Raw genomic sequence first — 44,946 nt, forward strand, 5'->3', positions numbered from 1 at the left:
CCCCCCGGCCAGCACAAAACCGACCTGGCAAGCGCATGGCCGGAAATTTGGGAACTTTCTTCGTGCCATCGCCGCCCGCTCGTGGCACGGTGAACCTTTTCTCATGAACATCCACGAGTATCAGGCAAAAGCGTTGTTCCAGAAATACGGAGTTCCCGCCCCCAAGGGCATCCCCGTCAAGTCACCGGCGGAGTTCAAGACCGCCCTCGCGGAGTTTCCCCCCGGCCCCGTTGTCGTGAAATCCCAAATACACGCAGGCGGACGCGGCAAAGGCGTCTTCACCGACGGCTTCAAAGGCGGCGTCAAATTCGCCCAAAACAAGGACGACGCCCTCGAATATGCCAAAAAGATGTTTGGCAACACCCTCGTCACCGCGCAGACCGGCCCCGCCGGCCGCAAGGTTCACACCGTTTACTTCACCGAGGCGTGCAAAATTCGCAACGAATACTACCTCGCCATCCTCCTTGACCGCACCACCTCCAAGCCCGTCATCGTCGCCTCCACCGAAGGCGGCATCGAAATCGAGAAAGTCGCCAAGGAGACGCCGGACAAAATCTTCAAGGTTTTGATCGACCCGGCCTTCGGCCTCGCCGACTTCGAAGTGCGCGAACTCATCTTCGACCTCGGCCTCAATCCCGCCGAGTCCAAGAACGCCGCCAAACTGATAAAGAACCTCTACCAAATGTTCTGGGAGACCGACGCCTCCATGGTCGAAGTCAACCCACTCGTCACCACCATGGACGACCAGGTGCTCGCCCTCGACGCCAAGGTCTCCTTCGACGACAACGCCCTCTTCCGCCACCCCGAGATCGTTGCCTACCGCGATCTCAACGAAGAGGACCCCAAGGAGATCGAAGCCTCCAAGTTCAACCTCTCCTACATCGCGCTCGACGGCAACATTGCCTGCCTCGTCAACGGAGCCGGCCTCGCCATGAGCACCATGGACATCATCAAACACTACGGCGGCAACCCCGCCAACTTCCTCGACGTCGGCGGCGGCGCGACCAAGGAACAAGTCGTCGCCGCCTTCAAGATCATCCTCGGCGACAAAAACGTGAAAGGCATTTTCGTGAACATCTTTGGTGGCATCATGGACTGCAACGTCATCGCCACCGGCATCGTCGAAGCCGTGAAGGAAACCGGACTCAAGCTCCCGCTCGTTGTCCGCCTCGAAGGCAACAACGTCGCCGCCGGCAAGGCCACCCTTGCCTCCTCCGGCCTCACCATCGTCAGCGGTGACAGCATGGCCGACGCCGCCCAGAAAATCGTCAAACTCGTCGCCTGAACCTAACCACCAACACACATTTTCCTCCCATGGCCATTCTCATCACACCAGAAACCAAGGTCCTCGTCCAAGGCATCACCGGTGACTTCGGCGGACGTCACGCCAAGCTCTCCCTCGACTACGGCACCAAGATCGTCGCCGGCGTCACTCCCGGCAAAGGCGGCCAGTTCTTCATCCACGAGAACCACAAAGTTCCCATCTTCAACACCGTGAAGGACGCCGTGAAGGCGACCGGCGCCACCGTCTCCGCCGTCTTTGTGCCGCCGCCCTTTGCCGCCGACGCCATCCTCGAAGGCGTCGATGCCGGACTCGACCTCGTTGTCACCATCACCGAAGGCATTCCGATCAAGGATATGGTTCGCGTAAAACGTGCCATGCAGCGCACCACGCAGAGCAGCAAAACCCGCCTTGTCGGTCCCAACTGCCCCGGCCTCGTATGCCCCGGCGAAGGCAAGGACTCCAAGGGCGGCTGCCGCATCGGCATTGCCCCCGGCTACATCAACAAGAAGGGCCACGTCGGCGTTGTCTCCCGCTCCGGCACCCTCACCTACGAAGCCGTTTACCAGCTCACCACCAAGGGTATTGGACAAAGCACTACCGTTGGCATCGGCGGCGATCCCGTCAACGGCACCTCGCACCTCGACGTCATCAAACTCTTCAACGAAGACCCCGACACCCACGGCATCATCCTTATCGGTGAAATCGGCGGTAACGCCGAAGTCGAAGCCGCGCGCTGGATCAAGAAACACTGCAAGAAACCCGTTGCCGGCTTCATCGCCGGGGCCACCGCGCCCGCAGGACGCCGCATGGGACACGCCGGTGCCATCGTGGGCGGAGCCGAGGATACCGCCGCCGCCAAGATCGCCGTCTTCAAGGAATGCGGCATCGAAGTCGCCGAGACGCCCAGCGACATGGCCGACGCCCTCCTCCGCGCCGCCAATGCCAAAGGCGTGAAACTGTCCTGAAAAAATTAACCACAGAAGACTCCGGCTGGCTCCAAACCAAGCCGGGGTAATGGCCGCAAAGAGGCGCAAAAGGCGCAAAAATTCTGACACCCTTTGCCCTCTTCTTTTTTTTGCGTCTTTTGTGCCTCTTTGCGGCTATTAATTCCGAAACCACACCACAACCTGCTCCCATGCGCCACTGTGTTTACCCCGGAACATTTGATCCGATCACCTACGGGCACCTTGACGTGCTCGCCCGCGCCACGCGGATATTCGACAAAGTGACGATCGCCATTGCGAACGACAATTCCGCCAAGGCTCCGCTCTTCAGCGCCGCCGAACGGCTCGAACTCCTGCGCGCCAACACCCGGCAATTCGACAACGTCACGACCGCGATTTTCAGCGGGCTGCTCGTGGATTTTGCCCGCGAGCAGGAAGCGTGTGCCATCATCCGCGGATTGCGGGCGCTCTCGGATTTCGAGTTCGAGTTCAACATGGCGCTCATGAACCGGCATCTTGAGCCGGGCGTGGAGACCTTCTTCGTCATGCCGCGCGGCGCATACAGCTTCACCAGTTCCTCGCTGGTCAAGCAGGTGGCGCGTTACGGAGGCGACGTCAGCCACTTCGTTCCCCCCGATGTCGCCGCCGCGCTACGGCGCGCCTATCACGAAGGAAAACGGGGCTCCTGACCTGCCTCCAAGGACTCTAGGAATTGCTCAAGACAAGCACCTCCGGCATGCCTTCGACATAAGGCCATAAGCCCGGAGTTCTTGGCTCACTTCTTGGCCTGTGGCGTCGCTTTCGGCTTTGGCTGCGCCTCAGACTCCGGCGGCAGCGATTTGTAGCTGTAGGAGCGCGGACCGACCTTGTAGCGCACGCGGCCATTGCTCACTTCGTCCAGCCAGTTGTTCTGGCCCTTGATGAAGGCCTCGCCGCCTTCCTGCCCGAGTTGGCCGGTGATTTGTTCACGGGTTTGCTCGGCCAGAAGTTTGAGCGACTCGCGTTTGGTCGCCAGGTCCATGTCCTTCGCGTCGATGATCTGGCGGGCGGCCTGTGCTGTCGTGTCGCGCAAATCGTAAAGTTGCGTTGCGGCCGTCGGCTCCAAGCCCAGGCGGTTGGTTAACTGTCGCAGTTGCCGGAACTCCCAATCCTGCGACCGCTCGTAGTCCTTGTAGCGATCCTCGCCGAGCACGACCTTGAGCTGCGCATTCATCGCCTCCTCGGCTGCATTGCGCTGCTTCCAGTATTCCTGCCCCGCGTTGTTGCGATGCGGGAAATCGCGGTCGAATTCCGAGCGCAGTTCGTGGATCGCTCGAAATTCCTCCTCCGCCGGGCCAAACGCCACCAGATCCCAGCGCATTTGCTGTGTGGTTTGCGAATTTCGCAGATCGTATTCGCGCATCTCCTCCGGAGTGAGAATCTGGGCCAGTTCGCGACGACGCTCGGCTTCGAGATATTTCACCTTCTCCTCGTCGCTCGGCAGCATGTAGCCGCGCGCCTCGCGCCGGATATGCTCCATCATCGCCCCGTAATCCTCCGCGATTTGCTTCGCGGCTTCACGTTTTTCGGAAGGGATCGGGTTGTTGTCCGGTTTGCCCGATGTGTTGGGCGCGTCGCCGAGAAGCTCCTTGCGCAGCGCCGCCTTCTCCCGCCGCAGATCGATGAGCGCCAGCCGCTGGTCAAGCGTCACGCCGTCATTCTCATAATAGTTGTGCTGGTTTTCCCAATACTGAAACTCCCGGCGTTTGGGGCGCAGCGCCTCCTCGCGTTCGCGGAACCGGTCGTTGATCTCCGCATTGATGATCGCGCGAACCAGCCGGTCGGGCACGCCCGCCTTGCGCAGATTTTCCGTGTAAGTCGGCAAGTCCGTGCTGACGGCCGCCGCCAGTGCATCCGCAGCCGGCAGACGCTGGCGGGCGGCGGCTCGCGGCGAACCGGACTGAATCGCCGCCGCCTTCGCTCGATCACCCGTGACCGCTGAAGGCACCGAGGGGCGAAGCGCCACATAGCCGACGAGGGCGGCGTTGGCCGCGACAGAAATAACGAGAAAAAGGGCAAGGCGGGGAAAGCGGGCGGGCGTCATGAAATGTGAGGGTTAACCTCGCCAGTAAAAACAATCGCCCCACGCGTCGCAAGTATCCCCTCCCTGCGTCCCGTGTTTTTTTACTGGCGTTGCACTGGGTTAATCATTTGTGATTGATAAATAATAAACGATCATGTTCGCTCACGAACGCCACCAAACCATTCTCGACACGCTCCAGAAACGTTCCCCGCTTACGGTCCCTGAGCTGGAGAAGATATTGAACGCGTCGCCTGCCACCGTGCGGCGTGATCTCACCTTTCTCGAAAAAATCGGCAAGATCATCCGCACCCACGGCGGCGTGCTTCATCCCGACCATGTGCAGGGTGAGATTTCCTTTGACCGCAAAAGTCGCGCCGCCCTCAACGCCAAGATCGCCCTCGCCACCGAGGCCGCCGCTCTCGCCAAGGCGGGGGACACCGTGTTCGTTGACGCCGGCACCACCACGCTCGAAGTGGGACGTCGTCTGCTGGAGATCGACGGACTCACGATCTTCACCAACTCGATCCCGCTCCTTAACGAACGTTCCGGAGGGGCGGGAAGGGCAGGCGCCCGTCTCGTCGCGCTCGGTGGCGAAGTGCGCAGTGTGAGCCTCGCGCTCGTTGGCTCCGGAGCCTTGGAGTGGGTGAATCGCATCCGGCCCGACATCGCCTTCCTTGGTGCCTCCGGCATCGACGCCACCGGCGGCCCCTGCACCACCGAACTCTTCGAAGCCGAGGTCAAGAGCGCGGTCATCGCCCGCGCCAGCCGTTCCGTCCTCCTCGCCGACGCCTCCAAATGGGAAAAGACCGCGGCCATTCGTTACGCCGATTGGTCGCAAGTCCATGACGTGTTCACCAACCGCACGCCCGACAAATCCATCCGCACCCGACTCGCCCAGAACAACGTGAAACTACACGTCGTGACAAAATAACTACAGACGAACTCCAACCCTCCCCCCCCCCCCCCCCCCCCACACACATGCACGAACCTCCGCTCCAAACCATTGACGGCGCTCCCTCCTGGACTTTTGGCAGCGACCGCGTCGAAGCCAGCCTGACGCGCGATGGCGGACACCTCGCGCCCGTCCGTTTTCAGACCGCCCGCGGCATCGTGCAACCCTTCGCCATTGCTCCCTGGGCAACCGATCCCATTCCTCCCGCCGACGCCAACGTTCTGCGCACCCTGCGCGGCGATTTTTTCTGCGCGCCCTTCGGCGGCAACGAAACCCCGTGGCGCGGCGAACGCCATCCAGGACACGGCGAGACGGCCACCGCACGTTGGGAATTTGCCGGACAACGCATTCTGCCCGACGGTATCGAATTTTCAACGACACTCGCGCCCCGCATCCGCCCCGGTCGCGTTACCAAGCGAATTTTCCTCCGGCACGACGAAACCAACATCTACCTCCGCCACGAACTGCGCGGCTTCACCGGTCCGATGTGCCTCGGCCATCATGCCATGCTCGCCTTTCCGGAAGAAGCCGGTCCCGGCCACATCCAACTCAGCCCCTGGCATCACGGGCGCGTCTGCCCCGTGCCGTTCGAGAACCCGGAGCAAGGCGGCTACACCTCGCTCAAAACCGGCGCGCCCTTCCGCAACCTCGCCCGCGTGCCGCTCGCCGCCGGGGGCGACGCCGACCTCACCACCTATCCCGCGCGTCCCGGTTACGAAGACCTCGTCATGGTCTCCGCCCGCCAATCCTCCCGCGCCAACGCACAAAACATCGCCTGGAGCACCGTCACGTATCCGAAAGCCGGTTACGTCTGGTTTGCGCTCAAGGACCCGCGCGTCCTCGCCTCCACCGTGCTCTGGCATTCCAACGGCGGACGCCATTACGCGCCTTGGTCGGGACGCCACCGGCGCGTCCTCGGCATCGAGGACGTCACCAGTTATTTTCACCTCGGCCTCGCGCCTTCCGCCGCGCCCAATCCGCTCTCCCGCGCCGGGGTGCCGACGGTTCTCCGCCTCCAGCGCAACCGTCCGCTGGTGGTCAATTACATCATGGGCATCATCGCCCTCCCGCGCGGATTTGACCGTGATCGCATCAAAACCCTGCGCCCTGTCCCCGCCCCCACCGGGGCGCACATCGAACTCACCTCTGTATCCGGAAAAACACTCCGCCACGCCGTCAACCTCGACTTCCTTCACCAAACCATCTCTTCATGACCAAACGCCTCGACCAGAAAATCGCCCGCATTCGCAACGGACAGGCCACCGCCGCCGACTTCATCATCGCTGACGCCAAGGACGCCGACATGGCCTTTGGCGTCACCGCCCCCGGTCCCGCATCCACCGCCTGCTCCGGCGGGCGCGACGGACGCCATTGCTACACCGAGTCCACCGCCGCCTGTTGGAAAACCCTCGCCGACTACCGCGAGCAAATCCGCGAAGTCATCCGCCAGGACGTCGTGGACATCATGCTCCTCTCGGCCTCCAACCTCGAACAACTCGGCATGACGGAAAAACTTTTTCAAAACTCCGCCATCACCCCCGCCGCCCGCGCCAACGACACCACCGACATCTGGGCCGTGCGCGGCGGCAAATACGCCAGCCACCCCTCGCGCGCCTTCCGCACCGCCTCGCTCGATCACATCAAATACGGCACCCTCCCCCCCCCCCCCCCCGCTCCGGCCCGCGACTACACCGTGCCCGCCCACGGCGCGGACCTTGGCCTCTACTCGATCACCTTCACCAACAACATCGACTGGGATTACTACGCACTCGAAAATTTCCACGCCTTCCGTCACGAGGCCGAGGCGAAGCACTTCCGCTACTTCCTCGAAGTGTTCAACCCCAACGTAAACCCCGCCATCCCCGACCGCACCGTCGCCGCCTTCCTCAACGACCACATTGTGCGCACCCTTGCCGGAGTGACCAGCAGCGGACGCCCGCTCTTCCTCAAAATCCCCTACAACGGTCCCGGTCCGCTCGAAGAACTCGTGGCCTACGATCCCAACGTCATTGTCGGCATCCTCGGCGGCAGCGCCGGCACCACGCTCGACGCCTTCCAACTCATCCACGACGCGCAAAAATACGGCGCCCGCGTCGCCCTCTTCGGACGCAAAATCAACCTCTCCGAACATCCGCTGACCTTCATCCAATACCTGCGCCGCATCACCGATGGCGACATCGCCCCCGTCGAGGCCGTCAAGGCCTACCACGCCGACCTCGCGCGTCTTGGCATCAAACCCCAGCGCCACCTCAGCGCCGACCTCCGCCAAACCAACACCATCCAGAGCTATCGCTGAAAAAAATTAGGAATTAGAAATTAGAAATTAGAAAAACGAACCCATGCACACGAACACCTCAAAACATCCACACTCCAAAGCGACGGCGAAGCCGCCCGCACTTCCTAATTCCTAATTTTTACTTCCTAATTTTTCCCATGCTTCGCTCCCAAATCAACCGTGCCTACCGCGACGCCCTCGCCTGCTTCGCCCGTCACCACTGGGTTCTCCCGCCCAACCCGCAATGGGACATCACCGACTTCGGACTCGGTGACTTTGAACGCCACGGCCTCACGCTCATCAACCTCGCCGCCGAACCCGAATACTGCGAGAAGCTCATGTATGCGCGACGCGGCCAAACCACGCCCTGTCACACGCACGCGAAGAAAAAAGAGGACATTATCTGCCGCGCCGGAGAACTCACGCTGGCGCTGAACGCCCAACGCCCAACGTCGAACATCCAACATCCACCTTTGGAAATTCCGATCACTGTATCCGTAAACGGAATACCCATGACGCTGCCCGCCAGCCAACTCCTCGTCCTGCCCGCGGGCCATCGCGTGACGCTTACGCCCGGCATCTGGCACGCCTTCTGGCCGACGAGTGACGAGTGCATCATCGGCGAAGTCAGCACCGCCAACGACGATGTAAACGACAACCTCTTCCTCGACCCCGCCGTCGGACGCTATCCCGGCATCGACGAAGACGAACCCGCCGCCATCCGCCTCCTCTCGGAAAAATGACTCCCCCCCCCCCCCCCCCGGGGTCTGGAATCCTTGCCGCAGGCAACTGGCTGGTTGACCACGTCAAAACCCTCGACGCCTGGCCGCCGCAGGACGCGCTTGCCAACATCCTCGCCGAGTCGTGGGGCAATGGCGGCTCGCCTTACAACATTCTCAAAGACATCTCCAAACTTCACGCGCTCCAGCCCGCGTATCCGCTGACTGGCATCGGACTCGTTGGCGACGACCCCGACGGACGCCGCATTCTCGCCGATTGCCGCGCACACGGCATCGACACCGCGCAACTCCGCGCCACGCCCGACGCCCCCACTTCTTACAGCGACGTGATGACGGACTCACAAACCGGACGCCGCACCTTTTTCCACCAGCGCGGCGCCAACGCCCGCCTTGCCTCCGAACACTTCGACTTCGCCACTCCGCGCGCCACCGCTGCGAAGATTTTCCATATCGGTTACATCCTCCTGCTCGACACCCTCGATCAACTCACACCCTCCGGCCAGCCTCGCATCTGCGACGTTCTCCGCCGCGCCCGTGCCGCCGGACTCCTCACCTCGCTCGATTGTGTGAGCGAAAACTCCGATCGTTTCCAAACCATTGTCCGCCCCGCGTTGCCTGACGTGGACATCCTTTTCGTAAACGACTTCGAAGCCGGAAAACTCACCGGTATTGATCTTCACACTACAAGCACAACCGATTCCATCGACCGCTCCGCCGTCGAACGCGCCCTCCGGTCCATCGCCGCGCTTGGCGTGCGCCGCTGGATCATCTTTCACGCTCCTTCCGCAGCCTGCGCCGCCGCGCCCGACGGCACGCTCCATTGGCAGCCCAGCCTTCGCGTTCCATCCGCCGCGATCCGCGGCACCGCCGGCGCGGGCGACGCCTTTGCCGCAGGCGTTTTGCATGGTTTGCACGAAGACTGGTCCATTGCCGACGCCCTCCGCCTCGGCGTCTGCACGGCGGCGGCTTGTCTGGCGAGCCCCACTTGTTCCGACAGCATCCTCCCTCTTGCCGAAACCCTCGCCCTCGCGGAGTCGCACGGCTTCCGTCCGTTGTAGCCAGTCCTGCATCAGGGAGCGGCGGTCTCCAGGCCGCCGGACGAGGCGCACCGCGCCTCGCCTCAGGGAGTAAGGTGGTTTCAAACAGGCGACGCTTCGCGTCGTCCGGCGGCCTGGAGTCCGCCGCTCCACCAAGACACTCCGCGTAACATCAGTCGCCGATGCGGTCTTCTTCCCAGCGTGCGCTGTTGGGCGGAAAGACGGATGCGGGCGCGGCGCGTTTTAGGATTTTTTCGCGGTTGGCGGGGTTACGGAGGTCGTCGCCAAAGAGAGTGTTCATCACGGTCTGGTCTGGATTGAGCCAGTAAAAGGCGGAGGTGATGTCGTGCGGATAGGGACGGTCGGGGTTTTGTTTGGTGCCAACCCACTGGCGGTTGGCGACGGTGGAGGCGAATGAATCCAAGATGGGTTCGCGGAAGGCGGGCAGGAGCGATGGATCGAGGGTGCAGGCATAGGCCATGATGTAGCGAAGGTTGTTGCCCGCCAGTCCGCCGGCGCGCGGAGTCTGGGTGCGCGTGCGTGAGGGGCTGTGCACGAAGGCGCGGTATTCGGAACGGTAGAGATTGTCCGCAGTGTAGCGGGCGGCGGCGATGATGTTCTGGCGGATGTCGTCGCGGTGCGTGAGTTTCCAAGCCTCGATCATGCCTGCGGTCTGAAAGGCGACCATGAAGGAGAGTTCGCCAGCCTTGACGTCGCCGCCGGTCTGGTTGGCGCGCAGGGGACGGAGCCAGACGCCGTGGCCTTCGGCCTTGAGGAGCACGTTGTCGGCGAGGCGATTGAGGGCGGCAAGGTAACGGTCGTCCGCCGTGGCGCGCCAGGCGGCGGCGAGATTGACAAGGGTCCATCCTGGCTCGCGGGCGGTGATGTATTTGTAGCGGGGATTGGTGACGAGGGGATCAGTGAGGAGGCGGTCGGTGATTTTGCGTCCGGCTTCGAGGGCGCGGGGATCGCCGGTGAGTTGGTGGTTTTGGAAAAAGCTGGTGACGCGGATGTGGCCGGGGGTGCTTCTGCCGAGAAAAAATTCGTCGTCTTTGCGTCCGCCGTTGGGGAGGTGCATGTCGGTCTCCGCGCCGGGCGTATAGTAGCCGCCGGTGTGCCCGACGGAGTGTTTCCATTTGAGGCCGATGCGGGTGGGGTCGGCGTGGTGGTTGATGATGTCGATGTCGCGCAGGTGCGTGGCCTGGCGGACGGCTTCACGAAACATCTCCGGGTCTTGGAAACGGAGGGCCTGACGGAAGAGGTCGGCGGGGAGGTCGTATTCGTGGTTGCACCAGTTGTATCGGCGTTCGCCATACCAGTCGCCCCAGTTGAGCAGGCCATACCAGCGGTTTTCCTTTTGCTGGTCGAAGTAGGAGCGGGTGGCGGCAAGGAAGGCGCGATCCCAATCGTCGAAGAGGCCGCCGCTCATGGGAGGCAGCATGGGGTCGTCGATTTGGGTGGCGTTGATGTAATCGAGGGGAGGGAGGACAACGGGGAGGGTTTGCAGGGCGCGTGCAATGGTGTGCGCGGAATCGGGCGAGGGTGCCCAGCCGATGAAGAGGCGATGGGATTTTTCCACGCCCTGGCGGACTTCGTAGGCGCCGGTGCGGAGGTAGTAATACCAGATTTGTTCGTCCTTGCGGCTGGCGTAGGGATTGGTGGAGGAGAGGGTGAGGGTGGGGAAGAGGTCGATGTCGAAGCCGTCTCCTGCCGGGGCTGCGCTGAAGGCTTTGGGCCATTGTTGCCAGAAGTCGCGGACGGTGGCGTAGGCGGTGCTTGTGGCGGATGCGGAGGGTGAATCGGGCGTGGCGAGGAGGATGCCTTCGGCGCGGGCGCCGGTGGCGTTGGCGGTTTCAATGGTCCAGGCGTTGTCTTCGTGCTGAAAAAGTCGTTGGCCGGGAAGGAGGTGGCGGGATTCGGTCGTGAGCTGGAGTGTGGTCCGGCTGGCGGACGCGGGTGCGAAGCGAACGGGGATGCAGGCGGAGCGGAAGCGTTGCATTTCGCGTTCGCGGTTTTTTGCAGGGTCTTCGCTGAGCGGGGCGAGGGCATGGTCGATTTCAACGTGGGTGGCTCCGGCGTACAGCGTGAGGAGAATGTCGAAACGTCCGTAACCGGCGGGGGAGGGGGGGGGCTGCGGGCGGGACGCCCGCGCCACGATGGAATCCGGTGGCGCGGATGACGGTGCGCAGGGGGCCGGTTTCGAGGAGTTCGAGGGTATCGATGCGGGCGGTGAGGCTGGCGCCGTCATCGGTGGTGAGTTGCGAGAGGGTGAAGGTGAGCGCGGGGTTGTCGGCAAGGGTGAGCCGCGCCGTGGCGGTGGCGCGGTCGAGCGCGAAGGTGAAATCGCCGGTGCGAATTTCAAGCGCGGCGACCGGACCGGTGTTGGGTGTGCGCGTGAGTCGGAGGGCGGAGGGAACAGGGGGGAGGGGGGCGTTTTTGCGAATCACGAACGTTCGCGTCGCATCAGACGGGAGGGGGGAGGGGGGGGGAGGGCAGGTGACTTGCGCCCACTGGATGGAGCCGTCCGGCCAGCGGTTGAGGGCGTGCCATTGCTGGGGAGGGGTGGTTGCACCGTCTTGAATGTGAACGTCGTCGGTGGAGGCGAGGGCTCCGCGTGCGAAGGGGATGCTGAAGGTAACGGGCGTGGTGTAGTTGTCGGGTAGATACGTCTTGAGCGCGATGGGTTCGGCAGGGGATGCACCTGTGAGTGAGATCGTGGCGAGTGTGATGGCCAAAAGGCGCAGTTGCGCGGTGAGCGCGTGAGCTGAGATCATGGTTATTCGAAGGTTTCGTTTTCGCCGAGAGTGGTGAAGTAGCAGTCGGTGTTCATGTAGGCGGCCTGAGTCTCGGGAATGTGTTTGGTGAAATAGGCGTCGTCCTTGGCGGCGACGTGGAAGTCGGCGAAGAGGGTGTTGGCGCGGTTGGAGTGGCGACGGTGGATGCGTTGATTGGCGGTGGAGTTGGGCGTGGGATTGATGCCGTAGCCTTGGGTGGGGCGGTTGTATTTTTCAGAATAGCTTTTCCAGATGCTGTCTGCGATGAGGAAAAAATCGGATGGGTTTTCAATGGCGGTGAGCGGGGTGTCGAGGTGGCGGTCGTCCCCCCATTTGCCGCCGGGGCGCATCCACATTCTCATGCCGTAGGTGAGGCCGCCGTTGTCGTCGATTTTATCCTTGGGATCGGTGATGTCGGCGTCGCGGGTGGGAAAGATCGAGGGGCAGTAAAAGACGTCACGGCTTTTGATAATATTCAGGGCGTAAAGGCGATAGGTCCAGTAGCGGTCGGCTTCGCTTTTGGTGGTCCCTTGCTTGAGGTCGCGCGGGGGGAGTTTGCCGTTGTTTTCAACGGCAAAGAGGGCCAGTGCTCCGCCGAGTCCGCGAAGGTTGCTGATGCAGCGGGCGGTTTGCGCGCTTTTGCGGGCTTTGCCAACGACCGGGATCATGATCGCGGCAAGGATGCCGATGATGGCGACCACGGTGAGGAGTTCGATGAGTGTAAAGCCGGTGTGGATACGGCAGCGGGAATCAGCGTGTGTGTTCATGGCGCGCGCGGGGGGGGGGGGGAGGGGAGTTGGGGGAAACGGTTGCTGGCGTCATGCTTTGCGATGACGGCGTGCGATGAGGCCGAGGGCAAGCGCGGCGAGGCCGGCGAACGTGGCCCAGGTGGAGGCTTCGGGCACGGGGGCGAACGGGTTGGTATCGTAGAATCCGATACTGTCGATGCGCAGGGATGCGCCTGCGGTGGCCGTCGTGGGAATCAGGCTGCGAATGTCGAATTTATTGAAGGTATCCCCGTAGCCGGAAAATGTGAAACTGGATACAACAGTGTGGCCATCAAGATAGATGGAGGCGGTTTTGTCGGTCAGATTGATTCCAAAGGTGAAGGTGTGCCATTGCTTGTCGGTGTATTTGATGTCGGTGCCGATGCTGGCGGTCTTGGTGTCAATGTTGGTGGTTGAGCCGCCGACAGTGGGCACATAAGCGACTCTGAATACGTCAAGGTCATCACGGAACAGGATGGTGACGATATTGTTGGTGCCGTCACCGAAGCGAATCTGCGGACGGTTGGTCGAATTCAGGTCTGTGTTTGTGAAGTTGGCCTGGACGGAGAATTGCACCCAGTAAGTGCCGGTGACGGGGACGTCCGAAAAGGTGCGGGAGGCTGATATTTCGGTGGTGGTGGTTCCGAGTTCGACGTATTTTGTGCCGGAGTGGGCGACACCTGTGGCGTCGGCAACCAGAGTGGTTGTGCTGGATGTCCAGACAGATGTTCCACCGGAGACGGTCTGGAGGCGTCCGTTTTGGTAGGTGTCGAAGTTGTCACCGATGATGAGCGCGGCGCGCGAGTCGTGGGCGAAGGCGGCGGCAAGGGCAAAAAACGCGACGATGGCGGCGCGGCGGATGTTGGATTGGATGAAGTGTGTTTTCATTGGGTTCACAGGGTGGTTCATAAGATGGCCAAGTGGCCCTAATCTGGGAAACGCAGACGGGGTGTAAAACTGCGCGATACTTTCATCGTAAAGTAAAACGAGGCGCAGTCCGTGTTGCGAGGGGAGGGACCGGGGGGGGGGGGGGAGGGGACCGCAGTCGGCAGCGGGTGTTACGCGGGGCCTGTTGGCGGACGGGTGGTGACGCCGGCGATCCAGTCGCTTTCGATCAAAACGGTTTTGGGATGACGGGGAACGCCGAGGTGGTTGTGGTGCATTTCCTCGATTACCACGTCCACGGCGGTGGCGCCGATTACTTCGCAATGCTGGTCGGTGCCCGAAAAATCGCATTCCTCGGGGTGCAGGCTCAGATGCGCCACACCGACTTCGTTGGGAACGTCGCAGCCGAGTTGGCGAAGCCAGTCCGCCACGCAGGTGTCGAAGGTGGCGATGGCATCAGGCCGCCAGCGGCGAAACCACTGGTCGAAGTCACCTTGCGAATTCCACGAGAGGACGGGAATGGGACGGCACTTTTCGTCCTGGCGGAAAAAGACATCGTAACCCGCCAGCCAGCTCCAGTCCACGCGGGGGTTTTCGCGTTCGTGCAATACGATTCCGAAGCGGCGGTAGTCGCAGCGATGCAATTCGGTGAGCACGCGCATCATGGTGCGCGCATGGTGGTTGGCCACCCGGTGTCCCTTCAGGCCGGTGATTGAGAAGCCGAGCAGCACGGTGGCGAATTGCTGCCAGCAGGTTTCCTCCGTGCGGGTGAGAAGCGGGGCGGGAGCAAGAACGATCCCGCGTATGTTGCGCTGCCAGAGGATGCCTGCCATGCGTTCGGCGGTCATGCCTTTCTCCGCCAGATTGAATTTTTCCAGACGGTAGCCGAGGGATTTGGCCCGCCTCTGCGCGCCGAGGAAGAATTTTGCATGGGTGGTGGTTTGCACCCACGTGTGGACCGGCAAATCACGGGTGATATAGGCGATGGTGGCGGCGGCACCCCGCCGTTTCTTGGTGCGCAGTTCGGTCATCAACGTGGCGACCAGGGGATTGGGACGGTAGCCGAGGGACTCGGCGAGTGTCCGGATGCGCTGGCGTGTCTGGTCGGGGATGCTGGGGTGGTTGCGCAGCGCCAGCGAGACCGTCATTGCGCTGACTTTGGCCGCGTTCGCCACATCACGCATGGTTATGCCCGGCAGTTCCATTTACGGATAAAGCAGAGCGCCCGGTGCGTCAGGCCAAGCCAAAACTCCTGGTGCGTTATCAGTGAACGCCTGCGGTTCTGTTACTCGGCGATGATGTGGCGGTATTTTAGCTCGCCAATTTTCAGGACGGCCACGTGGCCGTCCACAAAGAGAAACTTGGCCGCGTTGTTGCCGCGGACACGCCAGCGGATGTAACCTTGCGTGTCGTTGTCCTTGTTGGGACCGGCGGGGACAGGATCGTCGAGATTGCCGGTGAAGTTGGCGAGGCGTTCGGTGATTTTATTCACTTTGCCTGCGCTTGCCCCGGCAGAGCCGCCAGCACTTTGCGAAGCATCCATAATAATGACCTGACGCGCGGGGTCGGTGATGGAGCTTAATTTTACCTGCGGAGTGCCAGGGGGATCGCCGGATACGGAAGGCATCAACACGGGATGAGCGGAGTAATGTATCTGACCACCGGGTACGGTGGCGGATGGATCTTTGAAAACGTCGTTATAGTGGTTAAGTGAGGAGTCGCTTCCGTGATAAGTTTGCCGGGTGTTGTCGAGGTAGCCCGAAAGCGAGAGGGCAAAGATGGTGTTCTGTCCACCCGCATTCGACCGATATGAATACGGCAGCAGGTCGCGGTTGTTGGCGGCGTAGAGCGTAAGTGCGGTGCCGATCTGGCGGAGGTTGGAAGTGCCTTTGGCGATTTTTGCCGATTCGCGCACCTTGGAGGCAACAGGCAGAATGATCGCCGCCAAAATGCCAATGATGACGATAACCGTCAGCAATTCGATGAGCGTGAAGGCGGCGCGGCGATTCCGCCGCCGAACAGCGAACGTCCAAGGGAAGGTTTTTTGGGTGTGTTTCATGGGGAAATGCGGGGGGGGGGGGAGGGGGTTAATTTTCCCCGGCGGCGTTTTTATCAACAACGAGGAAGGGGATGTTTTGCGTGGCGCCGCCTCCGCGTCCGTCGCGGACGAAGACAAACAGGCGGTAGGCGGCGGGTTTGTCGGGCGTGCGCACGGTCACGGTGGGGGCCGCAACAGCGGTAGCGTCGCCTTGGATACATCCGTCGATGGTGGGCGGGACTTTTTCGGCGGCACCCTCGGCCCATTTCTGGCCGCTTTCGCGGATGACTTTCCATTCGTAGGTGAGCGGGTCGTTCTCGGCATCGTCGGCTTCGATGGTGGCGGTGAAGGTCGCGCCCGGCGGCACTTCCTTCCGGTCAAGTCCGGGGGATTTCAGCGACTTGATGCGGGGGCTGCGGTTGGCAGGCCAGCGGCCTTGGTAGGCTTGCGAGATGTGATCCACCGCCGGAGTTTTTTCACCGGTGGGCAGAAACATGCCATACCAGGTGGAGGTGATTTCCTGTTTGCTCGCCCATACGAAGCAGACCGCGCCGAGGAAACGGCCTTTTGGGTCGTTCTTCGCGCCGATGTAGCCACGCGCGTAGTTGGCGGCCTTGGCTTCGCTGGCGGGTTCGATGGGGGCGTCCCATTTGGTCTTTGGCACTTCCCAGTGGCCGCGTGGTCCGTATTCGGTAAGCAGATACGATTTTTCCCAGCCGGCCTTGTCAAGACGGGCGGGCAGGGCTGCGGCACCGCCATAGGTGTTGACGCCAAGAATATCGAGCGAGGGATAATAGTCGTGAATGGCTTTGATTTTCCATGCACCGGAACCGGCAATAACAGTCATCACGGGGTGGCGTGGGTCTTCTTCTTTTACGATGCGGGCGAGCACATCGAGTTCGCGCCAGAATTCGGGGTAAACGTCCTTGGTGCGTGGTCCCTCGGCTTCGTTGCCGAGGCCCCATAAAAGGAGGGCAGGGTGGTCGCGGTAGGCTCGCACGCTGGCACGGATGATGTCGCGCTGGCGTTGGAGGTCGGCGGAGTTGGAGTAACTGAAATTGTTGCTTTCGCGTTGGAGGTTGATGCCTCGAATGATGGCAAGGCCCTTGGCGCGGGCTTCGTCCATGAGGCGGCGGGCATCGGCGAGGGCGTCGGGTTCGAGGGGGCTGTTGTAGGTGCGGATGGTGTTGGCACCGCAGGCGGCGGCGAGGTCCATGTTGGTGAGGCGTCCCACGCCGCGCACTTCAAAGGGTTGCCCGTCGCGCAGGAGTTGCCACGAGCCGGAAGGGGTGGCAGCGAGGGAAACGGTGGAGCCGTCGTTCGCGGCGAAAGTGGGGCTGGGCGTCGCAAGGCCGATGAACGGGAGCAGGATGAGGGCGAGATGGAGGTGGCGGTGGAATTTCATGCGGGGGGGGGGGGGGGAGTGATTTCGACTTAAATCGGAAAGCGGGCGGGACGCCCGCGCCACGTTAATCGGCGGAGCGTCGCTTCCTCTTTGTGGCGGCGAGGGCGAGCGTGCCGATGCCCACGAGCAATGCGGTGGTGGCTGGTTCGGGGACGTTGGACGCGACGGTGGCGGTGGTGGTCACGAGCACGTCGTCAATGGCGAAGCGGGCGTTGTTGTTGCCGGAGCCGATGTAAAACATGCCGAAGTCGGTGTAGTTGCCGGAGGTTCGTGTGCCGACAACAGATGCGCTGCCGACGGTGGCGGCAACCTGCATGTTGTTTTCCGCGATGTAGGTCAGGGTAAAGGAGGCGTCATACCATGTGTTGGACTCAAAGGCGTTGGTGGCGGTGACGTTGGTGGTGGCGGTAATGGCGTTGCCACTACCGGAGGTGGGATCGTTGCCGGCGTCGCGATCCCGGTTGAGGCTGATGCTGTTGCCCGCGTTGCTGACGCTGGCATTATAACCGTCGTCGGATGTGCCGCCCTCAATATCCTGCGCACCTCCGGCGTATTTGAAGAAGCCGAAGCGAACGTTGGTGGTGGCGGCTGTGAACATGAGCCGGAAGGTGATTGTGATGGTGTCGCCTTCGGCAAGCGTGACGGAGGGGGAGAGGAGGGCATAGACGCCGCGAAAGGCGGTGCTGGAGGAAATTTGGTTGTAGGTGTTGAGGACGTTTCCGCCGGTGTCTTTTTCCTGGGTGGGCGTGAGGCTGGGCGGATTGCTGGCTTGGTAAGCGGTCCAGCCTTGAGTGGTGCCGTCCTCGAAGTTGGTGTTGAGCAAGGTCGTCACGGTCGCTGCCTGGGCTTGCGCGGCGAAGACGAGGGCGAGGGCGAGGGCAAGGGCGAGCGCAGGCAGGCTGGCTGAAAGCAGCGAGACGAGGGCCGGACGAAGGAGGCAGTGAAGGCGGAGACGGAGGTTTGCGGTTTTCATGGAGTGGTCGTGGTTGATGTGTGGTGGCGGTGATTTGGGTTTGGGATAAAGGCGGTCAATCATGGCCGCGGATGCTAGGGGTTGGGGTTTGGGCAACAAGGTTGACGCTACTCAAACTATCGAGTGAATCGACATTATGTCCGGTTTTCCTACGTCGCCGCGTGTTACTTTGAAGATGATTGCCGTCCGTGCGGGCGTGCATTTCTCAACGGTGTCGCTCGCGCTCAACAACCACCCAAGCATCCCGCTGGCAACGCGGGAGCGTTTGCAGTCGCTGGCGGAGGAGATGGGATACCGGCCCGATCCGGTGCTGGCGTCGTTGGTGGCCTACCGGCAGCAGCAGAAAAAGAAGCGCGACCACGGGGTGCTGGCGTGGATCGACAACTGGCCGGCTGCGACAGGGATGGCTCACGAACGAGCGCGTCACATTTACCCGGCGTTGTGGGAGGGGGCTTCGGCGAGGGCGGGGTTGCGAGGGTGGAAATTGGAGGAGTTTTGTCCGTCACGGCAGGGAATGACGGCAGCCGCGTTTTGCCGGATGCTGCGCACGCGCGGGATTGATGGATTGTTGGTGGCCCCGATGCCGGGTGCGGGCGGGGAATTGGAAATGGAGTGGGAGGCATTTTCGGCGATCGCGATCGGCAATACGATGACGTCGCCTCACCTGCACCGGGTGATGCCGCACCATGTGCACAACATGCAGGCGATCATGCGGGAGTTGGGGGCGCTGGGCTACCGGCGTCCGGCGTTTGTGCTCGACCAGACGATCAACGAGCGCACTCGGCATTACTGGACGGCGGCGTTTCTGGATGCGCAGTTGCGCTTGCCGAAGGCGAGGCGGCTGGAGCCGTTGTTGCTGCCGTTTGACGCAGCGGCAACGGGTCGAGGTGTATTGATGGAGTGGATACGGAGGGTGTCGCCGGACGTGTTGATAGCGAGTCGGGCGGACGAGGTGGTGGCGTGGTTGCGCGGGACGGGCTTGCGCGTGCCGGAGGACGTGGGCGTGGCAAGCGCGGCGTTTCTCACCGAGACGTGGAAGCCGGGTCAATGTTCACCGACCGACACCGCCGGGATCGACGAGCGTTTCGATTCCATCGGCGCCACGGCGATCGACACGTTGGTGGGGTTGATTCATCGGCACGAACGCGGCGTGCCGGAGGAGGCAATGCACATCTTGATCGAGGGCCGCTGGCATCCGGGGCGGTCGGTTGCGGGAGCGGGTGTTTGAGAATTCTGTGCTTGTTGCCTGGCGGGGCTTGACTGGGTTCTACGGGGCGGACCAGCCGCCGCCGAGGGAACGGTAGAGGCGGACGAGAGCGAGGTGCTGGTCGCGGCGGGCACGGGCAACGTCGGTCTGCGCGGGGAAGAGTTGTTGCTGGGCCTCAAGGACTTCGTAGTAGCTGGCGCGACCGGCGTCGTAGCGGTCCAGGGAGATTTTCACGGCTTGCTGGAGAGCGGCGGCGCGGCGTTCTTGCTCGGCACGGGTGGTGACGATTTTTTCGCGCGAGACGAGGGCTTCGCTGACTTCGTTGAGGGCGTTGAGCACGGATTGTTCGTGTTCAAGGCGGGCTTGGTCCCAGCGGGCACGGGCGGCGGCGACACTGGCTTTGATGCGTCCACCTTGGAAGATGGGGCCGGTGAGGCCGCCGAGGATGGACCAGAGGTTGCCGGTGCCGTGCGTGAAGTCGGAGAGGTCGGGGCTGATACGACCGAGGGCTCCAGTAAGGCTGATGCGGGGGTAGTAGTCGGCGATGGCAACGCCGATGTCGGCATTGGCAGAGCGGAGGAGTTGTTCGCTGCGGCGCAGGTCGGGGCGGCGGGCGAGGAGGTCGGCAGGGAGTCCGGCGGGCAGGGGAGTGGGGGCGACAAGGGTGTCGAGCGTGGCCTGACGGGTGATGGGGCCGGGGGCGCGTCCGAGGAGGAGGTTGATCTGGTTTTCCTTGAGGATGATGGAGCGTTCGATTTCGGGGATGGCGGCGGCGGTCTGGGCCACGGCGGCTTCGGCGCGGGCGGTTTCAATGGTGGAGGCAATGCCGCCTTTGAGGCGTTCGTTGAAGAGGGTGTAGCTGCGTTGGAAGGAGTCGCGGGTGTCCTTGGCAATGGTGAGTTCGGCGTCGAGTTCGATGAGTTCGAACCAGGCTTGGGCGACGTCGGCAATGAGGGTTGTGATGACGGCGTTGCGGGCTTCTTCGGTGGCGAGGTAACGGGCGCGGGCGGATTCGTCCATGCGGCGGACGCGGCCCCAGAGGTCGAGTTCCCAAGAGGCTCCGACAACGACGGTGGCGTCGTCTCCGGTGGTGCCGAGGGTGGGGCTGGGGTTGCCGGAGAATTGGTTGCGGCCGCGGCTGGCGGCGCCGGAGTAGTTGACGCTGGGGTAGTAGCCGGAGCGGGCGGTGGCGACGGCCTGGCGGGCTTGTTCGACGCGGGTGGCGGCGATGGCGATGTCGTAGTTGCTGGCGAGGGCTTCCTGGATGAGCGAGGCGAGGGCGGGGTCGGTGTAAACGTCCCACCAAGGAGCGGCACCGAAGTCGGCGGGCTTGGCGGGCGGAGCGGTGAGTTCGGGCTGGCCGGTGCCGGTGAGGGTGGAGCCGTCGGTGGAGTCGTCGGCAGTGCGGAAGGCGGGGGGGGACTTGATGACGGGGGGCTGGTAGTCGGGGCCGACGGCGCAACCGGTGAGGAGGAGTGCTGCGAGGGTGGCGGAGAGGGTGTTGGTGTGGCGCATGGTGCGGAAGTGGCGGCGGTGTGTGGTGCGGAGGCCTCGGAGAGGCCTCCCTACCAGGGAATGCATACGGATGGGTTTAGGTGGCGGGGGGGGGGGGGGGGAGTGTGGCGGGCTCGTGTTTTTGGTGCCGGACGGTGAAGCGTTCCACGAGGTAGAAGGTCACCGGGATGAGGAAGATGGCGAGGAGGGTGGCGGCGAGCATGCCGCCGATGACGGCAAAGCCCATCACCTGGCGCGAGAGAGCGCCGGCACCGGCGGCTTTGGCGAGGGGCACGCAACCGAGGATGAAGGCGAAGCTGGTCATGAGGATGGGGCGCAGGCGGAGGCGCGCGCCTTCGAGCGTGGCGTCGATGAGGGGCTTGCCTTGCTCAACGCCCATCTTGGCGAACTCGACGATGAGAATGGCGTTTTTGGCCGCGAGGCCGATGAGCATGACGAGGCCGATCTGGGCGTAGATGTTGTTTTCGTAGTGGCCGACCATGAGGCCGAGGAAGGCGCCGAAGATGGCGATAGGCGTGCCAAGGAGGACGCTGAAGGGGAGTGTCCAGCTTTCGTATTGCGCGGCGAGGATGAGGAACACGCAGAAGAGCGAGAAGCTGAAGATGGCGGCGGCACCGATGCCTTGCTGGGCCTGTTTTTCCTGAAAGCTCATGCCGAGGTAGTCGTAGCCCATTTCCTTGGGCATGGTGGCGGCAAAGGTTTCTTCGAGCGCGGCCATGGCCTGGGCGCTGCTGTAGCCGGGGGCGGCGGAGATGTTGAGCTGGGCGCTGCGGAAGAGGTTGTAACGCATGGTGAATTCGGGGCCTTGCGTGCTCTCGACTTTGGTGAGGGCGGAGAGGGGAACCATGTCGCCGTTGGCGTTGCGGACATAGAACTGGCCGAGGCGGTCGGTGTCGGTGCGGTACTCGCCTTCGGACTGGACGTAGATCTGCCACTGGCGTCCGAAGCGGTTGAAGTAGTTGACGAACGCGCCGCCCATGAAGGCTTGGAGGGTTTGATAAACGGAGCTGATCTGGACGCCTTGCTTGAGGACTTTGTCGCGGTCCACATCGACGAACATCTGCGGCACGGTGGGTAGGAAGGTGGTGGTGGCGGAGGCGATTTCGGGGCGTTTTTTGACGGCGGCGAGGAAGGTCTGGACGTTGGTGGCGAGGAAATCGAGTTCGCGTCCTGCGCGGTCCTGAAGAATGAAGGTGACGCCGCCGGCGTTGCCGATGCCGGGGATGGCGGGGGGGGAGAAGGCAAAGCCGATGCCTTCGGGGAAGCGCGAGAATTCGCGGTTCACGTGGGCGAGGATGGCTTCGTATTTTTCCTCGGGTTTTTTGCGTTCGTCCCACTTTTCGAGCGAGACGAAGAAGAAGCCGCTGTAGGTGTTTTGCACGCCGCTGAGCATGCTGTAGCCGGTGACGCCGGTGACGTGCTGGACGCCGGGGGTTTTTTGGAGGATTTCGGTGGCTTTGGCCATGAGGCCGTCGGTGCGTTCGAGCGAGGAGGCGTCGGGGAGTTGGATGCCGGCGAAGAAGTAGCCCTGGTCTTCCTCGGGGAGGAAGCTGCCGGGGATGCGTTTGCCGAGGAGGCCGGTGAGGACGCAGACGCCGACGAGGAGAAGGATGGCGACGAGGCTTTTGCGGATGAAGAAGCGGCAGATGCCGACGTAGCCGTCGGTGGCGCGGCCAAAGATGCGGTTGAAGCCGTTGTAGAAGGGTTGGAGGAGGCCGCCTTTGGTCTTGGGTTTGAGGAGGAGCGAGGAGAGGGCGGGGGAGAGGGTGAGGGCGTTGAAGGCGGAGAGAAGAACGGATACGGCGATCGTGACGGCAAACTGCTGGTAGAGGCGGCCGGTGATGCCGGGGATGAAGGCGGTGGGGATGAAGACGGCGGCGAGGATGATGGCGATGGCGATGACGGGGCCGGAGACTTCTTGCATGGCCTTGAGGGTGGCGTCCCTGGGGCTGAGGCCTTTTTCGATGTGATGTTCGACGGCTTCGACGACGACGATGGCGTCGTCCACCACGAGGCCGATGGCGAGCACGAGGCCGAAGAGGGAGAGGGTGTTGAGCGAGAAGCCGAGGAGGGGGAAGAGGGCAAAGGTGCCGATAAGGGAGACGGGGACGGCGAGGAGGGGGATGAGGGTGGCGCGCCAGCCTTGGAGGAAAACGAAGACGACGATGATGACGAGGATGAGGGCTTCGACGAGGGTGTGGACGATCTCCTTCATGCCTTCGGTGACGGCGAGGGTGGTGTCGATGGCGAGGACGTAGGTCATGTCATCGGGGAAGCTCTTGGAGAGTTCTGCCATGAGTTCCTTGGCACCGTTGGCGGCGGCGAGGGCGTTGGAGCCGGGGAGTTGGTAGAGGGCGAGAATGGCGGAGGGTTTGCCGTCGAGGGTGCCGTGGAGGCCGTAGGTCTGGGAGCCGAGTTCGAGGCGGGCAACGTCGCCGAGGCGGACAATGGAGCCGTCGGGGTCGGCGCGGAGGACGATTTGGGAGAATTGCTCCTCGGTTTCGAGGCGGCCCTGGGAGCGGACGGCCCAGGTGAATTCCTGGCCTTTGGGGACGGGGTCGCCGCCGATCTGGCCGGAGGGGTTGACGGTGTTTTGTGATTGGATGGCGGATACAATCTCGGGGACGGTGATGTTGAGCTTGGCGAGCTGGTCGGGGCGTATCCAGACGCGCATGGCATACTGGCCGGCGCCGAAGACGGTGACGCTGGCGATGCCTTTGACGCGGGTCATGGCGTCGTTGAGGTTGATGTAGGCGTAGTTGGCCAAAAAGGTGCTGTCGTAGGTGCCGTTGGGGGAGGAGAGGGCGAAGACGACGAGGGGAGAGGCGAGGGATTTTTGGACGGTGACGCCTTGGTCGCGCACGCTTTGGGGGAGTTGGGAGTCGGCCTGGCTGGCGCGCATCTGGGCGAGGACTTGGTCGGTGTTGGGGTCGGTGCCGAGGGCGAAGTTGACGGTGAGCGTCATCTGGCCGTTGTTGGCGTTCACCGAGTACATGTAGTTCATGTTATCGACGCCGGACATCTGTTGTTCGATGGGCGTGGCGACGGCCTGCTCAAGGGTCATGGCGTCGGCGCCGGGGTACATGGCCTTGATCTGGACTTCAGGGGGAACGATGTCGGGGAACTGCGCAATGGGTAGCGAGGTGATGGATACGGCGCCGATGACCACCATGAGGATGGCAATGACCATCGCGACGATGGGGCGGTTGATGAAGAATTTGGCCATGGGTGGGAAGGTGGTCGGTGAAAAGGCGGAGCGGGGGAGAAGGCGGGAGGAGGCGGCTACGCCGTCGAACATTTAACGTTTAACGCTTAACATTTAACATTAAATGGAAGGAGGCGGCGATGTGGCGTCAGCATGGTTCGGATGTTCAATGTTAAACGTTCAATGTTAAGTGTTAAGCGTTGTTTGATGGCGGACGGAGGGCGGGGGGGGGGCTGGAATCTATGGTTTTGGGGGCGTTTTTGCGTCCTTTGCCCCGAAGGGTGTGGCGTGGAGGGGGCCGCCGGCACGGGCGCGTTGCACGCCTTCGACAATGACGGTTTCGCCGGGCTTGAGGCCGTCTTTTATGATCCAGCCGGAGGCGACGCGTTCGCCGGTTTTGACGGGGCGGACCTGAGCCTTGTTGTCGGCGCCGAGAACGAGGACTTGATGACTGCCTTGAAGTTCGAGGATGGCGCGCTGGGGGACGACGATCACGCCTTTCTCAACTTGGGTGCGGGCGCGGATGCGGCTGAACATGCCGGGTCGCAGGACGTGGCCGGGGTTGGAAAATTCGCCGGCGATGCGGATGGCTCCGGTGCCAACGCTGACCTGACGGTCGGCAAATTTGAAGGCGCCTTTTTGCGGGTAAATCTGGCCGTCGCCGAGGATGAGCTCAAGTTCGAGGTGGAGTTTGGCGGTGACCTGGTCGGTGGTGCCGGCATCGTTGTCGTTCTTCCGGGCGATGGCGATGGCGGCGAGGTATTCTTGTTCGCTGAGAGAGAAATAAACGCGGATGGGGTCGATGGCCGAGATGGTAGTTAATTCTCCACTACTCTGGCCGACGAGGTCGCCGATCTGGCCTTTGGCGATGCCGATGAGGCCGTCGATGGGCGCGGTGATTTTGGTGAAGCCGAGTTCGAGTTGGGCTTTTTCGAGGGTGGCTTTGGCTCCGTCAACGCCACCTTGGGCGGCGGCGTTGGACTGGACGGCGTTGTCGAGTTCCTGCTGGCTGACGGCCTGACTGGCGGCGAGGGGACGGAGGCGGTTGACGTCGATTTCGGTCTTTTTGAGGCGGGCCTGGGCTTCGACGAGGCTGGCCTTGGCCTGGTCAACGGCGGCGATGAAGGGGCGGTCGTCGATTTCGAAGAGGAGTTGGTCTTTTTTGACGTAGGAGCCTTCGGTGTAGGCGATTTTTTTGAGGTAGCCGGTGACTTGGGCCTGAATGGTGGCGTTGGTGGTGCCGTCGAGGGTGCCGACCCACTCGCGGTAGATGGGGATGTCGGCGGGTTGCACTTGGATGACTTGCACTTCGGCAGGCGGGGGGGGGGGGGGGGGAGGGGCCTTGTGGCAGGCGCCCAGAAAGAGCGCGGAGGCGAGGAGGCTGGCAGTCAGGATGCCGACCCGGGAACGGGTAACGCGGGAGGTGTTCATCGGTATGGCAGGGCTAGTTAGGTGGAAGGACTGGAATGTTGAAATGAATGGGACGAGAGGCGGGTGTTTGCAAATGGAGGAGTGAAAAAAATCATGCAGAGGCATACAGGTGGCAGGGTTAACGGGGACCGGAGGAGAGATCGCCAGGGACGAGGTCGGGGAAAATGCGTGCCCAGTCTCTGGATACGCTGACGAGGGTCCATTGGTCGCTGGATGCGGCGGCGAGCGAGGTGACGTCGTCGTCGCCGTAGCGTGCGTCCCGGAAGCCGTCGTCGTGCTGGATGAGCAGCGCGAGCGAGGCGCGGCCGGGTTGGAGATCCTGGGTGTGGCGGAGCATGGCGACGTCGGAGCCGGTGCCGGCGTTGCCACAGGCGAGGATGGGGGTGCGGCCAATGCGGCGTTGGATCGCGGCGACCTTGGCCTCATTTTCGTTGAATTTTTCGATGATGGGGAGACGCCAGAGGACTTCGCGTCCGTCAACGATGCGGCGTTCGGTTTTGATCGTGGAGCCGATGACGCGCTCGGGTGGAATGCCGTAGAGTTGGGCGGAGATGACTTGGACGAAGCGTTCGGTGGAGCCGGTGCAAATCCAGAGTTCAAAGCCGTTGGCGCGGAGCAGGTCGAGCAGTTCGCGCATGGGCTGGTAAACCATGCCGGACACGGAGCGGTGGGTGGTGGGATGGCGGAAGTAGCGGGCCCATTCCTGCACGGAGGCGATGAAGCTGGCTTCGGTGCGGTTGCCGTAGGCGAGGGTGATGAGCTGGCGGAGGGCGTCCTGGCCGTGGGCGCGAAGCCAGACGGTGTCGTTGGTGGCGAGGGCTCGCACGGCGGGTTGCGCGGCGAGTTCGGGTTCGGTGGCAACGCGGTTTTTGAGGAGGGCGGTGAAAAAGAGCAGTTCCATGTTGGGCTGCTCGGCGCAGAGGGTGCCGTCGTGGTCGAAGACGGCGACGCGGTCGGGCGGGGCTACGTAGGCGGGCGCGCCTTCGGTGGTGACGGCGGCGACAAAGGCGAGGAGCGTGGCCTTGGTCGTGGTGTCGTGCCAGGAGGGCAGGGGATCGGGGGGGGAGGGGGGGGCGACCGGGGTTTGCGCGAGGGCGGGGCTTGCGAGGGCAAGCGCCACCGCGAGGAAACGGACAAAGCGCAGAGAGGGGCTGCGCTTGGGAACGTTGGGTTGGGGGTTTTGTCCGGTTGTCATTTGGGATCTACCGGCGCGGGCGGTCAGGGAACAAGGCGCTGGCGGCGGAGTTCTTTATGGAGGGCGGCGACGGTTTCCTGAACGAGATTTTCGATGCTGCCGGGGTTGACAAGCTCGGTGGTGCCGGACCAGAGGAGTTTGCCGTTGGAGGCTTCATAGATGTTGGTTTCGATCATGATGAAGCGGTTGGTGTAGGCGAGGCGGCGGCCTTCGTCGGAGTAGAGCGGCATGGTGGCATAGGCGGGGCCCCAATAATCGCGCAGCGATGCGTAGGCGTCGGGATAGACGTTGCCGGGGGTGTATTTGAGTTCGGTGCGGTCGGCGACGGGGCGCATGACGACGATGCCGTCGGCTCCGATTTTACGCGCGGCGGCTTCGAGGTTTTCCACGCTTTTGAGTTCGTTGACGTCGGCGACGATGGTGTGGCTGGGGACGACTTCGGCGTTTTTGACGGCGGAGCGTACGGTGTCCTCGACGGCGCGGCGACGGGGGCCATCGGCCACGGTGGCGACGATCAGGACGCGCTTGAAGCTGAGTGTCTGCACATCGGCGGATTTCCAGGTGTTATCGACCTTGGCGGAGTTGCAGCCGGAGAGCAGGGCGAGCGAGGAGATGGCAAGCGTCACGAGCGCGGTTAGTGCCCAGGACTTGGGCCGGTCGGGGAGGGTGAGGCTGGATTGGCGGATGGACAGGGTGTTCATGTGTGGTTGGTGGACAGTGGGTGTGAAGACGACTGGAAGGTCGGGGAGGTTTAAGTGGACGAGACTGCAAAGTGCTCATCCGGGCGCTCCAGTCGATCCACTTATGGAAAAAAATAACGAGGGGGGGGGCGGTCTGAATGAAGTATTCGTTAACTTTGGCAGTAGGTTGAATCGTAACTGTCGTCCCGAATGGATGCTTCGTTGACCGAGGAGCGTGCTCCAGCCGAGAGTTTGGTCGCCGTCCTGCCACGGCGTCCGCCCTTCCCCGCCAGGTTCCCGTCAACTCCAACCCCCGGATACACCGGTTCTCCCCATGCAGACTTCAATGCCTCTTGTCCCGCCGCCCGACAAATCTTGCAACGACTTGTGCCCCATCACCCACCGTCCGCTCAGCGCGGGGCGTCCCGATGGCGTATGGGTGCTCTCCATTTTGTATGCGACATGCGTGGTGACGGCGTTGCTGGTGGCCGGGCTGCGCACGGTGTCGGTGCTGGCGGAGATGCGCGCTGCGGGGGACGCGGGCGCAGGGGATGCCGCGATGGCGGCAATGTGGGGGCGTTTGCTCCTGACGTGGATACCGGCGGTGGTGGTGGTGCTGTTGTGTGCTACGCCGGTCGTGCTGCTTTTCCGGCGCAAGGCGTTTGTGGTGATGTGGGAATACTTGTTGCTCGCGGTCTGCGTGGCGGGGGCGGGATTCCTGGCGGTCGGGCTGATCCGGACGCGCTCGCTCGGTTACATGGAGCTTGCCGGTTTGTTGCTCCCGATCTTGGCGCATGTTTACGCCGTGGTCTATACGAGCGGGTTGAGGGAGGATGGGTTTTTGCAGGAGAGCGGGCGTTGATACCCGTTCGATACCCGTTCCTTCTCAAAAATAGCCCGCGCGGATACGCGTGAGTTTCTTGAGCCCATTGTTCTACTTTCGAATGGGAAGACGTTGAAAGGGGGCGAAGGGTGGCCGGGTGACTGCCACGAAAAAGCCCCGGATCAAGTCCGGGGCTTTTGGGTTTTAGTGAAAGGTGCGGTTTATTTGATGAACACGAAGTCCACGCGGCGGTCTTTGGCGGCGGTGGCGGCATCGGCGTTCTCGACGGCTTCGAGGTCGCCCTTGGAGAGAATTTCGATGCGGTTGGCGGCGATGCCGAGGTCTTGCAGGTATTGGCGAACGGAGTTCGCACGACGGTCACCGAGGCCAAGGTTGTATTCGGCGGTGCCGCGCCAGTCGCACCGGCCTTCGAGAAGGACGCGCTGATCGGGGTGGGCGTTCAGATAGTTCTGGGCATCCTGAATCTTGGCGCGCTCTTCCTGACGCACCGCGGATTGGTCAAAGGCGAAATAGACCGACTGCACCGCGTCACGGATCTGGTTGCCGTGGGAGGCGTCGGTCGTGCCCAGTTGCAGGCCGCTGCCGGTGTCGGAGACGAGGCCGGCGGGCAGGGGGGAGGGGGTGAGGTCGCCAAAGGGTGTGGTGTTGAGGCCGCTGGAGTGGGTGTCATTGCCACCCGGCGTCTGGCCGATGAGGGTGGACTGAGGATCGGGGCGGACGGGCTTTTTTTTGCAGCCCGCGGCGAAAATCACGGCGGAACCGGCGATGATAAAGAGAGCCTTGCGAAGGAGAACATTCATGGTGGAAGAAAAAGTGGGTCTGATGTTAATGGACAGTGCCCGCGACTGGACAAGCTATTTAAGGAGTGGACGAAAAATAGGGACTCCGGAGGACGGGTTTTGTTGCCAATCCCCGCCGACGGCGCGAAGCGCCGCAATTCCGGATGGGCGCGGCTGCGCCGCGTCTGGCGGGTCAGGAGACCCGCCCTCCGGTGCCTGAGTCGCCCCATCACCGGGCGGCGAATTGCGGGTGTTGCTCGATGCGTTGCACGAAGGCGGCTCTGGCCGCTTTGTTTTCGTTGGTTTCCCCGGCCAGTGCGGAAGGGAATTTTGTTCCGCTGCGCCGCCAGCGTGCCAGCCAGTCGGGGCCGAGCGGACGGGGCGGGGGCGTGGAGGGATGCGCGGCGGGTCCGCCGGGCATCGTGAAGGCAAGGGTCGTGTCGGCTTTCGGGCCTGTGCCCACTCCGGCGGCAACGTGGAAGCCTGCCGTGAGCAGGGCCGCGCGCACGGCTGTCGCGTTGGAGTAGGTGTAGAGTTCGCTGCCGGCTGGATTGGGGTTGGCCGCGCAGCGGGCGCGGAGGCGCGCGAAGGTGTCGCTCGTCCAGAGCGGGGAATCGGTTTTGGCGGAGAAGGGATCGTAAAAAATGATGTCGGGCGGGGTGGCGGTATCGAGGTGCGCCAGAAAATCGCCGTAGTGGAGTTCCCATTGCAGGAGGCCGGAGGCGTGGGACCAGCGGGCGTTGGGAAGGGTTTCGAGCAGGCGGTGAGGCGCGGCGTGGCGCAGGTGGGGGAAGTGGCGTCCGGCGTTCTTGAGCGCAAGCCGGAGGGGATCGAGGTCGCGTTCAAAACTCACGAGTTGCAAGGGGCGGAGGGCTCGGAGCGGCGCGTCGGGGCAGGAGGCGGCGGAGTTGGCGAGGAGTTGTTCAAAACAATGGATCACCGCCATGGCGTTGTGCGCGGCGCCGAGGCCGACATCCCAGATGACAAGCGGGATGGTTTCGTGAGGCGCATCGTGTTGAGCATCGCGCGGCATCACGAGGCGCGCGGCGAGGCACGATTGGTCGATGTAGAGGCGGCGGGCTTCCTCGTCGGGGGCGCTGACGGAGTGCATGATTTCGCCGGAACTGGTCTGGCGGATGCTCGCAAAGCCTTGCGCGCTGACATGCACCTCGTAGTCGCCAAGGCGACGGTGACGGGTTTTGCGGCGCGGTTTTTCGGGCGCGTGGCCGGGGTGGTCCTCGTCGGTGCGTTGCAGGTCGATGCGCTTGCGGGCGTGGTAGCCGGCAAAATCGCCGCGCAGGATGTGCGCGCGCATTTCGGCGGTGAGGCGGTGGTAAAAAGTCATGTTGTGCAACCCGAGCAAGTGCCAGCCGAGGTGTTCGTCGGCCTTCACGAGATGGTGCAGGTAGGCACGCGAGTAGTGGCGGCAGGCGGCGCAGTCGCACGCGGCGTCGAGCGGTTCCTCGGCGAATTTGTAAACGGTGCGGCGAAGCTGGAGCCGTCCGTGCGAGGTAAAGGCCAGCCCGCGCCCAGCGACTTGCGAGGGAATGATGCAGTCAAACATGTCCACCCCGCGGTGCACGGCTTCGAGGATGTCGAGCGGTGTGCCCACGCCCATGAGGTAGCGGGGCAGATGAGGGGGGAGTTGTTCGGTGACGAGCGCGGTGAATTCGTGGCGTTCCTCGTGGGTTTCGCCCACGGCGAGGCCGCCGATGGCAAGGCCGTCGAAAGGGTGCTGGCGGAGGAAGGCGGCGCTTTGTTCGCGCAAGTCGCGGTGGCAGGCACCTTGAACAATGCCGAAGAGGGCCTGCGGGGAGTCGCCGCGCGCGGCCAGCGAGCGCACGGCCCAACGGTGTGTCAGTTCCATGGCGGCGCGGGCCTGGGCGTGGGGCGCGGTGGCGGGGATGCATTGGTCGAGTACCATCATGATGTCGCTGCCGATGGAGCGTTGCATGGCGATGCTGGTCTCGGGCGAGAGCAGATGGGTGGTGCCGTCCACGTAACTCTGGAAGAGCGCGCCGTCCTCGTTCATGGCGCGGGAATGCGGGAGGGAAAATATCTGGAAGCCGCCCGAGTCGGTGAGCACGGGGCGGTCCCAGTTCATGAAGCGGTGGATGCCGCCGAATTTCTCAAAAACCGCGGGGCCGGGGCGAAGCAGGAGGTGGTAGGTGTTGGCGAGGAGGACGCTGGCTCCGGCGGTTTTGAGGGTTTCGACGGTCTGGGATTTAACCGTGGCCTGGGTGCCCACGGGCATGAAAACGGGGGTTTGCACGGGCCCGTGCAAGGTGTGAAACGTGGCGGCGCGGGCACGGGTGCCGGGAGCGGTGGCGTCGAGGGAGAATGGGAGCCGGGACATGGAGGATGGGTGTGACGGTGGCTATGGCTGTGACTGTGAAAGATGCGCCAGCCAGTTCATGAACCGGGCAGGCTGGGGGGCGTGATGGACGGGGGCAAGGCTGCCGGCAAGGAGCGGCTGAAGACTCTTCCCTTTATTTGGTTCTTCGACGTTTTCAGTGGAGGGACAGGATTGCGATATGGAGTGCGGCGATTCATCGCCGCTTTAGGCGACGTGATTCATCATGTCGCCTCGCCTTACCCTGTTGCTACCCTCTCTGCCGTCTGGCAAAGGACGCATCGGGAGGCGGGAGGGCGGGAGGCGGGTCGTTAAAACGGCCCGTCGAAAGCGGCGATGAATCGCCGCACTCCATGTCGAACCATTGAAAATGTCGAAGAACCCTTTATTTTGTCGTAACATCAAGAAAGTCATGCAGAAACGCGGAGGAGCAGAGAAAACCATTTGTTGCCATCCTCAGCGACTCCCAGTGAGCTATTTTTGAGTGGGAAAGAGCATTAAAATGCTCCCAAAAACGCCGTTTCCACCTCCCTCCAGACACTCCGCAAGCCCCTTTTTGAAGATTCTTGAAGAAAAGCTCTAATAGTTAGATGCAAAAATTTTCTCAACTTATGTAATTTTATTACCCACGTTCTTCTGTATCCGATAATTAATTACATCCAGTTGGAGGATGCCCGAAAATATCCCTTGGGAAGCCCGAATTTAAATCGGAAATAGGCAAGATTTCGTGGTGCGCGAACAACATGACAATTGCCGCCATGAAGGTTGCATTTTATCCGATTTCGATGCATCGGAAAATTACGTAACCATTAGGCTAATTTTCCTCAAAATAGCGGACTCAGGGGTTTACCGGACTACCTCAATTTTTTCGAATCTGCTACAAAGTCTATTCACACTGCAAAAACAGCCACTCACGCTCCCTCTCACATGCAATTTTCCTCCCTTATGGCCCCCTTCGCCACCACGGCAGAAATGTTGTGGGGAGTGTCCTTTCGTGTGTTTCGTGGGCAACGATAAAATCCGAACTCTTTAGTCTCTAATCTCAACTCTTAAATTCCGAATGCCAGCCATCGCTTCACTGTTAGACGCAGTCTTTGTATTTCTATATAATTAATCACGCCAATAGACAGACAATACACAGGAAACATATTGTGCGCTAAGGAGCGGCGAGGCTCCCGTCGTCAGACGCGCGACACCGCGCCATCCGAGCCTGCGAGGCAGTCATCTCGTCCGGCGACGGATTGACGGAAAAAGCCGCCGCTCCACCTGCTAAAACAATCACTACAATTCCTTTCTTCCTACACATATGAATAAAATAAAAAATAAACACACTGGTACGCTCCGGCGTGCCTTGCCGTTCTTTTCGGCATTGATCATGATCGCAGGGCTTTTATCTGCGAATATAGCCGCTGCCGCGACGTTCACGATTCGGAGCGCGACACGTTACTATGGGTCCACAGCTGCAGTCGAGATTACTCAACCGGGTTTCTATCATGTGGAAGCCTTCGGTGGTGATGGTGGCAAAGGTGGAGACACCTCGGAATCGCTGCGAGCCGCTGGCGGTACAGGTGATACACTTCGTGGGCTCTATTGGTTTGACGCGGGCACAATAATTAACGTCCAAGTCGGCGGCGAAGGCGGAACACCCGAAAATAAGATCGCTGTTGTTCCTGGAGCAGGTGGCAGTGGTCAGTGGTTTGGCAGTGGTGGACGGGGCGGATGGGGCGGAGCAAGCTTTTTGCTTACGTCTGGTGGCGGCAGCGGTGGTGGCGGTGGCGGTGCCTCCGGTATTTTGGTAGGAGGAACTGCCTTGACCAACATCTATCTGGCAGCAAGCGGCGGCGGCGGTGGTGGTTCGGCAGGCGGCGATATAAGGAGTTCTAGTTGTCGAGGCGGAGCTGGCGGAGGGGGATCGGGTGCCGCTGGGGTGGGCTACTCTGAGGGATTTGGCGGTTATCCAGGGACCGGTAGCAACCCAAGCAGCACCGTAGGTGGCACTGGCAGTGATGGAGAAGCATCAACTTTTACGCAAAATGGCGGCGGTGGTGGTGGTGGCGGCGGCGGCGGCTTCAACGGCGCCAGCGGTGGCGCCGGCAATGCTGGTGGTGGTGGATCCAACCATGCCCCTCACGGTGGTGGCGGCGGCGGCGGCGCGGGTGGTTTGAATTTTATTAAATCGACTGTAACAAAGCCTGCATTGATGCCAAGTTATACCCTCAATAGCAGAAATAATGGAAGCAATGGCCAGGTTATCATCACGTATCTTGGTGTGGAATATACCATTACCCTTAGCGATGAAGGGGGTAGCGGTGGTTCTGGAAGCACCAAGGCCTACTACAGCGAGAATATGCGCGTGGTGAGCGTTCCCTCGCGCGCTGGCTATATCTTTGCTGGCTATTGGGATGCGACCTCCGGCGGCACGCAATATTATAACGCCAGCGGCACCTATGTGCGCGCATGGAACAAGGGTCAGGATACGACTTTGTATGCCCGTTGGACGCCAATTACGTATAGTATAACATATTCTGGTTTGGAAGGTGCAACCCATTCCAACCCCATCAGCTATACCACGGAGACGCCCACGATTACGCTGACGAAGCCGAGCCAGCGTTCGGGCTGGGTTTTTGCGGGCTGGTTCACCACTTCTGAAGTTGGAGGGGAAAAGGTTACGCAAGTTCAACAAGGCTCTCTTGGTAATAAAACGGTTTATGCACGCTGGACTCCGGAATCGGCATCGGCACCGACGATCCCGTCAAAGATCAACAGTGACACCTTGGTGGTCATCCCTGATCCCACCACACCCGGTGGCATTGTCCTTGAGGGAGAGATCGATGCCACCCCGTCCGATCCCGAGCAGTCGCAGGTGTTCGAGGCGGACAAGGTGGCGGTGTATACCGCCACGGATATTCTCGGCACATGGTCTCTGGCTGATCAGAGTGGTTACACGATTGTCGTCGCTGCTGATGGCAAATCGTTCTCGATCGTCATCAACCCCACTGCCGACGCCGCCCGTTTCTATCGAGTGGCCACCACCCTGCAACCGGTTGATGCCAGTGGTGCTCCGGTTGCTGGTGATACGGTCAAATACAACACGACGCTCTTTGGACGTTACGAGGTGACGGTGCCAGCGAGCCAGACTCGTTTGGTGGTCAATCAACTGGCGAACGGCGTGAGCGATGCTGTAGCCCTGTTCAGCGACCTTGCTGTTGGTTCCAGTATAAACATTACTAAACCGGATGGGACAACTGCATCGGCAACCAAGATAGCAGCCGGAGGAGGACGTTGGCAGCCGACCACGCTGGTATTCCCGGTGGGGAGCGTGGCGTCTGTGCGCAATGCCGGAGTCGTTGCGTCGACGAAAGAGTTTGTTGGGGTTGTGCCGACCCAGTCTGTGACCTATTCGTTGACTGGAGGAGAGACGCGTAAGGTGGGCACATCGTTGCCGATTGCTGCCTCTACGGTGGCGCTGGGGATCAGTCCTGTTGTTGGTGATGCGGTGGCCACCTATCGCAGCAATGGCTCTTTGGTAACGAATACCTATCTAGCTGCTGGAGGCGGACGCTGGCAGGAGGGCAATGCCCCCACAACGATTCATATCGGTGAAGGGTTCCAGATTAAATATAACGCCACCCTGTTTTGGGCACCAAGGCTCAATGTTGTCGAGGATTCGATGAATGTTGGGCTGGAGTAAAGTGCAACAAATGAATGAATTTCCCCCATCAGAAAAACCTGATGGGGAAAATAGATAATATATAACCAAAATATCATGAAAAAAGCATTGATACTAACAGGAGCTCTGGTTCTTGGTTTGACCTCCGTGCAGGCGGGTCAGAGCAATCCGAGTTTCACTAATACGTATGACTGGGTGACTGTGCCCAATCCGCTGACCATGGAGGATGGCTCGCCATTCTATGGATCGGATGGTTACATTGCCGCGGTATTCGTGGATACAGCCAACCAAGGGAATAATGTCCTCATCGGTGTCGGCGATTTTTGCGACACATGGGGAGGTAGCTATACGTCCATGACTGGGATGTTTGCAGCCGTAACTTGGGAGAATTCGATTTGGCTGAATCCGAGCGAGACATTCACCATTTATATCCGAGTGTTCCAACTGGCACCGGGCGTGAACGCGGATTTTGACTATGCGCAGGACGCGTATCTTGATGGGCGTGTCGCGGCCAAGTGGGCGGATATTCTCCTTAATGGAGGCACCTACGGCGAATACAGCTATCAGGAAACGGCTACTGCAGTTGGTGAAGTACAGGATAACCAGTCCACCCATACAACCAGCAATCTTGTATGGCAGACTAGCAACGTGCCGGAGCCTTCCACGTATGCGGCCCTCGCCGGACTGGCGATGCTCGCCTATGTGATCGTGCGTCGTCGTCAGTAATGAGATAATGACGAATTACGAATGACCTAAACATTGGCATTTGCGTCAATACATTCGTAATTCGTCAGTCAGAACATGGTTGTTAAAATTATAACCATTTCATGCCGGTAGGGAGGTCTCTCCGAGACCTCCGCTTTCCTTTCCCCTCCCTCCTCCCCCCCTACACAATGGTTTTCTCCGCGTCCTCAGCGACTCCGCGTGAGTTCTTTTTGAGTGGAAAAGAGCATTAAAATGCCCCCAAAAACGCCGTTTCCACCTCCCTCCAGACACTCCGCAAGCCCTTTTTTGAAGATTATTAAGGAGAATTTCTAATAATTAGACGCGAAAATTTTATCAACTTACGTAATTTCAGGACCCACGCACTGCTGTATCCACGAATTAATTACATCCAGTTGGAGGATGCCCGCGAATATCCTTGGAGAACCCCGAATTTACATCGGAAACAGACAAGATTTCGTGGTGCAGGAACAGCATGATAATTACCGCCATGAAGGTTGCATTTTGACCGATTTCGATGCATCGGAAAATTACGTAACAATTAAACGGATTTTACCCAAAATAGCGGACTCAGGGTTTTACCGGACTACCTCAATTTTTCCGAATCTGCTACAAAGTCTATTCACACATACAAAAATAGCCATTCACGCTCCCTCTCACATGCAATTTTCCTCCCTCATGACCCCCTTCGCCACCACGGCAGAAATGTCGTGGGGAGTGCCCTTCCGTGTGTTTCGTGGGCAACGATAAAATCCGAACTTTTTAGTCTCTAATCTCAACTCTTAAATTCCGAAGACCAAGCATCACTTCATTGTCAGACGTCCGGGGGCGAATTGGCGGAAAAAGCCGCCGCTCCACCTGCCAAAACAATCATTCCAACACCTTTATTCCTACATTATATGGTAAAACTAAGAAATAAACATACTGGTACGCTCCGGCGTGCCTTGCCGTTCTTTTCGGCATTGATCATGATCGCAGGGCTTTTGTCCGCGAATATAGCCGCTGCCGCGACGTTTACGGTGTACAGTCCGGCGCGTTATTCGACTTCAGCGTCGGGAGTGGCGATTACACAATCAGGTTACTACCATGTGGAAGCCTTTGGTGGTGATGGCGGAACAGCCGCACAGAAAAGCGGTGATCGTGCGCCGGCCGGCGTTGGTGGAACCATGCGCGGCCTCTATTGGTTCGACGCGGGCACGACCCTCTACGTCCAGATCGGCGGAAAAGGTGCGGATGGCGCACAGGCGCAAGGAAATGATAGCGCATTCCGCGGCACGGGCGGGAATGGAGTAGGAGGCCTATGGTTCGGCTCCGGCGGCTATGGTGGACACGGCGGTGCAGGGGGCTATGCCTTGGGAGGCGGTTTTGCTGGGGGCGGCGGCGGCGGAGCCTCTGGCATTCTGGTGAACGGTGCCGGGCTGAACAACATTTACTTGGCCGCTGGCGGCGGCGGCGGTTCTGGTGCGGCCGGCGGCGGCTCCAGCAACAGCAAGAGCCGTGGTGGCGGTGCTGGTGGAGGTTACCCAGGCGAAAACGGTTATGGCTATACCGATGCAATCGGTGGCACTGGCGGACACGGCTACAGCACAAGCAGCACCGCAGGTGCTAATGGTCAGGATGGAGAAAACGCAGCCCCCTTTCAATATGGTGGCGGTGGTGCTGGCGGCGGCGGCGGCGGCTTCGATGGTGCCAACGGCGGCGGCGGCGGCGGCGGCGACGGTGGCAGCAACAATGGCTTTGATGGCGGTGGCGGCGCAGGCGGCGCAGGCGGACTGAACTTTATCAAAGGCACTGTGACCAAGCCCTCAGCGTTGAACTATTCCAGCAACAGCCGTGGGGCCGGACGCACGAGTGGTGAGGTTATCATCACGTATCTTGGTGTGGAATATACCATTGCCCTTAGCGATGAAGGAGGTAGCGGTGGTTCTGGAAGCACCAAGGCCTACTACAACGAGAACATGCGCGTGGTGAGCGTTCCCTCGCGCGCTGGCTATATCTTTGCTGGCTATTGGGATGCGACCTCCGGCGGCACGCAATATTATAACGCCAGCGGCACCTATGTGCGCGCATGGAACAAGGGTCAGGATACGACCTTGTATGCCCGTTGGACGCCAATTACGTATAGTATAACATATTCTGGTTTGGAAGGTGCAACCCATTCCAACCCTATCAGCTACACCACGGAGACGTCCACGATTACGCTGACGGCACCGAGCCAGCGTTCGGGCTGGGTTTTTGCAGGCTGGTTTACGACTTCCGAAGTTGGAGGAGAGCAGGTTACGCAAATTCAGCAAGGTTCTCTTGGCAATGAAGTGGTTTATGCACGCTGGACTCTGGCACCGACCATTCCGTCAAAGATCAACAATGACACCTTGGTGGTCATCCCTGATCCCACCACGCTCGGAGGAATAGTCCTTGAGGGAGCGATTGATGCCACCCCGTCCGATCCCGAGCAGTCGCAGGTGTTTGAGGCGGACAAGGTGACGGTGTATACCGCCACGAATATTCTCGGCACATGGTCTCTGGCTGATCAGAGTGGTTACACGATTGTCGTTGCTGCTGATGGCAAATCGTTCTCGATCGTCATCAACCCCACTGCCGACGCCGCCCGTTTCTATCGAGTGGCGACCACCCTGCAACCGGTTGATGCCAGTGGTGCTCCGGTCGCAGGCGATACGGTCAAATACAACACGACACTCTTCGGACGTTACGAGGTGACAGTGCCAGCGAGCCAGACTCGTTTGGTGGTCAATCAACTGGCGAACGGCGTGAGCGATGCTGTAGCCCTGTTCAGCGACCTTGCTGTTGGTTCCAGTATAAACATTACTAAACCGGATGGGACAACTGCATCGGCAACCAAGATAGCAGCCGGAGGAGGACGTTGGCAGCCGACCACGCTGGTATTCCCGGTGGGGAGCGTGGCGTCTGTGCGCAATGCCGGAGTCGTTGCGTCGACGAAAGAGTTTGTTGGGGTTGTGCCGACCCAGTCTGTGACCTATTCGTTGACTGGAGGAGAGACGCGTAAGGTGGGCACATCGTTGCCGATTGCTGCCTCTACGGTGGCGCTGGGGATCAGTCCTGTTGTTGGTGATGCGGTGGCCACCTATCGCAGCAATGGCTCTTTGGTAACGAATACCTATCTAGCTGCTGGAGGCGGACGCTGGCAGGAGGGCAATGCCCCCACAACGATTCATATCGGTGAAGGGTTCCAGATTAAATATAACGCCACCCTGTTTTGGGCACCAAGGCTCAATGTTGTCGAGGATTCGATGAATGTTGGGCTGGAGTAAAGTGCAACAAATGAATGAATTTCCCCCATCAGAAAAACCTGATGGGGAAAATAGATAATATATAACCAAAATATCATGAAAAAAGCATTGATACTAACAGGAGCTCTGGTTCTTGGTTTGACCTCCGTGCAGGCGGGTCAGAGCAATCCGAGTTTCACTAATACGTATGACTGGGTGACTGTGCCCAATCCGCTGACCATGGAGGATGGCTCGCCATTCTATGGATCGGATGGTTACATTGCCGCGGTATTCGTGGATACAGCCAACCAAGGGAATAATGTCCTCATCGGTGTCGGCGATTTTTGCGACACATGGGGAGGTAGCTATACGTCCATGACTGGGATGTTTGCAGCCGTAACTTGGGAGAATTCGATTTGGCTGAATCCGAGCGAGACATTCACCATTTATATCCGAGTGTTTCAACTGGCACCGGGCGTGAACGCGGATTTTGACTATGCGCAGGACGCGTATCTTGATGGGCGTGTCGCGGCCAAGTGGGCGGATATTCTCCTTAATGGAGGCACCTACGGCGAATACAGCTATCAGGAAACGGCTACTGCAGTTGGTGAAGTACAGGATAACCAGTCCACCCATACAACCAGCAATCTTGTATGGCAGACTAGCAACGTGCCGGAGCCTTCCACGTATGCGGCCCTCGCCGGACTGGCGATGCTCGCCTATGTGATCGTGCGCCGTCGCCAGTAATGAGATAATGACGAATTACGAATGCCCTAAACATTGGCATTTGTGTCAATACATTCGTAATTCGTCAGTCAGAGCATGGTTGTTGAAATTATAACCATTTTATGCCGGTAAGGAGGTCTCTCTGAGACCTCCGCTTTCCTTCCCCCCCCCCCCACCACACACACACCGCACACAATGATTTTCTCCGCGACTTTGCGGCTTTGCGGGAAATATTCCGGAAGGGCGGCGTTGCACGCCGTCGGCGGGTCAGGAGACCCGCCCTCCAGAGACTGGGATGCAGTGGGTGCGGATCGCCGTGGCGAGTTTTTCGATCTTCAGGGGTTTTGATAAATACCCGTTCATGCCGGCAGCAAGGCAGGCGTCGCGGTCGCCTTCAAGGGCGTTGGCCGTGAGGGCAATGATCACGGGCTGGCGGTCGGCCGGGAGTCTGGAGCGGATCTCTCGCGTGGCTTCAAAGCCGTCCATCTCGGGCATCTGCACGTCCATGAAAACGAGGTCGTAGCGGCGGTTCTCCAGAGTGGCGAGGGCTTCGTGGCCGTTGCCCACGGCGTCGGCCAGGTAGCCGAGGCGTTGGAGGAAGCGGAGGGCAACTTTCTGGTTCACGGCGTTGTCTTCGACGAGCAGGATTTTGAGCGGGGTTTCCTCGGCAAGGGGGTGTTCGTGAACCGCCGTCTGGCGGGCGGTGGCGTTGGGTGGTGAACCGGGGGGGGGGGGGGGGACTGGGCCAGCCATGGGGTGGAGGATGCCGTGAAGGCCGCGGAGGAGTTGCTGGGCGCGGACGGGGCGCTGGAGGGTGAGGGAGGGGGCGGTGGTGGGGGGGATGTCGGTGGGGCGAAGTTGGGTGTGGAGCCAGAGAATGGGTCGGGTGGTGATTTCGTGGATGAGGGCGGGGTCGGCGGCGGCGGTGTTGAGGATGATGGCGTCGGGGAGGGGTGTGGTGGCGCGGTGGAGGGCGAGGGCGGCGGCGAGGGGATCGGCATAGGGGAGGGGGGTGGCGCCGGCTTGTTCGATGATTTCGGTGTAGCGGCGGCGGTTGAGGGGATTGGGTTCGACGAGGAGGAGGGTGTGGCGGTGGAGGGGGCCGTGGGTTTCAGAAGGGGGGCGCGCGGCGGATNCGGGGGGGGGGGGGGGGGCGGGCTGGGCGCGAATGGTGAAGACAAAGGTGGAGCCTTGGCCGGGGGTGCTTTCGACGCAGATGTCGCCGCCCATGAGGCGGCAGAGGCGTTTGCAGATGGCGAGGCCGAGGCCAGTGCCGCCGTAACGCCGGGTGGTGGAGGAATCGACTTGGGAAAAGGATTTGAAGAGGCGGTCGAGGCGGTCGGCGGGGATGCCGATGCCGGTGTCGCGCACGGTGAATTGGATGAGGTCGCCGGGGGGGGGGGGGGGGAGCGGCGGGGTGGTGGTGTGTGTGTTTGAGATTTCAGGATGGGGGCTGTCGGGGGGGAGGGGAAAGACTTCGATGGAGATGGTGCCGGAGGGGGTGAATTTGAGGGCGTTGTTGACGAGGTTGGAGAGGACTTGGCGGAGGCGGGTGACGTCGCCGATGATCCAGGCGGGGAGGGCAGGGGCGACGTGGTAGGCGAGTTCGATGCGGTTGGCAGTGGCGTGGGCGCTGAAGAGGTCGAGGATGTCTTCGATGCAGGGAACGAGTTCGAAGGGGAGTTGTTCGAGTTCCATGCGGCCGGATTCGATTTTGGAGAGGTCAAGGATGTCGTTGATGAGGGAGAGGAGGGTGTCGCCGGAGTTGCGTATGGTGGTGACAAATTCGTGCTGGTCGGGGTTGAGGGGGGTGTCGAGGAGGAGGCTGGTCATGCCGATGACGCCGTTCATGGGGGTGCGGATTTCGTGCGAGACGGAGGCGAGGAATTCGCTCTTGGCGCGCGAGGCTTTGTCGGCTTCGGCCTTGGCGTGGCGGAGGGCGCGTTCGGTCTCGACGCGGGCGGTGATGTCGGCGGCCATGGCGATGATGTTCTCGATGGCGCCTTGGTCGTTGAAAACGGGTTGGAGTTCGAGGTGGAGGTTGCGGGGGTGCCGGCCGGGGGTGTCAGGTGTGAGGGAGGAGGCGGGCGGGGTGATGACGACGTCGCCGCTCATGGGCTGGCCGTCGTGGATGGCGGCTTCGATGGCGGCGCGCACGGCGGGGTCGGTCTCGGGGCCGGCGAGGAGGGTCATGAGGGGCTGGCCGGCGACTTGAAAGAGGGTTTGGTCGATGGCGCTTTCAAAGGAGTCGTTGATCCATTCGATCTCGCCGCGGGCGCTGGCAATGGCAACGAGGTTGTCGGTGCGGCTGGCGACGAGGGAGAGTTTGCGGGTGGAGGCCTGGCTGGTGCGGAGGGCGTCTTCGGCGGCTTTGCGGGGGGTGATGTCCTGGAGGGTGCCGACGATGCGTTCGGCGCGGCCTTCGGGGGTGCGGGCGACGGTGCGGCCGCGCAGGCAGATCCAGCGCCAGGAGCCGGAGGCGTCGCGGGCGCGGTAGTCGGGTTCGATGAAGGCGGTGGTGCCTTCGATGAGGTGGGAGAGGGTGGTGTCGATGTCGGGCCGGTCGAGGGGGTGGGCGAGGTCGAGCCAGGCGGTGAAGGTGGAGGCGGCGGTGGCGGGGGGATAGCCGAGGAGGGTGAGGAAGCCGGGGTTGATGAAGAGGCGGTCGGAGTCCACGAACCATTCGAAGATGCCGATTTCGGTGGCTTCGAGGGCAAGACGGAGGCGTTCGTCGGAGATTTTTAACTGGGCTTCGACGCGGCGGCGTTCTTCGTTTTCGGCGACGAGGCGGCGGTTGGAGGCTTCGGCGGCGCGCTGGCCGCTGCGGGCGGAGCGGGCGAGGTGGACGCTGAGGCCGAGGAGGAGGGAGATGCCGAGGCCGGAGGTGAGGGCGAGTTCGGGGAGGCGGCGGTAGCCGCGGGAGTAGTGGGAGGGGGTGGCGCCGAGTTCGATGTGGATGCGGCGTTGCTGGAGGGTGGGGGTGATGGCGCGCGATTCGACCATGCGGGTGGTGGCGCCGGGGGTGCTTTCGTAAACGAGGCGTCCGCCGATCTCGATGGCGAAGAGGTAGCTTTCATTGATCTCCTTGAGGCGGCGTTCGAGGGTCATGAAGAGGCGTTGGTAGGGGACTTCGGCGATGAGGTAGGCGGTGGTGCGGTTGTCGCGGATGATGGGGGCAATGATGGCAAAGCCGGGGCCGGAGGTGGGGAGGTCGAGGGTGGGGGAGACGACGGGGAGGGTGGTGGTGGTGGCCTCGCGCATGGCTTCGCGGCGGGTGTCGTCGGTGGACTGGTCGTAGGAGAGGAGGTTTTCGTTGCCGGCGGCGGGGTAAACCCACTGGGTGCGTCCGGCGGCGTCGGCGAGGGCGAGGGACTGGACGGCAGGGGCGTCGCCGAGGTAGGTCATGGCATCGACTTCACGGAGGGCGGGGGCCACGGCCTGGAGTTGGGCCCAGCGGCGGGCCATGCGTTCGAGGTTGGTGGCGTGGCGGTCGATGTCGATGTTGATGGCGTTGGCGAGGCTGTTGAGGGCGCCGAGGGTGTTGGTGGCGCGATAGGTTTTCTCGCCTTCGCGCAGGCCGATCCAGAGGATGAGGGTGAGGGTGCCGGAGGCGATGACGACGGGCAGGGGGAGCCAGGCGGGGGCGTCGATGTGGTTGGCGGCATGGAGGCTCCAGGCGCGAAGGAGGAGGCTGCCGCCGATGAGGGGCAGGAGCCAGGCGGTGTGCTGGGTGAGGGAGCCGATGCGGCCCCAGTTGTACACGGCGGGGAGGCTGAGGGTGTGGCCGATGAGGGCGGCGAAGCCGATGGCAACCATGATGGAGCCGACGACGACGAGGCCGAGGGTGCGGGGGCGGCCGCGGCCGGCAAATGGGGAGAGGAGGAAGGCGGTGGAGGTGATGACAAAGGCGGCCAGCGGAGTCATGCGCCCGGGCGGGGAGATGCTGATCTGGCGAAAGCGGTCGGTGGCGAAGATTTCGTCGATGCCGAGGTTGATGTCGAAACCGACTTCGACCAGCGAGAGGATGCCGATGAGCACGGGGATGAGGGCGAGCCAGCGTATGCCGCGGTGGCCGCGCTCTTCACCGACCAGGATGAGGCCGATGAGGGTGAGGCAAAAGGCGGTGTTGGCCTTCAGCCAGGGGAGGGACATGCTCCCGGTTCCGGGGCCGTGCATCGACCAGACGATGAGTGTGGCGAGTCCGCACGCGATCTGCACGGCCCCCAGCAGGAGAGCGATGCGCGACAGCCACGTGGTGCGTGGCAAGGTGCGTGGCGTGGCAGGCATTCTGAGTCGGCGTCGGCGGCCGTGATTGTGGTAGTCGTTGGCCGAGACGCAGGCGCAGACGTTGCTGTATTGCCATCAAGGAGCAAATGAATTTTGGGGAGTTTACCCTATGCGGAATGAGGGGACGGGGAGCGGCGAGAGGGGGAGCGGAACAAGGGAGCAACGGTTTTGTTGCCGATCCGGTCGCTCCTAAAGTTTTGGCGTGAGGGGTCGATTGGGGTGATGGGATGTCTTTTCCGCCTGATACTCTCGCTTCTTTTGATGATATTTGCAGCCGGCTTACCGGTGAATCGATCCTCGCCCGCCCGGGGAGCGATGAGGGTTTGGTGCCGGCGTTCAGTCTGGCAAGTGAGTTGCTGGCGCTGGTGTCCGGGGACGGCGTGGCGGGGAAGGCGGGGGGAGATGTGGTGAAGCGGTTGGAGGCGGTGCTGGGAGTGCTGGGGGCGCGGCTTGAGGGAGGGTTGCCGTTTGATGAGGTGTCGTTGGCGGAGTTGAAGGGGCTGGTGGCGTGGCTTCCGGGGGCGTTGACGGCGGGGGGGGGGGGGGAGGGGGCTGTTCATTCGGAAGGCGCGGCGGAGTCGTGTCCGGCGGGGGGGGGCAGCGAGATCCGCCTTCCCTTGGCTCCAGAAGCTGCGTGCGATCGGGTGCTGGAGCTTAATTTGGAGGAAAACCGGGAGTTGCTGGCGGAGTTTCACGCGGAGGCGCTCGACCACTTGTTGCAGATCGAGGCGGCGTTGCTGACGCTGGATTCGGCACCGGAAGACAAGAACGCTCTCAATAGTTTGTTCCGCTCGTTCCACACGATCAAAGGCGTGTCGAGTTTCCTGCATCTCACGCCGATGCATACGTTGACGCATGAGGTGGAGTCGTTGCTCGATCTGGTGCGCATGGAGCGGTTGCGGCTCACGCCGGAAATCATCACCGAGGTGCTGGCGAGCCGCGACGC

At 61.5% G+C, this 44,946-nt stretch carries 32 protein-coding genes; 15 read left to right on the top strand and 17 right to left on the bottom strand.

The annotated features are described in order from the left end of the window. Window positions 1-103: 103 nt before the first annotated feature. The 3 genes from sucC (at window position 104) to coaD (ending at window position 2,918) form a co-directional block, all read left to right on the top strand. Window positions 104-1,285, top strand: a complete 1,182-nt coding sequence (gene sucC / locus OBACDRAFT_RS01985; protein ID WP_043582456.1) for an ADP-forming succinate--CoA ligase subunit beta — start codon at window positions 104-106, stop codon at window positions 1,283-1,285. A 29-nt stretch (window positions 1,286-1,314) separates the two neighbouring features. Next, window positions 1,315-2,250 (top strand): succinate--CoA ligase subunit alpha, encoded by a 936-nt coding sequence (gene sucD, locus OBACDRAFT_RS01990; RefSeq protein WP_043582438.1) that lies wholly within the window; start codon window positions 1,315-1,317, stop codon window positions 2,248-2,250. Between the two features lie 170 nt (window positions 2,251-2,420). Then, window positions 2,421-2,918 (top strand): pantetheine-phosphate adenylyltransferase, encoded by a 498-nt coding sequence (coaD, locus tag OBACDRAFT_RS01995; RefSeq protein ID WP_043582439.1) that lies wholly within the window; start codon window positions 2,421-2,423, stop codon window positions 2,916-2,918. Window positions 2,919-3,004: 86 nt separating this feature from the next. Here the strand turns inward: coaD and OBACDRAFT_RS02000 are convergent, their stop codons facing one another. Continuing rightward, the gene (locus OBACDRAFT_RS02000; protein ID WP_052360852.1) at window positions 3,005-4,312 is read right to left on the bottom strand and encodes a hypothetical protein; all 1,308 of its coding nucleotides are present in this window, start codon (window positions 4,310-4,312) and stop codon (window positions 3,005-3,007) included. Window positions 4,313-4,445: 133 nt separating this feature from the next. On the opposite strand from OBACDRAFT_RS02000, the gene OBACDRAFT_RS02005 reads away from it, so the two are divergent. From OBACDRAFT_RS02005 to OBACDRAFT_RS02025, 5 genes are all read left to right on the top strand, one after another. Next, window positions 4,446-5,222, top strand: coding sequence for a DeoR/GlpR family DNA-binding transcription regulator (locus tag OBACDRAFT_RS02005; RefSeq protein ID WP_043582440.1), 777 nt, complete (start codon window positions 4,446-4,448; stop codon window positions 5,220-5,222). Between the two features lie 47 nt (window positions 5,223-5,269). Further along, entirely contained in the window at window positions 5,270-6,457 is a 1,188-nt protein-coding gene (locus OBACDRAFT_RS24810; RefSeq protein WP_052360854.1) for a hypothetical protein, read from the top strand. Then, window positions 6,454-7,539, top strand: coding sequence for a beta/alpha barrel domain-containing protein (locus OBACDRAFT_RS02015; RefSeq protein WP_043582441.1), 1,086 nt, complete (start codon window positions 6,454-6,456; stop codon window positions 7,537-7,539). The genes OBACDRAFT_RS24810 and OBACDRAFT_RS02015 overlap by 4 nt, the downstream gene beginning before the upstream one ends. Window positions 7,540-7,676: 137 nt before the next feature. Next, window positions 7,677-8,261 carry a D-lyxose/D-mannose family sugar isomerase gene (locus OBACDRAFT_RS02020; RefSeq protein WP_043582442.1) on the top strand — a complete coding sequence of 195 codons (585 nt, stop codon included), beginning with the start codon at window positions 7,677-7,679 and terminating at the stop codon, window positions 8,259-8,261. After that, the gene (locus tag OBACDRAFT_RS02025) at window positions 8,258-9,316 is read left to right on the top strand and encodes a carbohydrate kinase family protein (RefSeq protein WP_043582443.1); all 1,059 of its coding nucleotides are present in this window, start codon (window positions 8,258-8,260) and stop codon (window positions 9,314-9,316) included. The genes OBACDRAFT_RS02020 and OBACDRAFT_RS02025 overlap by 4 nt, the downstream gene beginning before the upstream one ends. A 151-nt stretch (window positions 9,317-9,467) precedes the next feature. Here OBACDRAFT_RS02025 and OBACDRAFT_RS02030 read toward each other — a convergent pair whose 3' ends face one another. The 8 genes from OBACDRAFT_RS02030 to OBACDRAFT_RS02065 form a co-directional block, all read right to left on the bottom strand. Beyond that, complete coding sequence (locus tag OBACDRAFT_RS02030) at window positions 9,468-11,450, bottom strand: glycoside hydrolase family 88 protein (protein ID WP_043582444.1); 1,983 nt, start codon at window positions 11,448-11,450, stop codon at window positions 9,468-9,470. After that, window positions 11,353-12,069 carry an RIFT barrel domain-containing protein gene (locus tag OBACDRAFT_RS28810; protein ID WP_043582445.1) on the bottom strand — a complete coding sequence of 239 codons (717 nt, stop codon included), beginning with the start codon at window positions 12,067-12,069 and terminating at the stop codon, window positions 11,353-11,355. The genes OBACDRAFT_RS02030 and OBACDRAFT_RS28810 overlap by 98 nt, the downstream gene beginning before the upstream one ends. A gap of 2 nt (window positions 12,070-12,071) precedes the next feature. Next, on the bottom strand, window positions 12,072-12,836 hold the full coding sequence (locus tag OBACDRAFT_RS02040) for a prepilin-type N-terminal cleavage/methylation domain-containing protein (RefSeq protein WP_043582446.1): 765 nt from the start codon (window positions 12,834-12,836) through the stop codon (window positions 12,072-12,074). Window positions 12,837-12,887: 51 nt separating this feature from the next. Then, window positions 12,888-13,724: a hypothetical protein gene (locus tag OBACDRAFT_RS02045; RefSeq protein ID WP_043582447.1), complete on the bottom strand. Its 837-nt coding sequence runs from the start codon at window positions 13,722-13,724 to the stop codon at window positions 12,888-12,890. Between the two features lie 170 nt (window positions 13,725-13,894). Further along, a complete protein-coding gene (locus OBACDRAFT_RS02050) occupies window positions 13,895-14,926 on the bottom strand; it encodes a LacI family DNA-binding transcriptional regulator (RefSeq protein ID WP_052360856.1) in 1,032 nt (343 codons plus the stop codon). An 80-nt stretch (window positions 14,927-15,006) separates the two neighbouring features. Beyond that, window positions 15,007-15,780, bottom strand: coding sequence for a type II secretion system protein (locus OBACDRAFT_RS02055; RefSeq protein WP_052360858.1), 774 nt, complete (start codon window positions 15,778-15,780; stop codon window positions 15,007-15,009). Between the two features lie 28 nt (window positions 15,781-15,808). Beyond that, window positions 15,809-17,164, bottom strand: coding sequence for a glycoside hydrolase family 2 TIM barrel-domain containing protein (locus tag OBACDRAFT_RS02060; protein WP_043582448.1), 1,356 nt, complete (start codon window positions 17,162-17,164; stop codon window positions 15,809-15,811). Between the two features lie 64 nt (window positions 17,165-17,228). Then, window positions 17,229-18,200 carry a PEP-CTERM sorting domain-containing protein gene (locus tag OBACDRAFT_RS02065; RefSeq protein WP_232766554.1) on the bottom strand — a complete coding sequence of 324 codons (972 nt, stop codon included), beginning with the start codon at window positions 18,198-18,200 and terminating at the stop codon, window positions 17,229-17,231. 112 nt (window positions 18,201-18,312) lie between these two features. Between OBACDRAFT_RS02065 and OBACDRAFT_RS02070 the strand changes: the two genes are divergently transcribed. Then, window positions 18,313-19,365 carry a substrate-binding domain-containing protein gene (locus tag OBACDRAFT_RS02070; RefSeq protein ID WP_232766556.1) on the top strand — a complete coding sequence of 351 codons (1,053 nt, stop codon included), beginning with the start codon at window positions 18,313-18,315 and terminating at the stop codon, window positions 19,363-19,365. A gap of 39 nt (window positions 19,366-19,404) precedes the next feature. Here the strand turns inward: OBACDRAFT_RS02070 and OBACDRAFT_RS02075 are convergent, their stop codons facing one another. The 5 genes from OBACDRAFT_RS02075 to OBACDRAFT_RS02095 all read right to left on the bottom strand — a co-directional run bounded on the left by OBACDRAFT_RS02075 (window position 19,405) and on the right by OBACDRAFT_RS02095 (window position 27,391). Continuing rightward, window positions 19,405-20,859, bottom strand: a complete 1,455-nt coding sequence (locus OBACDRAFT_RS02075; protein WP_043582450.1) for an efflux transporter outer membrane subunit — start codon at window positions 20,857-20,859, stop codon at window positions 19,405-19,407. Window positions 20,860-20,935: 76 nt separating this feature from the next. Continuing rightward, entirely contained in the window at window positions 20,936-24,085 is a 3,150-nt protein-coding gene (locus OBACDRAFT_RS02080) for an efflux RND transporter permease subunit (protein ID WP_043582462.1), read from the bottom strand. A 219-nt stretch (window positions 24,086-24,304) separates the two neighbouring features. Next, window positions 24,305-25,495, bottom strand: coding sequence for an efflux RND transporter periplasmic adaptor subunit (locus tag OBACDRAFT_RS02085; RefSeq protein ID WP_052360860.1), 1,191 nt, complete (start codon window positions 25,493-25,495; stop codon window positions 24,305-24,307). A 118-nt stretch (window positions 25,496-25,613) separates the two neighbouring features. After that, on the bottom strand, window positions 25,614-26,690 hold the full coding sequence (locus OBACDRAFT_RS02090) for an HAD family hydrolase (protein ID WP_052360862.1): 1,077 nt from the start codon (window positions 26,688-26,690) through the stop codon (window positions 25,614-25,616). 23 nt (window positions 26,691-26,713) lie between these two features. Then, window positions 26,714-27,391 (bottom strand): hypothetical protein, encoded by a 678-nt coding sequence (locus tag OBACDRAFT_RS02095; protein WP_232766558.1) that lies wholly within the window; start codon window positions 27,389-27,391, stop codon window positions 26,714-26,716. A gap of 325 nt (window positions 27,392-27,716) precedes the next feature. Here OBACDRAFT_RS02095 and OBACDRAFT_RS02100 point away from each other — a divergent pair, with 325 nt between their 5' ends. Further along, window positions 27,717-28,232 (top strand): hypothetical protein, encoded by a 516-nt coding sequence (locus OBACDRAFT_RS02100; RefSeq protein ID WP_043582466.1) that lies wholly within the window; start codon window positions 27,717-27,719, stop codon window positions 28,230-28,232. A gap of 182 nt (window positions 28,233-28,414) precedes the next feature. Here OBACDRAFT_RS02100 and OBACDRAFT_RS02105 read toward each other — a convergent pair whose 3' ends face one another. Beyond that, window positions 28,415-29,014 carry an OmpA family protein gene (locus OBACDRAFT_RS02105; RefSeq protein ID WP_088179270.1) on the bottom strand — a complete coding sequence of 200 codons (600 nt, stop codon included), beginning with the start codon at window positions 29,012-29,014 and terminating at the stop codon, window positions 28,415-28,417. A 208-nt stretch (window positions 29,015-29,222) separates the two neighbouring features. Next, the gene (tgt, locus tag OBACDRAFT_RS02110; RefSeq protein ID WP_043582452.1) at window positions 29,223-31,349 is read right to left on the bottom strand and encodes a tRNA guanosine(34) transglycosylase Tgt; all 2,127 of its coding nucleotides are present in this window, start codon (window positions 31,347-31,349) and stop codon (window positions 29,223-29,225) included. A gap of 1,303 nt (window positions 31,350-32,652) precedes the next feature. Between tgt and OBACDRAFT_RS30450 the strand changes: the two genes are divergently transcribed. The 4 genes from OBACDRAFT_RS30450 to OBACDRAFT_RS02140 all read left to right on the top strand — a co-directional run bounded on the left by OBACDRAFT_RS30450 (window position 32,653) and on the right by OBACDRAFT_RS02140 (window position 39,734). Further along, a complete protein-coding gene (locus OBACDRAFT_RS30450; protein WP_157836878.1) occupies window positions 32,653-35,037 on the top strand; it encodes an InlB B-repeat-containing protein in 2,385 nt (794 codons plus the stop codon). Between the two features lie 75 nt (window positions 35,038-35,112). After that, on the top strand, window positions 35,113-35,742 hold the full coding sequence (locus OBACDRAFT_RS02125; protein ID WP_043582453.1) for a putative globular PEP-CTERM protein: 630 nt from the start codon (window positions 35,113-35,115) through the stop codon (window positions 35,740-35,742). Window positions 35,743-36,707: 965 nt separating this feature from the next. Beyond that, the gene (locus OBACDRAFT_RS27800) at window positions 36,708-39,029 is read left to right on the top strand and encodes an InlB B-repeat-containing protein (protein WP_232766562.1); all 2,322 of its coding nucleotides are present in this window, start codon (window positions 36,708-36,710) and stop codon (window positions 39,027-39,029) included. 75 nt (window positions 39,030-39,104) lie between these two features. Then, the gene (locus OBACDRAFT_RS02140) at window positions 39,105-39,734 is read left to right on the top strand and encodes a putative globular PEP-CTERM protein (RefSeq protein WP_043582453.1); all 630 of its coding nucleotides are present in this window, start codon (window positions 39,105-39,107) and stop codon (window positions 39,732-39,734) included. 246 nt (window positions 39,735-39,980) lie between these two features. On the opposite strand, the gene OBACDRAFT_RS30455 is transcribed toward OBACDRAFT_RS02140, so the two are convergent. Then, window positions 39,981-44,000: an ATP-binding protein gene (locus OBACDRAFT_RS30455; protein ID WP_052360870.1), complete on the bottom strand. Its 4,020-nt coding sequence runs from the start codon at window positions 43,998-44,000 to the stop codon at window positions 39,981-39,983. Between the two features lie 227 nt (window positions 44,001-44,227). On the opposite strand from OBACDRAFT_RS30455, the gene OBACDRAFT_RS02150 reads away from it, so the two are divergent. Continuing rightward, window positions 44,228-44,946 (top strand): Hpt domain-containing protein (locus OBACDRAFT_RS02150; protein ID WP_043582455.1); only part of this gene is annotated, 719 nt, incomplete at its 3' end.

This window comes from Geminisphaera colitermitum TAV2, from assembly GCF_000171235.2.
GTDB lineage: Bacteria > Verrucomicrobiota > Verrucomicrobiia > Opitutales > Opitutaceae > Geminisphaera > Geminisphaera colitermitum.

Bases quoted from the DNA above. Each gene is read 5' to 3' on its own strand.
- sucC (WP_043582456.1), top strand. From the start codon at position 104: ATGAACATCCACGAGTATCAGGCAAAAGCGTTGTTCCAGAAATACGGA.
- sucD (WP_043582438.1), top strand. From the start codon at position 1,315: ATGGCCATTCTCATCACACCAGAAACCAAGGTCCTCGTCCAAGGCATC.
- coaD (WP_043582439.1), top strand. From the start codon at position 2,421: ATGCGCCACTGTGTTTACCCCGGAACATTTGATCCGATCACCTACGGG.
- OBACDRAFT_RS02000 (WP_052360852.1), bottom strand. From the start codon at position 4,312: ATGACGCCCGCCCGCTTTCCCCGCCTTGCCCTTTTTCTCGTTATTTCT.
- OBACDRAFT_RS02005 (WP_043582440.1), top strand. From the start codon at position 4,446: ATGTTCGCTCACGAACGCCACCAAACCATTCTCGACACGCTCCAGAAA.
- OBACDRAFT_RS24810 (WP_052360854.1), top strand. From the start codon at position 5,270: ATGCACGAACCTCCGCTCCAAACCATTGACGGCGCTCCCTCCTGGACT.
- OBACDRAFT_RS02015 (WP_043582441.1), top strand. From the start codon at position 6,454: ATGACCAAACGCCTCGACCAGAAAATCGCCCGCATTCGCAACGGACAG.
- OBACDRAFT_RS02020 (WP_043582442.1), top strand. From the start codon at position 7,677: ATGCTTCGCTCCCAAATCAACCGTGCCTACCGCGACGCCCTCGCCTGC.
- OBACDRAFT_RS02025 (WP_043582443.1), top strand. From the start codon at position 8,258: ATGACTCCCCCCCCCCCCCCCCCGGGGTCTGGAATCCTTGCCGCAGGC.
- OBACDRAFT_RS28810 (WP_043582445.1), bottom strand. From the start codon at position 12,069: ATGATCTCAGCTCACGCGCTCACCGCGCAACTGCGCCTTTTGGCCATC.
- OBACDRAFT_RS02040 (WP_043582446.1), bottom strand. From the start codon at position 12,836: ATGAACACACACGCTGATTCCCGCTGCCGTATCCACACCGGCTTTACA.
- OBACDRAFT_RS02045 (WP_043582447.1), bottom strand. From the start codon at position 13,724: ATGAAAACACACTTCATCCAATCCAACATCCGCCGCGCCGCCATCGTC.
- OBACDRAFT_RS02050 (WP_052360856.1), bottom strand. From the start codon at position 14,926: ATGGAACTGCCGGGCATAACCATGCGTGATGTGGCGAACGCGGCCAAA.
- OBACDRAFT_RS02055 (WP_052360858.1), bottom strand. From the start codon at position 15,780: ATGAAACACACCCAAAAAACCTTCCCTTGGACGTTCGCTGTTCGGCGG.
- OBACDRAFT_RS02060 (WP_043582448.1), bottom strand. From the start codon at position 17,164: ATGAAATTCCACCGCCACCTCCATCTCGCCCTCATCCTGCTCCCGTTC.
- OBACDRAFT_RS02065 (WP_232766554.1), bottom strand. From the start codon at position 18,200: ATGATTGACCGCCTTTATCCCAAACCCAAATCACCGCCACCACACATC.
- OBACDRAFT_RS02070 (WP_232766556.1), top strand. From the start codon at position 18,313: ATGATTGCCGTCCGTGCGGGCGTGCATTTCTCAACGGTGTCGCTCGCG.
- OBACDRAFT_RS02075 (WP_043582450.1), bottom strand. From the start codon at position 20,859: ATGCGCCACACCAACACCCTCTCCGCCACCCTCGCAGCACTCCTCCTC.
- OBACDRAFT_RS02080 (WP_043582462.1), bottom strand. From the start codon at position 24,085: ATGGCCAAATTCTTCATCAACCGCCCCATCGTCGCGATGGTCATTGCC.
- OBACDRAFT_RS02085 (WP_052360860.1), bottom strand. From the start codon at position 25,495: ATGAACACCTCCCGCGTTACCCGTTCCCGGGTCGGCATCCTGACTGCC.
- OBACDRAFT_RS02090 (WP_052360862.1), bottom strand. From the start codon at position 26,690: ATGACAACCGGACAAAACCCCCAACCCAACGTTCCCAAGCGCAGCCCC.
- OBACDRAFT_RS02095 (WP_232766558.1), bottom strand. From the start codon at position 27,391: ATGAACACCCTGTCCATCCGCCAATCCAGCCTCACCCTCCCCGACCGG.
- OBACDRAFT_RS02100 (WP_043582466.1), top strand. From the start codon at position 27,717: ATGCCTCTTGTCCCGCCGCCCGACAAATCTTGCAACGACTTGTGCCCC.
- OBACDRAFT_RS02105 (WP_088179270.1), bottom strand. From the start codon at position 29,014: ATGAATGTTCTCCTTCGCAAGGCTCTCTTTATCATCGCCGGTTCCGCC.
- tgt (WP_043582452.1), bottom strand. From the start codon at position 31,349: ATGTCCCGGCTCCCATTCTCCCTCGACGCCACCGCTCCCGGCACCCGT.
- OBACDRAFT_RS30450 (WP_157836878.1), top strand. From the start codon at position 32,653: ATGAATAAAATAAAAAATAAACACACTGGTACGCTCCGGCGTGCCTTG.
- OBACDRAFT_RS02125 (WP_043582453.1), top strand. From the start codon at position 35,113: ATGAAAAAAGCATTGATACTAACAGGAGCTCTGGTTCTTGGTTTGACC.
- OBACDRAFT_RS27800 (WP_232766562.1), top strand. From the start codon at position 36,708: ATGATCGCAGGGCTTTTGTCCGCGAATATAGCCGCTGCCGCGACGTTT.
- OBACDRAFT_RS02140 (WP_043582453.1), top strand. From the start codon at position 39,105: ATGAAAAAAGCATTGATACTAACAGGAGCTCTGGTTCTTGGTTTGACC.